Source organism: Streptomyces sp. NPDC003248 (assembly GCF_055563235.1).
The window spans coordinates 151,989-209,450 of sequence record NZ_JBVHDT010000013.1; the positions used below are offsets into that span (position 1 = coordinate 151,989).

Here is a 57,462-nt window from a genome sequence, read left to right on the forward strand (position 1 = left end):
CACGCTGGTCTCCGCCCTGCGCCGCGAGTTCGACCTGCCGGTGCACCTGCACACCCACGACACCGCGGGCGGCCAGCTCGCCACCTACCTCGCCGCGATCCAGGCCGGCGTGGACGCCGTCGACGGCGCCGTGGCGTCCATGGCCGGGACGACCTCGCAGCCGTCGCTGTCGGCGCTGGTCGCCGCCACCGACCACTCCGAGCGCCCCACCGGCCTCGACCTCCAGGCCGTCGGCGACCTGGAGCCGTACTGGGAGGGCGTCCGGCGGATCTACGCCCCGTTCGAGGCGGGCCTCGCCGCGCCCACCGGCCGCGTCTACCACCACGAGATCCCCGGCGGCCAGCTCTCCAACCTGCGCACCCAGGCCGTCGCGCTCGGCCTCGGCGACCGCTTCGAGGACATCGAGGCGATGTACGCCGCCGCCGACCGCATCCTCGGCCGTCTGGTCAAGGTCACCCCGTCCTCGAAGGTGGTCGGCGACCTCGCCCTGCACCTCGTGGGCGCCGGCGTGAGCCCCGAGGACTTCGAGACGGCACCGGACCGCTACGACATCCCGGACTCCGTCATCGGCTTCCTGCGCGGCGAACTCGGCACCCCGCCCGGCGGCTGGCCCGAACCGTTCCGCACCAAGGCCCTCCAGGGCCGCGCCGGGCCCAAGCCCGTGGCGGAGCTGTCCACGGAGGACCGCGAGGGACTGGAGAAGACCCGCCGCGCCACCCTCAACCGGCTGCTGTTCCCCGGTCCGACCCGCGACTTCGACACCCACCGCCAGGCGTTCGGCGACACCAGCGTCCTGGACAGCAAGGACTTCTTCTACGGACTGCGCCCGGGGAAGGAGTACGCCGTCGATCTCGAGCCCGGTGTGCGGCTGCTGATCGAACTCCAGGCGGTCGGCGAGGCCGACGAGCGCGGCATGCGGACCGTGATGTCGTCGCTCAACGGCCAGCTGCGGCCCATCCAGGTCCGTGACAAGGCGGCCGCCTCGGACGTTCCGGTGACCGAGAAGGCCGACCGCTCCGACCCCCGTCACGTGGCCGCCCCGTTCGCGGGCGTGGTGACGCTGGCGGTCGCCGAGGGCGACCGGGTGGAGGCCGGCGCCACGGTCGCCACCATCGAGGCCATGAAGATGGAGGCCACCATCACCGCCCCGCGGGCCGGCCGGGTCAGGCGGCTGGCCATCAACCGGATCCAGCAGGTGGAGGGCGGTGACCTGCTCGTCGAGGTGGGCTGAACCGGCGGAGGACGGGGCTCACTCCCCGGCGGCGACGAACCGCATGTCCTCGTCCTCCTCCTCTTCCCGCCCGTCGAGGTTCACCCGCACGCCGAACGGCTCCAGGGCCTCCCGCAGACGCAGCGCCATCGCCTCCGACAGGTAGTGGTGGTGCAGGTCCAGCTCCTGGAGGTGGGTGAGGGGCTGCCCGCCCAGCAGGGCTTCGGCTCCGGTGTCGGAGAGGGTGCCGCGGCACAGGCGCAGGGTCTCCAGCCGGGCGACGACGGGAGCGGCGGCGACGGCGGCGGCGACCTCGTCCTGGATGTCGGCGTTCTGCAACCCCAGGTGACGCAGCGCGGGCAGCCGGCCGCCGTCGAGGACGGGCGCGAGGTCGGCGACGGTGGTGTCGCGGCCGTAGTCCTCCTCACCCAGCCACAGGTCGAGATGCTCCAGCCGGGGCAGGTCCGAGGCGCCGATGCCGAGGACCGCCCCGGCGGGCAGACCGCCGTTCTCCAGCCGCAGCACGCGCAGGTGCTCATGGCGCAGCGGCGTGAACGCGAGGCCCGGCTGGCCGCCGAACCCGCCGTTGGAGCCGCGCACCGCGAGTTCCTCCAGCCGCGGGTAGGCGGTCAGGAACGGGGCCACGTCGTCCTGGACGATCCAGGAGAGCTCGGACTCCTCGTGGGTGAGGTCGGCGAGGTACAGGGCCTTGAGCCCGGTGAGGCGGTCGGCGGCGGCGGTGAGCAGGGCCGCCGTCTTCTGCGGATGGGCGGCGTCCAGTTCGGTGCCGTAGGCGCCGACCCCCAGCACCAGCGCCCGCACCCGTGCCGGATCCACGGTGTCCAGGAAGCGCCGCAGGCCGTCCTCGAAGGCCTCCCCGCCCCGGTCCTCGTCCATGGACAGCCGCCAGGCGACCGTCTCGGCCGCCGGCAGGGCGCTCGTCTCCTGGCCGAGCAGCGGGAAGTCGTATACGGGCAGGCCGTGCAGTTCCCCTATGTGGTCCAAGGCCGTGAGCCTTCCGGGTCGGTACGGCGGCCGACCCCGGACGCCCCGGCGTCGGCCCTTGGGCGGCCTTTCTACCAAGGGCCACCGACAGCCACCGCCGCCGCCGCCCTCGCGCCGGGGGAGCGGGCGCGACCCGCCCGGCCCGCCCCCGTGCGGTGGCGTCCCGCGCCGACCGCACCCCCTCCCGGGGACGCGGCTTTCCGTACACGCCGGATCTGCCCCCGGGGACAACTCCCCCTGCCCGTCCGTCCGATGACGTCCCGTGCGTTCCGCGCTACCGTCCGCCCGTGAACAACAGCATCTCCCCGCGGCGGCCGACGACGTGAACGACGAGGACACCGTCGGGACCCGACCGCACCACGGGACGCGACTCCGCCAGGTGGACACCGTGGAGGCGCCGTCCGACGCGGCGGACCCGGCGCCGGACCCGGTCGACCCGACCCCCGCGGACGCGACGCCCGCGGACCCGAATTCCGCGGACGCGACGCCCGCGGATCCACATCCCGCGGACCCGGCCCCTGCGGATTCGTCCCCCGCAGATCCGGCCCCCGCAGATCCGGCCCCCGTTGATCCGACGTCAGGCCCGGCCCCCGCGCCCGGCCCCGCCGACCCGGAGCCGGCCGCGGCCCGGACCGCCCGAAAGGGCCCGGGTCCCTTCACCCTGCTGGTGCTGCCCGGCCTGCTGACCCTGTCGGCGATCGCCGGCTTCCTCGCCCTGACGGGCGGCCTCCCCTCGGACTGGACCGAGGGGGAGGAGCCGGGGACGACCACCGTGAACGGCGTCGACGAGAGCTACCTGCCCTGGCTGCGCAAGGCCGCCGCGAGCTGCACGGTCGTCACCCCGTCCGTGCTCGCCGCCCAGATCGACCAGCTCTCCGGCTGGCAGAACGACACCGGCGGCGCCTCCGGGGAGCAGGGCATCGCCGGTTTCACGGACGCCGAGTGGCGGACCTGGGGGAAGGACGACGACGGCAACGGCCGCTCCTCGCCCCGCGATCCGGCCGACGCCGTCATGGCCCTGGGCCGGCAGGACTGCTCCCTCGCGGGGAAGGTCACCGACCTGCGCACCGAGGGCACCGTCACCGGCGACCTCGTCGACCTGACCCTCGCGGCGTACGCGGTGGGCACCGACGCCGTGACCGAGGCCGCGGGCGTGCCCGCCGGAGCGAAGACCTACCTCGCCGAGGTGAAGGAACTCCTGCCGCGCTACGAGGCGTTCGACCAGGAGACCTCGACCGGCGGCGGCACGGCGGACGCCATCCTGGCGGCCCCCCTCGGCACCGCCCTCACCGTCACCTCTCCGTACGGCTCCCGCGAGCACCCCCTCACCGGCGTCACCAAACTCCACACCGGCGTCGACTTCGCCGCCGCCCAGGGGGCCGCGGTCCTCGCCGCACGCGAGGGCCGGGTCGTCTTCGCGGCCATGACCAAGGCGTACGGCAACCGCGTCGTCGTCGACCACGGCAGCATCGACGGCAAACGCCTGGAGACGACGTACAGCCACCTCTCCGCCCTCGACGTCAGCGTCGGGCAGAGCGTGCAGACCGGGACCCTCCTCGGGCGGGCGGGCTCCACCGGCCTGTCCACCGGCCCGCACCTGCACTTCGAGGTGATCTACGACGGCTACTACACCGATCCGCAGCCCTGGTTGGCCTCGGACGGCTGAGACGGCTGAGACGGCTGAGACGCCTGAGACGGCGGACCGGCCGGGCGGCTGCCGCGGGGCGCCGGCGATCCGCCGCGTCCCCGCGTCAGCGCAGCACCGCCTCCCAGGTGTCGACGGCGTAGTGGACGCTCATCCCGCTGCGCGCGTACAGCTCGGGGGCCCCGGTGGCGTGGGAGGTGTCCACGCCCAGCCCGACGGTGTCCCGCCCGCGCGCGGCGAACGCCGCGAAGGCCTGCCGCGGCAGCAGCCCGGCCAGGCCGCGCCCCCGGGCTCGCGCAGCAGGCCGATGCTGCGGATCCAGCCCATGGCCTCGCGGTCGTCCCGCGCGAGCAGGAACCCGGCGTCACCGAGGTCGTCGGTGCCGGCGATCCACGCGAGCGACCAGTCGAGCCCGCCGGCGTCGATGTCGTGCAGCCACTGCTCGTAGGCGCGGGGCTGGAAGTCGAAGTGCTCGGCGAATCTCGACCGGTACAGCCCGTGCACGCGCAGCCGGTCGGCCCCGGTGGCTCAGGGCCGCACCCGGACGCCCGGGGGGAGGGCCGGCGCCGCGTCGGCCGCCGGGTCGAGCGGCCGGCGCAGGGCGTGGTGGCGCCGTACGACGGACCAGCCCCGATCGAGGATCGGACCGGTGTCGAGCGTGGGCCTCGTGGTGAGGTGCAGGTGCACCACGGCCCGCGCGACGCCGTTCTCGCGCGCCTTGCGCAGCGCGCGAGCCTCCATCGACTCCAGGACGAGCCGCCCGGCCTGTTGGTGGTCGGGCAGGACGTAGTGGTCGACGTCGATGCGCTCGCCGCCCGACTCGTCCCACAGCAGCCCGTAGGCGACCAGCCGGTCCCCGTCGAAGGCGAGCCGGGAGTCCCGCGCCAGGTCGGTCTCCGGGTGGTTCAGGTCGGCCTCGACGGTGTGCGGGTCCGTCTCGGGCCGGCCGATTTCGATCACGTCTACCGCAGTGAGCAGGCCGGTGACGGCGGGCGCGTCGGCGAGCGTGGCGGGACGCAGGAGGTAGGACATGGCGTCAGATTCCGGGCGGTGAGCCCGCCCGCAACGGAATTTCCCGGGCGGCTCCGGCGCTCGGGGGAGTCGCCCTCGACATGAGGGGCGCAGAGTTGGCCGTCGTGTGCCCTGTACGCGCCCCCGCGACTGTGGGCACAATCCGGTCTGCCAGTGATCACTTGGCGGAGGAATCGGTTCCGTTCCGCCACCGTCCCGGGAAGGCAGGTCGGTCGTCGTGTTGGTGCGTCTTCCCACCTCCATATCCGAAGCGCAGGAGTGCCTCGCGGAAGGGGCCGTCCCGGTGGGCGGTGCCACTCTGGTCTGGGCGACCTGGCAACGGGACGGCTTCCCCGAACTGGCGATGTCCCTGCGCCATCTGCCCGAGGCCACCGTCGTCGCCCGCGGGACCCTGGGCTCGGCCGTCCTGCTGAGCCGCGTGGACGACACCGTGCCGGAGGTGCTGCGGCGGGCGGCCGGCACGGTCGGCACGGGTGCCGTACGCCGTGCGGCCACGGTCGGCGGCAACATCGTCGGCAGCACCCTGCGCTGTCTGCTGCCCCCCGCTCTCGTCCTCGAGGCCCGCGCCACGGTCCTGGAGACCGACCGGGTCCACGAGACCGACCTCGCCGAAGTCGTGGCCAAGCGTCAGCTGCTGCTCTCGATCAGCTGGGACGAGCCCCTGGTCAGCGGTTACCGCAAGCTGGCCGCCGACCCGGGCGGGGCGCCGCCCTTCGTCGTGGCCGCCGCGGTCCACGCCGACGCCGACGGACACAGGCGCCTGCGGGTGGCCGCCCGTGACGGCTACGAGGTGCTCAGCGCGACCGTCCCCTGCGACGCCGGCGGCGACGAGGTCCTCGACGCCCTGGAGGCCACGGACCTCGGCGCGCTGGACCCCACCGCCCGGGCGACGGTGCGCGACCAGGCCAAGGAGGTCCTGGACCGCCTGGCCGACTGACCTTCTCCGCCTGGCCGACCGGCCTCTTCCGCCTGGCCGCCTGGCCCCTCCGCCCGGCCGACCGGCCCCCTCCACCTCGCCGGCTCACTCCCGTCCTCTCGCCGCCGGACGTCCGCCTCGCGCCCGGGACGCGCGGCCCCCGGGGCTCTGCGTCGCCGGGGACGCGCCGGGTATACGTACGCCGCCGGCGGGTCGGGGACCCGCCATGACCCTCATGGACGCGTGACGAGGAGGCGGACGTGCTGCACGGACCGGTGGCGGACGGCGAGGTGACCGAGGGCGGGGGGCCCGGCGGCCGGGTGACCGGCGGCGGGACGGACGCCGCCGAGGCCCGCAAGCAGCGGCTGCGAAGACGCCTGGAGCGGCTCCTCGGCATCGCGGCGACGGAGGGCAACGAACTCGTCCCGCTGCGCAACGGCGACGCCATCTTCCCCGCGATGCTGTCGGCCATCCGGTCCGCGCGCCACACCGTCGACATGATGACCTTCGTGTACTGGCGCGGCGACATAGCCCGAGAGTTCGCGGACGCGCTGGCCGAACGCGCCCGCGCCGGAGTGCGGGTGCGCCTGCTGCTGGACGGCTTCGGCGCCAAGGAGATCGAACAGCGGCTCCTCGACGCCATGCAGGACGCCGGGGTCCAGGTCGCCTGGTTCCGCCGTCCGGCGCGGCTGTCCCCGCTGAAGCAGAACCACCGCTGCCACCGCAAGGCGCTCGTCGTGGACGAGGACACCGCCTTCACGGGCGGTGTCGGCATCGCCGAGGAGTGGTGCGGGGACGCCCGCACCCCCGCCGAGTGGCGGGACACCCACGTGCGGGTGCGCGGACCGGCCGTCGACGGCATCGCCGCCGCCTTCGCCCAGAACTGGGCCGAGTGCCACGACACGCTCTACGACGCGCGCGACCTGTTCACCGAGCACGAACAGCCGGGCCGCGCCACGGTCCAGGTGGTCCGCGGCTCGGCGAGCTTCGGCTGGCAGGACATGCAGACACTCGTCCGCGTGGTGCTCACCTCCGTCGAGGAACGCTTCCGGCTGTCCACGGCCTACTTCGCTCCCGACGCCTACTTCGTCGACCTGCTCGCCGCGACCGCGCGGCGCGGCGTCGAAGTGCAGATCCTGATCCCCGGCCCGCACACCGACCAGCGGGCCTGCCGGCTCGCCGGACAGCGCCACTACCAGACGCTGCTGGACGCGGGGGTGGAGATCAGGGAGTACCAGCCGACCATGCTGCACACCAAGATCATGACGGTGGACGGCGTCGCCTCGCTGATCGGTTCGACGAACTTCAACCGGCGGTCGATGGAGCACGACGAGGAGGTGATGCTCGCCGTGCTCGACGAGCACTTCACCGCGGAGCTGGACGACGACTTCGACCAGGACTGGGCGCGCGGGGAGGCCGTGGACCCCGTGCGCTGGCGCCGGCGCCCGCTGGCCCAGCGGGTACGGGAGGCCGCGGTGACGCCCGTCCGGCGGTTCCTGTGACGTCCCGTCCGCTGTCCGCTGTCCGCTGTCCGCTGTCCGCCGCCCGCCGTCTGCCGTCCGCTGTCCGCCGCCCGCCGCCGTCCGGCGTGTCGCGGACCGCGCCGCGCGGCCGGTCCGCGACACGCCGGGCCCGGAGCGGCCGCCGCACGGCCCCCGGGATCACGTCTCCCGCAGCGGCGCGTACACCTCCGGCCCGAGTCCGAACGTCCAGGCGACCCCCTCGCGGGCCGTCCGCGTCGACGGCGGGACCCTCAGCCAGTAGGTGCGCCGGCTTCCGTCCGGCTCCGGCGTGGAGTTGAGGACCTCCACCATCACGACCGGTTCGTCGCCGTCGAGGTCGATCCGCCAGAGCGTGCCCGTCCCGTCCCGGTGCAGCGGGCGCGCCCCGGAGTCGGCGAGGTAGCGCTCGTAGCCGTAGTGCTCGAGCATGACGCGGCGCAGCTCCGCGTTCTCCTCGGCGCGGATCCGCTCCGGGGTCAGCGTGCGCAGCTCCGCGAGGAAGGCGGCCGGCACCGGCATGCCGCGCCAGGCGTGCAGGGCGAAACCGTCCGGGTAGGCGAGCGCCGGGCCGTCCCCGCGGTCCAGCCGGCCCGCCTCGTCACGGTGCAGCGCCACGGGCCGCTCGCACACCACGGCCACCCTGGCGAAGGGCCACCACCAGCCGGCGCTGCGGCACACCTCGGCCAGCCCGGACAGCGGGCCGTCCCGCGTGGGGAACGCGGCCAGCCACGGCGCGTCGTGCTGCCCCAGCACGGCGTCCAGCAGAAGCAGCCGGATCCCGGCCTCGTCCGTACGGCCGTCGGCCGGCTCCTCCAGCACACCCCGGCGGATCCGCTCCACGAGCGACTGCGTGGACTCCCACAGCCGGCCGCCGGTCGCCGCCCAGTGCGCCGACCAGCCGACGGCGCCCAACGCGTCGTGCAGCCGCCGCCGTTCCAGCGCCCACGGGGCTGTCCGTACCGCCTCGCGCACGCTCGGACCCCGGTCCGCCAGGCCCCGTACCAGCGTGACCGCCTCCCGCGGCGATCCGGCCCACACCACCCGCTCCGGCTCCGGCAGACCGGCCTGCCGGTAGGCCCGGCGGACACCCGCCTCGGCCCGCGCCCGGTCGGCGGGCCCCGTCGCCGCGGCACACGCCCGCCAGAACCCCACACCGTCGCCGGCGGTCCCCGCGTCCGGTCCGGCCGGCACGTCCGTCATGGTCATCCGTTCCTCCGTCACCCTCTGTCCCGTCCCGCTCAGTCCGCCACGATCCGCACGGAACCGGGCACGTACTCCCGCTGCCGGACCACCCGGTACCAGCCCCGGGGAAGGGGGATCGCCGCGTGCTCCTCGTGGACCACCCGGCCGCCCTGCGGCAGATGCAGCAGCAGCGGCCCGAACGGACCCGGCTCCCGCACCAGTTCCCCCGGTCCGACCACCGCGTGGGCGTGGCCGGTGACCTCGCCCAGCGCCAGCACCAGCCGCCCCCGCCCGTCGCGCGGCTCCCGGGGCGCGGTGCCCACGTGCGGCGGCACCGCCTCCTCGGCCACGGGCACGATCAGCACGTCTCCCTGCCGGTACACGACGTCTCCCCTCCGCCGGCACACCGTGCGCCGGCCCCATGACGACGACCGTAGGGGCCGCCACTGACAACGCCCCGAACGTCGGCCCCGGGCCGCCCCGTTGTCAGTGCCTGTTGGTAGAACTGCCGTCGTCGCACGACGCACCCGCATCTCTCCACAGGAGCAGCCGCATGACCATCGGTGACCACCTCCACGAGCTGTACCGGCTGCCCGCGTACACCTTCCCCGGCCCCGACGAGCAGACGGACGACCTGCCCGATCCGGACGCCGTCGCCTGGCGGATCACCAGCGACGTGTACGACGCCGACGAGGCGTGGCCGCAGGCCTTCGCCCGGTTCTGCGCCGCCGTCGACACCACCCGCGTGCGCGCCGTGATCGTCGGCGCCTGGCAGGCGGCGTACGAATCCGCCCCCGTCACCGTCATCGAGGCGCTGGTGGCCGCCCGGGACCGCTTCCCCGCCCTGCGGGCGCTGTTCCTCGGCGACATCGTCATGGAGGAGTGCGAGATCTCCTGGATCAGGCAGACCGACGTCACCCCCCTGCTGGCCGGCTTCCCCGACCTGGCGGAGTTCGGCGTCCGCGGCGGATCCGGCCTGCGCTTCCCCGCCCTGCGCCACACCGGCCTGCGCCGGCTGACCGTGGAGACCGGAGGCCTGCCCGCGGAGGCCGTCCGCGGTATCGCCGCGAGCGACCTGCCCGCGCTGGTCCACCTCGACCTGTGGCTCGGCACCCCCGACTACGGCGGGGACGCCGAGGTCGCCGACCTGGAGCCGATCCTGTCCGGAGCCCGTCTGCCGCGCCTGCGCCACCTGGCCCTGCACAACAGCGAGATGCAGGACGCCGTCGCGACCGCCGTGGCCTCGGCCCCCGTGGTCGCCCGCCTGGAGGTGCTGGACCTGTCCATGGGCGTCCTGACCGACGAGGGCGCCGCCGCCCTCCTGGCCGGACAGCCGCTCACCCACCTGAAGAAGCTCGACCTCCACCACCACTACCTCGGCGAGGCCGTCCAGGACCGCCTCCGCCAGTGCCTTGAGCCCGCCGGCGTGGAGGTGGACCTCGACCGCGACGACGCCGACGAGGACGAGGACGACGACGGCACGGTGTGGCGGTACGTGGCCGTGGGGGAGTGACCACACCGCCCATGCGCCGACCCGCCCCCACCCCGCGCCCCCGCGGCGCCCGCCCGCCGAGGAGACGCCATGCCCCGACCGGTCCCTGACCCCGGGCCGCGTTTCGCGGTCGTGGGCAACCCCGAGAACCGCCGGGTCGCCCTCTTCACGGACGCGGTGCGCGCCGCCGGGCTGCCCGCCCCGCGCGTCGTCCCCTGGGCGGACGTACTGCGCGCCGGCGGCGCCCAGTTCGACGCGGACGAACTCGTCCGCGTCGACTCCCCCGGGGAGAACGCGGACGTCGACCGGCTGCTGCGCGGCGTCCACGACCCCACCCGGGTCGAGGGCTCGGCCCGCTGGTACGCCGGATTCACCGCCGCGCTGCGCGGCCTGCGCGGCGGCATCCGCCTCGCCGACCCGGACGACATCGCCGTGCTGTTCGACAAACGGCGCTGCCACGCCGTCCTCGACACGGCCGGCGTCCCGGTCCCGGCCTCGCCCACCTCGGGCCCGGGGGCCCGACCGGTGCGCGGCTGGGACGACGTACGGGCGCTGATGCGGGAGCACCGGATGCCGAGGCTGTTCGTCAAGCCCGCGCACGGCTCGTCCGGGTCGGGCGTGCTCGCCGTGGAAGCGGGCGGGCCCGGGCGGATCCGGGCCACCACCTCCGTCGAACTCACCCCGGACGGACGCCTGTTCAACTCCCTCAAGGTGCGCCGCTACGAGGACGAACGCGACATCGCGGCCGTCGTCGACGCGCTCGCCCCGGACGGGCTGCACCTGGAGCGCTGGCTGCCCAAGGCCTCCCAGCAGGGCCGCGCCGCCGACCTGAGGGTCGTCGTCGTGGCCGGCCGGGCCACCCACGCCGTCGTCCGCACCAGCCGCACCCCGCTGACCAACCTCCATCTCGGCGGCCGCCGCGGCGACCTCGACACGGCCCGGCAGGCCGTCGAGGCGGCGGGCGCGCGCTGGGCCGACCTGCTCGGGGTGTGCGAACAGGCCGCGGCCTGCTTCCCCCGCACCCTGTGCGTCGGCGTCGACCTGCTGCCGGCCGTCGGCTGGCGCAGCGGCGCCGTCGGCGAGGTCAACGCCTTCGGCGACCTGCTGCCCCGCCTCACCGGCCTGCCCGGCAGCGGCGCCGAGGGCCTCGACACCTACGCCGCCCAGGTCGCCGCCGCCCTGCGCGCCCACGCCCCCGCGCACCACCGGCACGGACACAGAACAGGAAGCCCGCATGCCCTCACCCGCCCCCACACCTGAGCCCCCACCGCCCGCTGCCGCCCGCCGCACGCCCGGCTCCCCGCAGCCCGGCGCCGTGCCCGAGCCTCCGCTGCCCGCTCCCGGCCGCACCCCCGGCTCCCCGCCGCCCACCGCCGGCCGCACGCCCGAGCCCCCGCCGCCCACTGCCGTCCCCGTGTCCGACACCCCGCCGTCCGCCGCCCCCCACCCCGTGACGGCACCGGGCGGGCCGGACATGAACGAGATCGTCGGCAGCCACGACATCCTCCTCGTCACCCTCGACACCCTGCGCTTCGACGTCGCCGCCGAACTGGCCGAGGCGGGCCGCATCCCCCACCTCGCCCGCCACCTGCCGGGCGGCCGCTGGGAGGAGCGACACGCCCCCGGCAGCTTCACCTACGCCTCCCACCAGGCGATCTTCGCGGGCTTCCTGCCGACACCGGCCACCCCCGGCCCCCACCCGCGCCTGTTCGCGGCGAGCTTCGCGGGCAGCGAGACCACCGCCGACCGCACCTTCGTCTACGACACCCCCGACCTCGTCTCCGGCCTCGCCCGGGCGGGCTACCGCACGGTGTGCGTCGGGGGAGTCGGCTTCTTCAACCGGCAGGGCCCCCTCGGCTCGGTGCTGCCCGGCCTCTTCCAGGAGTCCCACTGGGCACCGGAGTTCGGCGTCACCTCGCCGCACTCCTTCGAGAACCAGGTGGCCTGCGCCGAACGCGTCGTCCGCCGGCTCCCCGCCGAGCAGCGGCTGTTCCTCTTCGTCAACGTGTCCGCCCTGCACCAGCCGAACTGGTTCCACCTGCCCGGCGCCACCCGCGAGGCCGGCGACACCCGGGAGACCCACGCCGCCGCCCTGGAGTACGTCGACCGGCACATCGGACGCCTCTTCGCCGCCGCGAGCAGCCGCCGCCCCTGCTTCGCCGTCGTCTGCTCCGACCACGGCACCGCCTACGGCGACGACGGCTACACCGGCCACCGCCTCGGCCACGCGTCCGTCTGGACCGTGCCCTACGCCCACTTCCTCCTCGATCCCGCCGACCCCGCCGAGGCCGCCCGATGACCACCGCCCCCGGGCCCACCCGCACCAGCCCGTACCAGAGCTACGTCTACGCCTACCCCCACAAGACCGCCTACCGCCGCCTGGCGGACCGCCCCGCCCTGACGGACCTGTGGGCCGCCGAACCCAAGGACGCCCTCTCCCTCTACCTGCACATACCGTTCTGCGAGGTCCGCTGCGGCTTCTGCAACCTCTTCACCCGCATCGGCGCCCCCGACGGCCTCACCGGCGCCTACCTGGACGCGCTCGACCGCCAGGCGGCCGCCGTGCGCGAGGCCCTCGGCGAGGGCGACGAGGTCAGGTTCGCCACGGCCGCCTTCGGCGGCGGCACCCCGACCTTCCTCGCCGCTCCGGAGCTGGAGCGCCTCTGCGACATCGCCGAACACCGCATGGGCGCCGACCTGCGGGCCGTCCCCCTGTCGGTCGAGGCCTCCCCGGCCACCGCCACCGCCGACCGGCTCGCCGTCCTCGCCGACCGCGGCGCCACCCGGCTCAGCCTCGGCGTGCAGAGCTTCGTCGACGCCGAGGCCCGCGCCGCCGTACGCCCGCAGCGCCGCGCCGACGTCGAGGCGGCCCTCGCCCGCGTCCGCGACACCCGCATCCCGGTCCTCAACATCGACCTCATCTACGGCATCGACGGCCAGACGGAGCAGACCTGGCGGCGCTCGCTGGACGCCGCCCTCGCCTGGCGCCCCGAGGAGCTCTACCTCTACCCCCTCTACGTCCGCCCCCTGACCGGCCTCGACCGCCGCCGCCCCGGCCCCGACCCCGCCTGGGACGAGCAGCGGCTGCGCCTGTACCGCGCCGGCCGCGACCACCTCCTCGCCCACGGCTACACCCAGCAGTCCATGCGCATGTTCCGGCGCGCCGACGCCCCGCCGCAGGGCGCGGACGACTACGCCTGCCAGACCGACGGCATGATCGGCCTCGGCTGCGGCGCCCGCTCCTACACCGCCGCCCTGCACTACTCCTTCGACTACGCCGTCGGCATGCACGAGATCCGCGGGATCGTCGACGACTACGTCTCCCGCCCGGCCGCCGACTTCGCCCACGCCGAGTACGGCCGCCGCATCGACGCCGACGAGGCCCGCCGCCGCCACCTCCTCCAGTCCCTCCTCCAGGCCGACGGCCTGCCCCTGACGGACTACCGCGCCCGCTTCGGCGGCACCCCCGCCGACGACTTCGCCCCCGAACTCGCCCGGCTCGCCGACCGGGGCTGGCTGACGGACGACCACCCCGGCACCCTCCGGCTCACCCCCGAAGGCCTCGCCCACTCCGACGCCGTCGGCCCCGAGCTGTTCTCCCCGGCCGTCCGCGCCGCCATGGCCGCCTACGAGAGGAAGTGACCGGCCCGCATGGACCTGACCCTCCTCTACCGCGGCCCCCTCTCCTCCTGCGACTACGACTGCCCCTACTGCCCGTTCGCCAAGCGGCGCGACAGCGGTGCCCGGCTCCGCGCCGACCGCGCCGCCCTCGAACGGTTCACCGCCTGGGCCGCCGACCGCACCGACGACCGCCTGTCGATCCTGTTCACCCCCTGGGGCGAGGGCCTGGTCCGCTCCTGGTACCGGCGCGCCCTCGCCGAGCTGTCCCACCTGCCGCAGGTCCGCCGGGTGGCGATCCAGACCAACCTCAGCTGCCGCACCGACTGGCTCGCGGACGCCGACCCCGGCACCGTCGCCCTGTGGTGCACCTACCACCCCGGCCAGACCCCCTACGAGCGGTTCCTCACCAAGTGCCGCGACCTCACCGCACGCGGCATCCGCTTCAGCGTCGGCGTCGTCGGCCTCCCCGACCACCTGGAAGCCGCCCGCCGGCTCCGCGCCGACCTCCCCGACCACGTCTACCTGTGGGTGAACGCCGCCGAGGGCCACACCTACCCGGACGCCGACGCCGCCGCGTGGACCGCCCTCGACCCGCTGTTCCCCTACAGCCGCAACCCGCACCGCAGCGCCGGCCTGCCCTGCCGCACCGGCGAGTCCGTGATCTCCGTCGACGGCGACGGCACCGTACGCCGCTGCCACTTCGTCCCCACCGCCCTCGGCAACCTCTACGACGGCTCCTACCGCGCCGCCCTGCGCCCCCGCCCCTGCCCCCGGGCCGTCTGCGACTGCCACATCGGCTACGTCCACCTCGAGACACTGCCCCTGTACGACGTCTTCGCGGGCGGCGTCCTGGAGCGCGTCCCCGCGGCCGGCCCCCGCGGCGGACCCGTCGACCTGCCGTTCCCCGTGCCGGCGGGCGCCGGGGAGGTTTGATTCCGCGCAACCTGTCAACCGGAAGGACATGACCCAGTCGACACAGGAGACGGAACACAAGTACGACGTGCCGGCGTCGGGCGGCTTCCCCCGGCTCGCGGCGCTGACCGGCGCGGGCAACGGCACCTCTCTGGTCGACGCGGGCACCCACGACCTGGACGCGGTGTACTACGACACCGACGACCTGCGGCTCACCCGAGGCTCCGCCACCCTGCGCCGCCGCACGGGCGGACCGGACGCCGGCTGGCACCTCAAGCTGCCGCTGGGGGACGACACCCGTGACGAGATCCGCGCACCCCTCCAGGAGGAGGTCCCCGGCCGGCTGCGGGACCTGGCGCTCTCCCGGACCCGTGGCGCCCCCCTCGCACCGGTGGTCCGCATCCGCTCCCACCGGACCGCGCGCGACCTCCTGGACGCCGACGGCACCCGCGTCGCCGAGATCGTCCTCGACCGGGTCGAGGCCGACTCGCTGCGCCCCGGCGGCGGGCACACGGCGTGGACGGAGCTGGAGGTCGAACTCGCCGAACACACCGACCCGGCCGTCCTCAAGCGCGTCGACAAGGCACTCGGCAAGGAGGGCTTCACCCTGCTGAAGACCGCGTCCAAGCTGAGCCGCGCCCTCGCGGAGACCGCTCCGCGCGGCGGCGCGGACACGCGGACGCCGGCGGACGGCGAGCCCGCACCGGACCGGCCCGCCGAGCTGCCCGCGGGGTCGGCCGGGGCACAGGTGCTCGCCTACGTCCGCGACCAGGTCCGCACCCTCGTGGACCTCGACCCCGCGGTCCGGCGCGGACTGCCGGACTCGGTGCACCGGATGCGGGTCGCCTGCCGGCGCCTGCGCAGCTGCCTGCGCTCGTACCGCTCCCTGTTCGACCGCGGGGTCACCGATCCGCTCCGGGAGGAGCTGAAGTGGCTCGGCGGCGAACTCGGTGCCGAACGCGACCAGGAGGTGCTGCTGGAGCGGTTGCGCGGACACCTGGGCGACCTGCCCCCCGAACTGGTCCTCGGCCCGGTCTCCGCCCGTCTCCAGGCCTGGGACGCCCACCGGTCGGCCGAGGCCCGCGCCCGCACCCTCGCGGCGCTCGACTCCGCCCGCCACCTGGCCCTCCTGGAGTCACTGGACCGGCTCGCCACCCACCCGCCCCTGCGCGCCCAGGCCTCCCGCACGGCGGCGAAGGTCCTGCCCGGGGCGATCGGGAAGGAGCACGACCGGCTCGCCCGGCGCGTCGAACGCGCCGGCCGGACGTCCCCGGGCCCGGACCGCGACGCCGCCCTCCACGACGCCCGCAAGGGCGCCAAACGCCTCCGGTACGCGGCCGAGGCGGCCCGTCCCGCCCTCGGCAAGCCCGCACGGCGCATGGCCGAGCGCGCCAAGGCGGTGCAGAAGGCGCTCGGCGACCACCACGACAGCGTCGTCGCCCGCGACACCCTGCGCCGGCAGGCGGTGGCCGCGCACGCCGCCGGCGAACCCGGCTTCACCTGGGGCCTGCTGCACGGCCGCGAACAGGCCGTCGCCACCGATCGGGAACGGGAGCTGCCGGATCTCTGGCGGCGCGCCTCCCGGCCCCGCCTGCGCAAGGCACTGCGCTCCTGACGGACGGCACGAGTACCTCCGCCCGCACCGGGACGAGCCGGTGCGGGCGGAGGCGTGCGGGTACGGCCGGACGGGTCAGACGGTGTCCTGGACGGCCGCCGCGGCGGTCACGTCCGTCACCTTCCACCGCTGGTTGGAGCCGGAGTTGGGCGGCCACGTCGTGACGGCGGCCCCCTCGTTCGTCGCCTGGCCGCCGACCTCGAGGAGGCGGCCGGTGGCGGCGTTCACCAGGGTCCAGGTGCCGTCACCGGTGGTCGACAGGATCCACTCGGTGGCCGGGTCCCGTTCGCCGGTGTCGGGCTCGACCACGGGCACGTCGTCCCGCACGGCCAGCCGCTTCCCCTCCGCCGGGTTGGCGAACACGTACCGCTGACGGGCGCCGGTCTTCCCGTACCGGGCGTCCAGCCGCCACTGCTGCGCGGTGGTGCCGTCGCCCGTGCCGATGACCAGGTGCGTGCCGTCGTCGGCGACGGTGACGGCCTTGCCGCTCTGGACGCCGGTCAGCGTGTACGAGTGACCCTTGCGGAACAGGCCGGCGTCCTTCGCGACGCCGGAGACACCCTTGACGGAGAACGACGTCACGGACTGGGCCGGCACGGTGAAGGTGGCCCGGCCGTCGACGACGTCGACGGGCGCCTGCCGCTGGAGCTTGCCGTCGGCGCTGGTCACGGTCGGGGTGACGGTCGCGTTGCCCTTGATCGTGCGGAACCTGGTCAGGTCGATGGTGACCGTACGGGCCGCGGTGGTGCTGTTGACGTGGACGAGCGAGGCGCCCTTGCCGTCCTCGGTCACGGCGGCGGCGCTGGAGGTGTCGTCCACCGTGATCAGCTTGTCGCCGGGCTTGATGAAGTGCGTGAAGTTGCGTGCCGTGTCGAACTTGGTGTTCGTGTGGACCGGGCACGACCGGAGCGTGTCCGTGGAGGTGCAGCTGAACGGTATCTGGATGGAGCCCCAGTTGCCGCCCTCGGCGGACTCGCCGCCGGGCTTCATGTTGTCGTAGTCCTCGACCGGCTGCCAGAACACCCAGGCCGTGGGCTCCAGTTCGCGCAGGTCGTCGACGATCTGCTGGGCCAGCCCGAGCCCGGGACGCATGTCGGTGAAGCTCTGCCCGTCGCCCCAGTCGCCCTCGACCTCGCTCATCCACAGCGGCTTGTCCGCGGCCTTGGCCAGGTCGCGGACGGTGGTGCGCTGCCCGGTGCCGTAGGTGTGGACGTTCATCTGGCCGACGAGGTCCTTGGAGGCCTGGGAGTAGGAGTTCCAGTTGGTGGCGAAGATGCCGGGGTTGGTCTCGTCCATCGCGGAGATCTCCGCCCCGACCTTCGCCTCCTTCAGCGCGGGCGCCAGCGCGGCGAGCACCTTCTGCTGGAGCTCGGGCCCGATGTGGGCGCCCTCCTGGCGGCCGCCGACCGGCTCGCCGTCGCTGCCCAGACGGGTGCTCCAGTAGCCGGTGTTGGGCTCGTTGAACGGGTCGACCGTGTCGACCTCGATCCCCTCGGCCTTCTCCAGGCGTTTGGTCGCGCCCGCGAGGTAGGCGGCGAAGTCGTCGACCGAGTCGGCCTTCAGCTGGTCGGTGGTGGCGTCGAACCCGCCGGAGACGTATCCGCTCTCGGTCATGAACCACGGCGGGGAGTTGCTGAACGTCTCCCAGTGGTCGATGTCGTTCTTGATGCGCTCCACCCACCACCGCTGGGTGGCGTCGGCGTCCTCGTTCCAGTCGGCCGGGTCGTCGGCGCTCCACCAGCCGGTGTCCGTGCGGGTGGTGCCCTCGGGCGCCTTCCACCAGCCTTCGACCGCACCGCCGGCCCGCAGGTAGTCCGTGACGTCCGGGGCGTTGCCACCGCCGATGTCGTACCGGGCGATGTTCAGCGCCAGTCCGTCGTCGTCGAAGAGGAGCCGCGCGAGCTTCTCCCGGATCGCGGGCGGATAGTCGCCGGTGGCGTTGGCGAACCAGACCAGACTGGTTCCCCAGCCCTCGAACTCCTGCTGCTGGTACGACGGGTCCGGCGTCACGGTGACGGCGGTCTCGGCGTGTGCCTGGACGGGGACGCCCAGCAGGGCGGCCCCGGTGGCCAGAGCGGTCAGCGCGGCGGCGGTGAGGGTTCGTCTGCTGCGGGTACGGCGTGCCATCGATGCTCCCAACTGCGGTGCGGTCGCTGTGGTGGGCCCCTCCCGCCGCGCGGGCGGGAGGGGATGGCCCCCGGCACGGGCGCGTGTCGTGCCGTGCCGTGCCGAGGAGTCGTGGGGGTGTTCCTCTCAGCCGGCCGGCTGCCGGAGTACGGCGACCTCCCGCGGGCCGAGGACGACGCCGCCGGCCGCGGTGCCGGTGCCGGTGCCGACCAGGACGTCTCCGGCCGGGCCGGACACCTCCACCGTGTCGTCGGTCCGGTTGACCAGGAACAGGAAGCGGGCGCCGGCGGCGCGCCGGACGGTCAGCTCGACCTTGCCGCGCACGCCGGCGGGGAGTTCGCCGTGCACCCCGGCCGGCTCCAGCAGCCGCGGCAGCAGCGCGGCGAGTCCGTCGACGCCGAGCCGCGTGGAGACGTAGGAGGCCGACCCGCCGCCCGTGGGTCGCCGGGTGACCGCCGGACGGCCGGCGTGGACGCCCGTGCGGTAGTGGGCCAGGACCTGGGTGTCGGGGTCGGCGAGGGCGATCCGGTCGGTCCACAGGGTGCCCGTGGCCGTGTCGTCCAGCTCGACGCTCTCCCCGGGCAGGAGCGGCCCGAACTCCTCGATGCGGATGCCGAGCAGCTCGCGCAGCGCGCCCGGGTAGCCGCCGAGCCAGACGTGGTCGTTCTCGTCGACGATCCCGGAGAAGTAGGTGGTGACGAGGTGGCCGCCCTGCTCGGCGTAGCGGGTCAGCTCCTTGGCGAGCCCGGCGGGGACCACGTGCAGCACCGGTGCGATCAGCACCCGGTGGCGGGAGAGGTCGGCCCGGGTGGTGACGAGGTCGGCCCGGACGCCGAGGGCCAGCAGCGCGGAGTACCAGTCGAGCGCCTCCTGCCGGTAGTCCAGCAGGGAGGTGGGGTGGGAGTCCTGCTCACTGGCCCACCACGACTCCCAGTCGTAGAGGATGCCGACCGGGGCGGGCTCCCGCTCGCTGCCGGCGACCGGCGCGAGCGCCTTCAGGGTGGCGCCGAGGGCGGCCACCGCGCGGAAGAGGTCGCTGTCGGCGCCCGCGTGCGGCACCATCGCCGAGTGGTACTTCTCGGCGCCGGCCGCCGACTGCCGCCACTGGAAGAAGCAGACCGCGTCGGCGCCGTGCGCGACGTGCAGCAGCGCGTCGCGGGCCAGGTCGCCGGGGCGCTTGGCCACGTTGACGGGCTGCCAGTTGACGGCGCTGGTGGAGTGCTCCATCAGGAACCAGGGCCGCCCGCCCGCGATGCCGCTGGTGAGGTTGGCGGAGAAGGACAGCTCGTCGCGGTCATGCGGGCCGGGGTGGACGTAGTGGTCGTTGGAGACGAAGTCGATCTCGTCGGCCCAGTCGGGGTAGTTCATGCCCCTGGTGCCGCCCATCACCATGAAGTTCGTGGTGACGGGCACGTCGGGCGTGATCTCCCGCAGGATCTCCCGCTCCGCGCGCAGATGGTCCTTCAGGGCGTCCGAGGAGAAGCGCTTGAAGTCCAGCTGCTGCGTCGGGTTGGGGTGCGAGGCGGCGAGCCGCGGCGGCAGGATCTGCTCCCAGTCGGTGTAGCGCTGCGACCAGAACGCCGTCCCCCAGGCGTGGTTGAGCGCGTCGAGCGAGCCGTGGCGGGCGCGCAGCCAGTCCCGGAAGGCGCGGGCCGCGTCGTCGGAGTGGTCGTACACGTTGTGGCAGCCCAGCTCGTTGTTGACGTGCCAGGCGACGAGCGCCGGGTGGTCCCGGTAGCGGGTCGCGATCTCCCGGACCAGCCGCAGGGCGTGCTCACGGAAGACGGGCGAGGTGGGGCGCCAGTGCTGCCGGGCCCCCGGCCAGAGGGTCTCGCCGTTCGCGGTCACCGGGAGGATCTCCGGGTGGGCGGTGGTCAGCCAGGGCGGCGGGGAGGCGGTCGCGGTGGCCAGGTCGACGCCGATGCCGCCCGCGTGCAGCAGGTCCATGACCTCGTCGAGCCAGCCGAAGTCCCAGGTGCCGGGGCCGGGCTGGAGCCGCGCCCAGGAGAAGATCCCCACGGAGACGACGGTGACGCCGGCCTCCCGCATCAGCCGGACGTCCTCCTCCCACACGTCCCGGGGCCACTGCTCGGGGTTGTAGTCGGCGCCGTAGGCGAGGCGCGGGGCGGGGTCACCGTCCGCCCCGCCGCGGCGGGAGTGGAGGGTGGAGATCATGGCGGTCCTTCCGGTGTGGTGCACGAGGGCGGCGCGGAGTCGTCCGCGCCGCCCGGGGTGTGTCGCGTGGTCAGTTCTCGACCGTGAAGCCCTGCTCCTCGCCGTACTTCACGGAGGCGTCCTGCCAGGCCTTCAGACCGTCCGCGAGCTTCGTGCCGGAGACGTAGGCCTTGCCGACGGTGTCGTTGAAGATCGAGTTGGCGTACTGCTGGAAGGGCAGGTACGACCAGTCGTCGGCGACGTCGGCGGCGGACTCGGCGAAGATCTTGTTCGCCTCCTGGCCGCCGAAGTAGTCGAACTTGGTGCTCTGGAACTCGGTGGACTGAAGCTCCGCGGTGGTCGCGGGGAAGGCGCCCTCCTTGACGCGGGACTGCACGCCGGCCCCGGCGTTGGCGTACTCGACGAAGGCGTAGGCGAGTTCCTTGTTCTTGCCCAGGGCCGGCAGGGTGAGGGAGCTGCCGCCGTTCTCCGCGCTCGCCTTGTCGCCCGCGGTCCAGGCCGGCAGCGGGGCCGCGCGCCAGTCACCGGCGGCGTTCGGCACGCCCGTGACGAAGTTGGCGGGCATCCAGGCGCCGGTCGCCAGCGTGGCGATGCTGCCGTCGCCGAGGCCCTTGTACCAGTCGTCGGTCCAGCCGTTGATGGGCGCGAGGAGCTTCTCGTCGATCAGCTTCTGCCAGGTCTCGGTGAACTTCGTGGCGCCCGCGTCCGAGAAGTCGATCTTCACGTTGGTGCCGTCGACCGTGTAGGGGCGCGAACCGGCCTGCCACAGCAGGCTGGTGGTGAAGCCCGCGTCACCGGCGTCGTTGGCGATGTAGACCTTGGGGTCGGCCTTGTGCAGCTTGCGCGCCGCGTCGAGGTACTCGTCCCAGGTGGTGGGGACGGCGATCTTGTACTTGTCGAAGACCGCCTTGTTGTAGAACAGCGCCATCGGACCGGAGTCCATCGGCAGGCCGTAGACGGCGTCACCCTCGCTCACCGCGTTCCACGGGCCCGCGGTGTACTTGTCGGCGAGCTTGTCCGCGCCGAACGGCTTCAGGTCGGTGAGGCCCTTGGTCAGGGCGTACTGGCTCACCGCGAAGTACTCGACCTGGGCGACGTCGGGCACGCCCTTCTCGGCCGATATCGCGTTCGACAGGGCGGTGTAGTGCTTGTCGCCGGACCGCTCGCTGACCAGGTTGATCTTGACCTTGGGGTACTTCTTCTCGAAGTCGGCGGCGACCGTCTTCAGGGTGGGTTCCCAGGCCCACACCGTGACCGTGCCGCCCTTCTTCAGGGCCGCCTGGATGTCCGCGGCGGAGACCGCCTTCTGGGCGGAGTCGCCGTCCGAGCCGCCGCAGGCGGTGGCGCCCAGGGCGAGGGCCGAGAGGAGGGCGAGGCCGCGCAGCAGGCGGCCGGTCTTTCTGCGCATGGAGGTGCTTCCACTTCTTCGTGGGCGGGACGGGGTGAGGGTGGTCGTGCGCGGTGTGGGGCTGAGGGGGCGGCCGGCGGGCCGCGGGGTCACTCCTTGACGCTTCCGGCGGCGAGGCCGGACTGCCAGTACTTCTGGAGCAGCAGGAACGCGGCGATCAGCGGCAGGATGGTGAGCAGCGAACCGGTGATCACCAGGTTGAAGACGACATCGCCGCCGACCGTCTCCGCCTGCGAGTTCCACGCGCTCAGACCCAGCGTCAGGGGGTACCAGTCCGGATCCTTCAGCATGATCAGCGGCAGGAAGTAGTTGTTCCAGGTGGCGACCGTGGTGAACAGCAGCACGGTCACGAGGCCGGGGGCGAGCAGGGGCAGCGCGACCCGGAAGAAGGTGCGCGCCTCGCCGGCCCCGTCGATGCGGGCGGCCTCGAGGAGTTCGGTGGGGATGGCCTCGGTGGCGAACACCCACATCAGGTAGAGGCCGAACGGCGAGACGAGCGAGGGGATGATCACCGCCCACGGGGTGTCGGTGAGGCCCATCTTGCTGAACATCAGGAAGGTGGGCACCGCGAGGGCCGTACCGGGAACGGCCACGGCGCCGATGACGACGGCGAAGACGCCGCGCCGGCCGGGGAAGTCGAACTTCGCCAGCGCGTACCCGCCCAGGACCGCGAGGAGGGTCGCGCCGCCGGCGCCGAGCACCACGTACAGCAGGGTGTTCAGCAGCCAGCGCGTGAACACCCCGTCGTCGTAGGTGAACGTGTCACGGAGGTTGTCCCAGAGGGCGAAGTCGTCGCTGAACCACAGCCCGCTCGAATCGGCGAGCCCGGCCTGGGTCTTGGTGGCGTTGACGGCCAGCCAGATCAGCGGCACCACGGTGTAGAGGACGACCAGGGAGGTCAGCACGGTCAGCAGCACGCTGCGCCGGGGCTTGCCGGGGGTGTGCCGGCGCGGGCCGCGCAGCCGGGGCGCGGTCCCGGCGGGGCCGGGAGCCTTGGCCGGCGTGGCGGGGGAGTCGGTGGTGAGAGGGCTGCTCATCGGGTCACGCTCCCTTGCGCATGCCGCGCAGCTGCACGACGTAGGCGATCACCATCGTGATCAGGCCCATGATGATGGCCACCGTCGCGGAGTAGTTGTGCTGCTGGCCGTTGAAGGACAGCGAGTACGTGTAGAAGTTCGGGGTGTAGTCGGTCGTGAGGGCGTTGCGCGCCAGGGGCCGCAGGATGTTCGGCTCGTTGAAGAGCTGGAAGCTGCCGATGATGGAGAAGATCGTCGCGATGACGAGGGCGCCGCGGATCGCGGGCAGCTTGATGGCGGTGATCACGCGGAGCTGCCCGGCGCCGTCGATCTCGGCCGCCTCGTACAGCGAGTGCGGGACGACCCGCAGCGCCGAGTAGAAGATCAGCATGTTGTAGCCGACGAACTCCCAGGTGACGATGTTGCCGATGGACGCCAGCACCAGGTCGGGCGAGAGCGGGTCGGGCAGGGAGACGCCGAACGCCTCGTCGATGTCGCCCACCAGCCCGTACTTCGTGCCGTACATGAAGCCCCACATCAGGGTGGCGACCACGGCGGGCACGGCGTACGGCAGGAAGATCGTGATGCGGAAGAAGCTCTTGCCGTAGAGCCGTCCGCTGTCCAGGACCAGGGCGATCAGCAGGGCGAGGCCCAGCATGACCGGAACCTGGACGGCGAGGAACAGCGACACCCGGCCGAGCGAGGCCCAGAACCGGTCGTCCTTCAGCGCCTCGGTGTAGTTGTCGAGGCCGACGAAGGTGGTGCCGCCGATGAGCTGGTCGCGGAAGAGGCTGAGGTAGATCGAATACACGATCGGCGCCAGGAACACCAGGGCGAACACGGCCACGAACGGGCCGATGAAACCCCACCCCGTCCAGGAGCGGCGGTCCCTCCTCGACGGAGGGGGCGCCGGCCGCGGTTCGGCGGCCGCCGGCGATTGCAGCGTCGTCATGTCGTTCCTCGCTCGTCCAGTCCCGGAACCGGCGGACGGGAGCCGGCGTACCGGGCCGCACCGCCATGATGTTTACGTAAACATCGGCCACCGCGGCAGGGTGGCGAGCTGTTATGTTTACGTAAACATCTGATGGCGGCATGTCTACACTGCCCCGATGACCACGGTCAAGGGTCCTCGGAGCACCCGTGGAACCCGCGGTGACGGAGAGGTGGGGCCTGCGCGTGGAGATGGCTGAAAGAGCCCCGGTGACGGACACCGGGACCGCCGGAGAGCGGGCCGGGGACGCCTCCGGGCCCGCAGGCGCGGCCGGACGCGCCCGGACCCGCGGCCGTGCCACCGCCTCCATGGCGGACGTGGCCCGCCTGGCGGGCGTCTCGTCGCAGACGGTCTCCCGGGTGTCCAACGGGTACGCCGGGGTGAACGAGGAGACCCGGCAGCAGGTGCTGGCCGCCATGAAGGAGCTCGGCTACCGCCCCAACAGCGCCGCCCGCGCGCTGAAACGCGGCGAGTTCCGCACCATCGGCGTCATCACCTTCACGCTCTCCACGACCGGCAACGTGCGCACCCTGGAGGCGATCGCCACCTCCGCCGCCGAGGAGGGGTACGCGGTGACACTGCTGCCGGTCGCCGTCCCCACCCAGGACGAGGTGCGCGGGGCGTTCTCCCGGCTGGAGGAACTCGCCGTCGACGCGGTGATCGTCATCATGGAGGTCCACCTGCTGGACGCGGCGACCGTCACCCTCCCGCCGCACGTGCAGGTCGTGGTGGTCGACTCCGACGCCGGCGACCACTACACGGTCGTCGACACCGACCAGTCCGGCGGCACCCGCACCGCCGTCCGGCACCTCCTGGACCTCGGCCACCGCACGGTCTGGCACCTGGGCGGCCCGGAGGACTCCTTCGCCGCCCAGCGGCGGGCGGACGCCTGGCGCGGTGCCCTCGTCGAGGCCGGCCGCACCCCGCCGCCTCTGGTCCGCGGCGACTGGTCGGCGGAGTCCGGCTACCACGCGGGCCTCGAACTCGCCGCCCGCGAGGAGTGCACCGCCGTCTTCGCGGCCAACGACCAGATGGCCCTGGGCCTGCTGCGCGCCCTGCACGAACGCGGCCGGCGCGTCCCCGAGGACGTCAGCGTCATCGGCTTCGACGACATCCCCGAGGCGAGCTCCTTCCTGCCGCCGCTGACCACCCTGCACCAGGACTTCGCGGAGGTCGGCCGCCTCTGCGTCCAGGCCGTCCTGCGCAAGATGCGCCGCGAGGGCCCGGAACGCGGCACCACCCTCGTGCCGACCCGGCTCGTCCTGCGCCGGAGCACGGCGCCGCCGCCCGGGGGCGGATGAGACGGGGCGGACGCGTGGGGGCGGAGGAGCGGGTCCGTCCCGGACCGTGACGCCGGGTGCGGACGAGCGGGTCCGTCCCGGACCGTGACGCCGGGTGCGGGCGAGGGGGTCTGTCCCGGACCGTCACACCGGGTGCCGTTCCGCGCCCCGTTCGCCCACGGCGCGCACCGCCGTCCGCCAGGCCACCCAGACGGCGCGGCGGGCGGCCGCGGTACCGGTCGCCGTCTCCGCAGGCAGCCGCAGCGGCGCGCCGACGTGGACGTGGCAGCGCGGGCGGCGCACGGGTGCCGTCAGGGCGCCCGCCAGTTGCTTCGTCGTGGAACCGGAGGTGATGCGCCGGGCGCCGGCGTGGCCCACCGGGACGACCATGGCGCCGGACGCGTGGGCGAGGCGGGCGAGTCCGGTACGGAAGGCCTCGGGCGGGCCGGGGGCCGCGTCCGTGCGGTCCGGCAGCCCGCCCTCCCCGTAGAGCAGGACGTGCCGGCCGCCGGCGAGGACCTCGGCGGCGGCGTCGAGCGCCTGCGCGGCGCGCGCCGAGCGGCGGTGGACGGCGATGTGCCCCTCGCGGGCCAGCGCCCGGCCGAGCAGCGGGACGCGCCACAGCCCGGCGGTCGCCATGACCACCGGCTCCACGCCCAGCCCCCGCAGGGCGGCCAGGACGACGGCGGGGTCGGCGAGGGAGTCGTGGTTGGCCGCGAAGATCGTGCCCGCGGGCAGGCGCATCCGCAGCTCGCTGGTGACGGTGAGACGTCCGAGGACGGGCATCAGGGCGGCGGCGGCACGGCTCAGCACGAGGGGGCCTCTCTCCGGGCGGGACGGTGTGCACCACAGTGTCGCGGCGGCGCGGGCGCCGCGCCTGAGTACGGCTACTCAGACCGCGGCGTCCGAGTACGGCTGCTCCGAACCGCGGCGCCGTTCCCGACGTTCCGCGCGGCCCGCCGTGTTCACGGCGCCGTAGGGGGCATCCGGAGGAGAGCGAACCCGACGACCCCACACACCGAAGGGACGGACCTCGTGCTGGCCATCATCGCGGCGGTGGCGTTCTTCATCGCCTTCCTGATCAACGCGGCGGAGATCTCCACCAACGACACCTTCACGTCCACGAACATCATGCTCCTGGGCCTGACCCTGCTGGCCCTCCATGTGGCGGGCGTCGGCAGCGGCTGGGCGGTGCGCGGCCGCAGACGCTGATTCTCCGGGCACACGGGCGACGAGCAGAGCAGGGAGGACTCCGTGAGCGAGCCCCGAGGGCAGCACGGACACCACGGACACCACGGACACCACGTGCCGACCGCCGGTCACACCCCCGACGACGATCTGACGGGCTATCAGGTGGACGCCACGGACGGCCGCGCCGGGAAGGTCACCAAGTACTCCAGGGACCTGGGCCCGCGGTTCCTCGTGGTGCACACCGGGTTCTGGTTCCTGGGAAGGAAGGTGGTCCTGCCGTCGGACGTGGTCATGGGCGTCGACCACGACGCGCGGACCGTGCAGGTGGCGCGGACGAAGGACGAGATCAGGTCGGCGCCGCCGTTCGACGCGGAGACCTACCTGGGCGATCCGCGCCACCGCGACCAGCTCGGCGGCCGGCACGGCTCGGGCCACTGAGCGGTCCCGGCGGCGACGCCCCGGCGGCCCGCACCGTCCGGTGCGGGCCGCCGTCGTGCGCCTTCTCCGGGCCGGCCGCGGTGGGGGCGCACGTGGGCGAACCGGGCCGTCGCCCCCGCGGTGTCGAGGGAGACCGGTCCGATGCCCAGCGCCTGCTCGGCGGGCAGCGCCCGCACGCCGGTCCACGTCCAGGGGGCGGCACCGCGCGTTCTCCGGTGCACGGTCGGCGGACCTCCCTACTCGAAGGAGCTGAGGGTCGGGTCGTAGTCGGACGCGCCGATGTCGAACATGGGCGTCATCCAGTGGTAGAAGTTGTCGCCGCGCTCCCGGAGCAGGTCGTAGAGGCGGCGCATCAAACGGCCTCGTATCGGCGCCAGTTCGGGGTGTGCGTAACGGTTGGTGAGCTCGTGCGGGTCCGCCTCCAGGTCGTAGAGCTCGTTCACCGACTCCGGGTTCACGATCAGCTTGTAGCGGTCGTCGCGGAGCATGCGCTGCGGGTAGGGGAAGTGGTGGCCGTGGAACTCGGCGAGCAACTCCTGCGGCCAGTCGGGGTGCTCGCCGCGTACCAGCGGCAGCAGGCTGCGGCTGTCGGTCGCGGGGGCGGGGTCGCAGCCCGCCAGGTCCAGGACGGTCGCCGTGCAGTCGGTGAGGCTGACGAACTCCCTTCGCACCTGCGGGGGTTGCCCTGGGACGCGGACGATGCCGGGGATCCGGTAGATGTCCTCGTACATGGCCGGGCCCTTGTCGTGGAGCCGGTGGGCGCCGGTGAACTCGCCGTGGTCGGCGGTGAAGAAGACGGAGGTGCCGTCGGTGAGCCCGAGTTCGTCGAGCCGGGTGAGGATGCGGCCGATCTGTTCGTCGACGAGGGTGACGTAGCCCCAGTAGACGGCGATGAGTTTGCGGGTGACCTCCAGCGGCATGGTGTCGAAGGTCCAGTGCGCGCTGTAGTTGCGCTGCACGGGCGGCTTGCCCTCGAAGGTCTCGGCGATCGAGGGCGGCAGTTCGACGAGTTCGGGGTCGTACAGGTCGTAGTAGGCGTCCGGCAGCAGGTACGGCAGGTGCGGGCCGAAGAAGTGGGTGGCGAGGAAGAAGGGCCGGCCGTCGGCGGCGTACTTGTCCAGCAGCTCGATGGCGCGGGTGGCGAGGTAGTGCTCGAACGTCGCCTCCACCGGCTGCCGGAGACGTGCGGCGAGCAGGTTGCCCGGATTGCCGTTGGGCGTGGTGCCGCGCACCGGATCGGCGATGCGGTACGGCGGCAGCCCTCGTTCCTCCAGGTAGGAGAGGTAGTCGGGGTGGTCGACCGGGTTGTGCCAGCCGGGCAGGTCCGGGCCGTCGAAGCCGTGGGAGGCGGCGTTGCGCCGGGTGCCGACGTGCCACTTGCCCACCAGCCCCAGCTGGTAGTCGCGTTCGGCCAGCGCGGCGGGGAAGGTGAAGGCGTCCTCGCGCAGGTCCTCCAGGTAGCCGACGTTGCGCTCGTAGTTGGCGAGCAGCCGGTGGCGGAAGGGCGCCTGGCCGGTGAGCAGGCTGGCGCGGGCCGGGGTGCAGATGGCGGTGGGGGTGTAGAAGCGGTCGAAGCGGGTGCCGGTGGCCGCGAGCCGGTCCAGGTTCGGGGTGGCGACGTGCGGGTTGCCGTAACAGCCGAGCGTGTCCACGCGGTGCTGGTCGGTCATGAGGAAGAGGAGGTTCACGAGGCCGCCTTCGTGTAGACGTCGCCCGTGTAGAAGGTGTCGGCGGAGGGCGCCTTCTTCAGCTGGCCGGTGCTGACGAAGAACTCCGTCATGCCGTCCAGCCACTCGGCGACGGTGCCGTCCTCGGTCCGGGCGACCAGTTCGGCGGTCGTGAGCGTCTTGACGTGGCTCGCGTCCGCCTCGACCTTGTCCTCGGAGACCTTCAGGAGCTTCGCGGTGAGCTTCACGGAGGCGGCCGGGTTCGCCGCCCGCCAGTCGTTGGCCTCCTGGAGGACCTTGACCACCTTCGCCCGGGCGGTCGCGTCCGTCTTCTCGCCCGAGACGAAGGCGGTGGGGAAGGAACCGCCGATGTCCTCGGCGCTCGCCAGCTCCACCAGGTCGGGCACCTTCTGCTTGATGGTGTCGATCAGGGGGTAGTTGATGCCGGCGCCGTCGATCTGTCCGGCGGAGAAGGCCGAGACGATGGTGGGCGCGTCCATCGCGACCTTCTTGATGTCGTCCATGGTCATCCCGGCCTCGCGCAGCGCGAGGTTGAGGATCATCTCGCCCGACGTGCCCTCGGGGACACCGACCTTCTTGCCCTTGAGGCCGGCCATGGAGGTGATCCCCGGCTTGGCGATGACCCGGTCGGCGTAGGTCAGCGTGTCGATCGCGACGATCTTCGCCTTGCCCGAGGCGGGCAGCCAGATGGCGCCCGGACCGATGTAGCCGTAGTCGAGGTCGCCGCTGCCCAGCGCCTGGATCTGGATGGGGCCGTTGACGAAGGTCTTGTAGGAGGCGGACAGGCCGTGCTTCTTCCACAGGCCCTGGTCGTCGGCGATGGCCAGCAGGCTGGCTCCGTTGTAGTCGGCGATGTAGCCGAAGCGGATCGCCGTCGTGCCGCCGCTGCCGTCGCTGCCGCCGTCCTCGTCCGAGGAGCAGGAGGACGCGGAGAGTGCGATTGCTGTGGCTGTGAGTGATGCCAGGAGGGTGCGTCGAGACATGCTCATGACAGGGAGCCTTTCGGGCGTGCGCGCGGTGCGGGATCGCGAGGTGGGAGGGAAGAGGGGCTGTCGAGCCGGGGGTGTCTCTCGGGCCGGTGGGCGGGGTGTCAGGCCGAGGGGCCTGTGGACGGCTGGTGGTACACGGCGTGCCACACTTCGTTGCGGATCTGCGCGAACTCGGCGGACAGCCGCAGCTCCTCGGTCCGCGGGTAGGGCAGGTCCACGTCGATGACGCGGTGGACGCGGCCCGGCCGGGCGGCCATCGCGACGACGCGGCGCGCCAGGTAGACGGCCTCGTCGACGTCGTGCGTGACGAACATGACCGTACGGCGCTCCCGGGTCCAGGTGTGCAGCAACTGGTCCTGCAACTGCACCCGGGTGAGGGCGTCCAGCGCGCCGAACGGCTCGTCCATCAGCAGCACTTCGGGATCGACGGCGTACGCCCGGGCGATCGCGCACCGCTGCTTCATACCGCCGGACAACGTCTTGGGCAGGGCGTCGGCGAAGTCGGTGAGCCCGACCAGCTCGATCGCCCGGTCGGCCCGGCCGCGGCGTTCGGCGGCGGACAGGGACCTGAGCTTCAGCCCGAACTCGACGTTCCCGCGCACGGTGAGCCAGGGGAAGAGCGCGTACTGCTGGAAGATGACCCCGCGCTCGGGGCCGGGTCCCCGCACGGCGTCCCCGTCCACCAGGACCCGGCCCGTGGTCGGCTCGACCAGGCCGGCCGCCATGTTGAGCAGGGTCGACTTGCCGCAACCCGAGGGCCCGACGACGGTGACGAACTCGCGGTCGGCCACGTCCAGCGACACCCGGTCGAGCGCGGTGAACTCTCCGCCCTTCACGGGGAAGCTCTTCCCGGCCTCCCGGAAGGAGATCTTGGCCTCGGTGAGGGTGGGTACGTCGGTCATCGCCGCTCCTGCCAGGCCGTCAGATACCGTTCCGCGCGCAGCAGCAGGCGGTCCATCGCGAGTCCGATCACCCCGATGGTGATCAGCCCGACGAAGATCGTCGGCAGGTCGTAGTAGGTCTGCGCGTGCATCATCTCGTAGCCCAGCCCCTTGTCGGCGGCGATGAGTTCGGCGGCGACCACGGTCGCCCAGGACGCCCCGAGCCCGATGCGCATGCCGACGAGCAGGAAGGGCGTCGCGGCCGGGACCACCACCTTCAGGAAGATCACGCGGTCCGGGGCGCCCAGCACGCGGGCCGCGTTCACGAGCGTGCCGTCCACGCCCACCACGCCCTGGAACGCGGCGACCACACCGGACAGGAACGCGGCCAGGAAGATGACGAAGACCTTCGGGGTCTCGCCGATGCCCATGAGCACGATCGCCAGCGGGATGATCGCCAGCGGCGGCACGGTCCGGAAGAACTGCACGTACGGTTCGAGCAGGCCGCGGGCGAGCGGGTACCAGCCCATCACGAAGCCGACCGGCACGGCGAGGAGCGTGCCGAGCGCGAAGCCCAGGAAGACCCGGCGCAGGCTCGCCAGCGTGTCGTCGGCCAGGGTGCCGTCGCCCAGCATCTCCCAGGCCCGCACGGCCACCGTCGGCGGGCCCGGGACGTCGGCCAGGTGGGTCGCGGCGGCGATCCCCCACACGGCGACCCCCGCGATCAGCGCCACCAGGTTCAGCAGGAGCGTGGGAACGGTACGGCGCCGCCGTCGCGCGGTGGACGCGGCGGGCGTCTTGTCGGGGGCGGTGATCACGGCCATGGCGGCCTCGACGGGACGGGGGCGGTCACGTTCCCTCCACGGGATCGGGTGCTGGATAGCGGGTGAGCAGGGGCGATTCATGCAGGACGAGCGCGATCGCGCCGAGCGCGCCGCCCGCCTCGCCCAGGGCGGCGGGCCGCAGGTCGATCCGCGGCCGGGAGACCGGCATCAGGTGCGCCGACAGGGCGCGTTCGACGGGCCCGAACAACGCCGGTCCGGCCTCGGCGAGTTCGCCGCCGAGCACCGTGACGTCGGGGCCGATCGCGTTGCACACGGCCGCGAGCACGGTGCCCACCCGGGCGCCGGCCCCGGCCAGCACGCGGCGTGCGCCGGGATCGCCGGGAAGCGCGGCGAGGAAGGCCCCCCAATCGTCGGAGCCGGGGTGGGCGTCGAGTACCGCGCCGATCGAGGCGACGGTCTCCAGACAGCCGTCCTTGCCGCAGGAACATCGCCGGCCGCCGGGCTCGGCCGTGATGTGGCCGAACTCCCCGGACAGCCCGTGCGCGCCGCGGTGCAGGGCGCCGCCGACCACCAGACCGCCGCCCACGCCGTGCGACAGCCGCAGGTACAGGACGTCCTGCACACCGGCCGCGGCCCCCCACGTCGCCTCGGCCAGCGCCGCCAGCCGGGTGTTGTTGTCGAGCAGGACGGGAACCCCGAAGCGCTTGCGCAGCAGCACCGACAGGTCGTCGTGGCGCGGCGGTGCCCCGTCGTCGCGGGCCGGTGAACCCCCCGGCGGGGCGGCCGCCGCGCCGTTCACCGGTCCGACGACCCCGACTCCGACGCCGCTGAGCGCCCCCAGCCGGAGCGTGCCGCCGGCCAGCCCGCCGACCAGCCGCCCGGCGAGGTCGACGCGCTCCTCCCAGCCGAGGCCTTCGGCGTGCGGCGCGCTCGCGGAACCGATCACCTCGTGGGCGACGTTGACCGCGGCGACGTGCACCGCGCGCCGGGCGAAGTCGATGCCGATGGCCTGCCCGGCGCCGGGGTGCAGGCTCAGCGTCTCCACCGGACGGCCCCGGCGCCGCTCGGTGCCGGCGGGCGGCGCGGGCACGACGGCGCCGCTGTCCACGAGGACGGCGACGATGTCGTACAGGGTCGTGCGCGACAGGCCGGTCAGCCTGCCCAGCTCTCCCCTGCTGAGGGGACCGTGGGTGCGCAGCAGCCCGAGGACGAGTTCCTCGTGACCCCGGCGCAACCGCGCCAGCGGGCTTTCCTGATCGTGCGGCATGGGCCTCAGGATGCGGAGCCGGAGTAATTACGTCAACAGCCCGGAAAAAAACGGTGATGTGCCGAGCGTCTGCGGAAGGGTTGGAAGGGTGCAGGTCAGGTGGGGTGAGGTGGCTGTCGGTGGGGTCGGTGACCTTTCATGAGGCTGCAATGTTCCCGTGACGGACGGGGTTCGGCGGGGGTGCGGAGCGGTGCGGGGGGAGGGGGGTGGTGCGGGGAGGTGTGGGATGGGGGCGTACGGGATGGGGGGCGGTGTGTCTCAGGCGTCCCACGCGCACCGGAACCCGAGGTTGCCCGTGCTGCTGTCCGGGGTGTTCGCCGTGCGGGCCGCGACGCGGTAGCGGTTGCAGTACGAGTGGTGGCACAGGTAGGAGCCGCCGCGCATGACACGCGACGAGCCGTGCGCCGGGCCCGTGGGATCGGTCCGCGGACGGTCCGGGTGCCGGGTGCCCCACCGGTCCGCGCACCACTCCCACACGTTGCCGGACACGTTGTACAGCCCGTAGCCGTTGGGCTCGTACGCGGTCACCGGTGCCGTGCCCCGGTGGCCGTCCTCGGCGGTGTTCTTCGTGGGGAACCGGCCCTGCCAGATGTTGCAGCGGTGCTCGCCGTCCGGCGTGAGATCGTCCCCCCACGGATAGCGGCGCTGCACCAGGCCGCCCCGCGCGGCGTACTCCCACTCCGCCTCGGTGGGCAACCGGGCGCCGGCCCACCGGCAGTAGGCGGTGGCGTCGTTCCAGGAGACGTGGATCACGGGGTGGTCGCCGCGCGGGCCGACCGAGCTGCCCGGACCCTCGGGGGCGTGCCAGCAGGCCCCCTCGACCCCGCACCACCACGGGGTGCCCGGCGGCCGCGGTGCCCCGCGCCGCAGCGCGGCAGGCAGGAAGCCGGCGAACACGAAGGACCAGCCGAATCGTTCCGCCTCGGTGACGTACCCGGTCGCGTCGACGAACCGCGCGAACCGGTCGTTGGTCACCGCGCAGGCGTCGATCCGGAACGGCGACAGGGTGACCTCCCGGACCGGCCCCTCACCGTCCTCGGGGAAACCGTCGGCGTCCCGCGTCCCCATCAGGAACGAGCCGCCTTCCAGCAGGATGCTGTGATCAGGCCCGCCGTGATCCGGGACGCTGTGATCCGGGCCGGGGGCCAGGCCCTTGCCTCCGCTCCCGTCCGGGAGGCGGTCCCGGTGCTGGTCCTGATCCCGGTCCTGATCCCGGTCCCGGTCCCGGTCCCGGTCCCGGTCCTTCGGTCGTCCCGTCGCGGTGTGCCCCTGGGTGCCGACGGTCGGCCCCAGGGTGAGGTCCGCCCCGCCCCGGCCGGCGGAGGGCGCACAACAACTCCCGGACTCGGCCTCGTTCATCCGGCCTCCTCTCGACAAGTGATCATCGCTTCGAGGCTACGGCACCCGCGGACCGCGGACGGCGGCGTTCGCTTCGGCGGGCGCTACCGGACCGGGACACCGGCCCCCTCGCAGACCAGCTCCGCCCAGACGGTGTGCCCGTGGAAGTTGCCGCGATCGCCCCACCCGCAGGTGAGGGCGTCGACCATGAGCAGACCCCGGCCCGATTCGCCGGCCGTGAAGGACGGATGCCGCCAGCGCGCGCGGACGAGGCGCACGTCGAAGGCGGCGCCCGCGTCCGTGACCTCGATCCGCACCGTGTTCCGCACCCCCGGCTGGTGCCGCAGGCTCAGGGCGACCCGCACCGGCGGCCTGCCGTGCCGCAGGGCGTTGGTGACGAGCTCGCCGACCACGATCTCGGCGTCATCGGCGAGAGCCTCCTGCCGCCAGGCCCGCAGTTGTGCGCGCACATGGCCGCGCAGCCCTCGGAGGGATCCGTTCGCCCGGACGACTGGGCAGGTGGACGACCTTCTCATCGCTGTTCACCTTCTCACTCCTCTTCACTGGCTATTCCGGCGCTGGGGCCCCTACGGATGGGCTCGGAGCCGACATATGTGAACGAAGGCATACATCGGCGGTCGGGAACGGTGCGGTCGGTGCGGCTGGTGCGGCCGGTGTGGCGGGTGCGACCGTGGCGGCGGGTGCGTCTCGGCCCGGCACGATCGACATCGTCGCGGCCGTCACGGCGGAGTCCCCTCGCGTACCGGCGCCTTGACGAGGAAAGATGAGACGGCGAGTGACGGATCAACCCATGCGGAGGAACGGACCATGACGCACGAACGAGCGGGCCGGCCGGCCGGCCCCGAGGACCTCGTCGACGTCGCCAGGCTGGTCACCGCGTACTACGCGCTGCACCCCGACCCGGCCGACCCGGCGCAGCGCGTCGCGTTCGGCACGTCAGGCCATCGCGGGTCTTCCCTGAACACGGCGTTCAACGAGGACCACATCGCCGCCACCAGCCAGGCGATCTGCGAGTACCGCACCGCCCAGGGCACCGACGGCCCCCTCTTCCTCGGGGCCGACACCCATGCCCTGTCCGAGCCGGCCCGGGTCACGGCGCTGGAGGTGTTCGCCGCCAACGACGTCACCGTGCTCGTCGACAGCGCCGACGGCTACACGCCCACCCCGGCCGTCTCGCACGCCATCCTCACCCACAACCGGGGCCGTTCCACCGGCCTCGCGGACGGCGTGGTCGTCACCCCGTCCCACAACCCGCCCGCCGACGGCGGCTTCAAGTACAACCCGCCCAGCGGCGGCCCCGCCGGCTCCGACGCCACCTCCTGGATCCAGGACCGGGCCAACGAGATCATCGCGGGCGGCCTCAAGGACGTACGCCGCATCCCGTACACCCAGGCGCTCGCCGCCCCGGGCACCGGCCGCTACGACTTCCTCGGCACCTACGTCGCCGACCTGCCGAGCGTCCTCGACCTGGACGCGATCCGCGCCGCCGGCGTCCGGATCGGCGCCGATCCGCTCGGCGGGGCGTCCGTCGCCTACTGGGGCCGGATCGCCGAGGAGCACCGCCTCGACCTGACCGTCGTCAATCCGCACACCGACCCCACCTGGCGGTTCATGACGCTGGACTGGGACGGCAAGATCCGCATGGACTGCTCCTCGCCCTACGCGATGGCCTCGCTGATCGAGCAGCGCGACCGGTTCCGGATCTCCACGGGCAACGACGCCGACGCCGACCGGCACGGCATCGTCACCCCCGACGCGGGCCTGATGAACCCCAACCACTACCTCGCCGCCGCCATCGCCTACCTCTTCGCCCACCGCGACCGGTGGCCCGACGGCACGGGCATCGGCAAGACCCTGGTGTCGTCCTCGATGATCGACCGCGTCGCCGCCGACCTCGGCCGACGGCTCGTCGAAGTGCCCGTCGGCTTCAAGTGGTTCGTGGACGGCCTGGTCGACGGCTCGCTCGGCTTCGGCGGGGAGGAGTCGGCCGGCGCGTCCTTCCTGCGCCGCGACGGCTCGGTGTGGACCACGGACAAGGACGGCATCATCCTGGCGCTGCTCGCCTCCGAGATCACCGCGGTGACCGGGAAGACCCCGTCGGAGCACTACGCCGCCTTGACGGCCCGCTTCGGCGAACCCGCCTACGCCCGCATCGACGCCCCCGCGACCCGCGAGGAGAAGGCGCTGCTCGCCAGGCTCTCGCCCGCCCAGGTCACCGCGGACACCCTCGCCGGGGAAGCGGTCACCGGCGTGCTCACCGAGGCGCCCGGCAACGGAGCGGGCATCGGCGGCATCAAGGTGACCACCGCCAACGCCTGGTTCGCCGCCCGCCCCTCGGGCACCGAGGACGTCTACAAGATCTACGCCGAGTCCTTCCAGGGGCCCGACCACCTGCGCCGGGTCCAGGACGAGGCCAGGGCCGTGGTGGGCGCGGCGCTCGGCGGCTGAGCGCCTGCGGCTGACGCGCGGGCGGCCTCGAACGACGACGGGGCCTCGGACGACGACGGGGCCTCGGACGACGCCGGGGCCTCGGACGACGCCGGGGCCTCGGAGGACGCCGGGGAGGACGGCGGGGCCTCGGAGGATGGTGCGGCCTCGGAGGACGGCGGGGCCTCGCACGAGCGCTCCGGGGCAGGCCCCCTCCGTCACCGCGGCCGTCCCCGCCGCCCCCACCGGGCCGCCGGCCGTCTCTTCCGCCTGTCAGACCCCCACCCCAGGTCGGTATCATCCTCTAAACGCGGTATGCGACATTCGCCCCGAAGGGGCCACCGTCCTCTCCGGAGTGATCCATGTCCCGCAAGCACCCCACGGACGACGGTGACGAGCTCCTGGCCAGACTCGGTTCGCTCACCGCCCAGGCGCGCGAACGCGCGGAGGTGCAGCGCTCCCACGTCGAGCTGGCGATCGCCCTGCAACGCGGCATGCTGCCCCGCGACCTCCCGACAGCCCGCGGCTTCCGCCTGGCCGTCCAGTACGCGCCCGCCTGCCACGGACTCAACGTGGGCGGCGACTGGTACGACGCCTTCACCCTCCCCGACGGCCGCATCGGGCTGTCCATCGGCGACGTCCAGGGGCACAACATCGAGGCGGCCGCGTTCATGGGCCAGGTCCGGGTCGGGCTGCGCGCCCTGGCCTCCGTCACCGGCGAACCGGGCGAACTCCTCGCCCGCACCAACGACCTGCTCCTCTCCCTCGGCAGCGACCTCTTCGCCACCTGCACCTTCATGCGCCTCGACCCGGCCAACGGCCTCCTGGAGAGCGCCCGGGCCGGCCACATCCCCTGCGTGTGGGCCACCGCCGACGGCAGATCGGGCATCGCCCAGGACCAGGGCGGACCGCCCCTCGGCGTCCAGGAGGGCATGGACTACCCGGTCACCCGCTACCGGCTCACCCAGGGAGGTGTGTTCGTCCTGCTCACGGACGGTGTGGTGGAGGGGCCGTCGATGAGCGTCGAGGAGGGACTCGACCAGGTGGTCCGGCTGGCGGGCATCGCCGCCGTCGCGGGCCTGGAGGCCGGCGCGCTCGCCGCCGCCGTGCTCAAGGGCGCCGAGCGCGTGGGACACGACGACGACGCGGCCGTCCTCGTCGTCGGACACGACGGGACTCCGGGCGGACACGAGCCCCAGGTTCCGCCGTAGGGCCGGACGGTGTTCCGCCGAAGGGCCGGACGGTGTTCCGCCAGAGGGCCGGACCCTGCGCCCCTCACCTCGCCGACGGCGCCGCACCGGTGTCTGATGGCTGCTGTGGTGGGTACCAGCGAGCTGCGCCGGCCGGCCGTCCTCGCCGTCGAGACGGCGGCGGTCGCCGCCTGCTACTACGCCGCCGGACAGCTCGGCCTGCTGCGGCAGCTCGTCGTCGAGGGCGCGGTGTTCACGCCCATCTGGCCGCCCTCCGGCGTCGCGGTGGCGTGTCTGCTGCTCCTCGGGATGCGGGCGTCGGCGGGCATCGCCCTGGGTGCGCTGTTCGTCATCATGTCGATCACCACCGAGCTCAGCCCCCTCGTGATCCTCACCCTGGCGGGAAACACGGCCGCTCCCGTCTGTGCCTACGCCATGCTGCGCAAGGTGGGCTTCCGCACCGACCTGGCCCGTATGCGCGACACCCTCGCCCTGGTGTTCCTGGGCGCCCTGACCGCCACGCTGATCAGCTCCACGGTCGGCGTCGGCGTGCTCGTCCTGGCCGGCCGGCTGGACGCGGACAGCTTCTGGCCCGTCTGGCTGGGCTGGTGGGTCGGCGACGCGATGGGGGTCCTGCTCGTCACGCCGCTCCTGCTGCTGCTGTTCACCCTGCGCAGCCCGCCGCCCGTGTCCCGCTGGAAGGAGGCCGTGGGCCTGGCGCTGGTCACCGTCGTCTTCGTCACCGTGGCCACCCGAAGCAACATCAGCCTCCTCTTCCTCGTCTACCCCCTGCTGATCTGGGCGGCCCTCCGCTTCCGGCTCGCGGGCGGCATGCTGTGCGCGCTGTTCACCTCGGTCATGGCCACCGTCGCGGCCACCGAGGGGGTCGGCCCGTTCGCCGGTCGCACCCACGTCGAAGTCATGATCAACCTCCAGGCCTTCAACGGCACGATGGCCCTGACCGCCCTTCTGCTGTCGGCCGTCATCACCGAACAGCGCAACACCCGGCGCTCGGTGGAACGCGCCTGCCAGGAACTGGTGGAGGTCCTCGAACACCTCACGGCCGGCGACGCCCCCCAAGGCCTGCCGCCACCCGAGGACAGGTACGGCCTGCCCGGCGCGGGTGGCCTTCCCGACGACGCGGACGGCTCTCCTCCGGCGAATCGGGGAGGGACGTGAGTGAATGAGGGGTGCCGGGTACCCGGACGGTCCCTCAGCGGTCCGGCGGCGGCCGCCGTGCGGCCCCGCACCCTCGCAAGCGTGGGGGGACGATCCCCAAGGAGCTCAAGGACATGACGGACGTATCGAGCAGCGGATCCGGCCCGGGAGACGGCCGGAAGGTGCTCACCAACCGGCAGGGCCACCCCGTCCACGACAACCAGAACCAGCGCACCGTCGGCGCCCGCGGCCCGGCCACGCTGGAGAACTACCAGTTCCTCGAGAAGATCAGCCACTTCGACCGGGAGCGCATCCCCGAGCGTGTCGTGCACGCCCGGGGCGTCACGGCGTACGGCTACTTCGAGGCGTACGGCAGCTGGGGCGACGAGCCGATCAGCCGCTACACCCGCGCCGCCCTGTTCCAGGAGCGCGGCAAGCGCACCGACCTGGCCATCCGCTTCTCCACGGTCATCGGCGGGCGCGACTCCTCCGAGGCCGCCCGCGACCCGCGCGGGTTCGCCGTGAAGTTCTACACCGAGGAGGGGAACTGGGACCTCGTCGGCAACAACCTGGGCGTCTTCTTCATCCGGGACGCGATCAAGTTCCCGGACGTCATCCACGCCCTGAAGCCGGACCCGGTCACCTTCGAGCAGCAGCCGCGCCGCATCTTCGACTTCATGTCGCAGACCCCCGAGGCCATGCACATGCTCGTGAACCTCTTCAGCCCCCGCGGCATCCCCGCCGACTACCGCCACATGCAGGGATTCGGCGTCAACACCTACAAGTGGGTGACCGAGCAGGGCGAGACCAAGCTGGTCAAGTACCACTGGATGCCCAAGGCGGGCGTGCGCAGCATGACCGAGGAGGACGCGGCGAACGTCCAGGCGGACTCCCTCGGCCACGCCACCAAGGACCTGTACGAGGCGGTGGAGCGCGGCGACTACCCCGAGTGGGAGCTCCTCGTCCAGATGATGGACGACCACGAGCACCCGGAGCTGGACTTCGACCCGCTGGACGACACCAAGACCTGGCCGGAGCAGGAATTCCCGCCCAAGCCGGTCGGGAAGATGGTGCTCAACCGCATGCCGGAGAACTTCTTCGCCGAGAACGAGCAGATCTCCTTCGGCACCGGCGTCCTCGTCGACGGGCTGGACTTCTCCGACGACAAGATGCTGGTCGGCCGGACCTTCTCCTACAGCGACACCCAGCGCCACCGCGTCGGCCCGAACTACCTCCAGCTGCCGGTCAACCAGGCCAAGAACGCGGAGGTCCGCACCAACCAGCGCGACGGGCAGATGACCTACCACGTGGACGGCGGGGGTGTGAACCCGAGCGTCAACTACGAGCCCTCCATCACCGGCGGACTGCACGAGGACGAGTACCCGTCCCACGACGAGCAGGGGCCGGAGATCACCGGCCGGCTCACGCGCAAGCGCATCCCCCGCACCAACGACTACCTGCAAGCGGGCCAGCGCTACGCGCTGATGGAGCAGTGGGAGCGCGACGACCTGGTGAAGAACCTCACCGCCGCGCTCGCCCAGTGCGACCGGCCGGTGCAGGAGCGCATGGTCTGGCACTTCCTCCTGGTCGACAACGACCTCGGCCTCAGGGTCGGTGAGGGCCTCGGCGTCAGCCCGGAGGACGTCGCCGGGCTGGAGCCCCTGGCCGGCCAGGGGCTGACCGACGAGGACCGTGAGCGGCTCGCCCACCTGGGCAAGAACCCGCCGCGCGACGTGCAGGGCCTCACGATGACGCACTGCGTCCCGAACGAACGGCACGTCGTCAACCGCTGACCCGCGGCTCCCCACTGACCTGCGGCCCCCCGGGGTGACCCGCGGCTCGCCCGTCGACCCGCGGCTCCCCTTCGAGCCGCGGGTCGACGGCCACCGGCCTCCGGTCCCTGCCGCGCCCGCGCCCCGACCGCCGCGGTGGCGACCGCTTCCGGGCCCGGCCCGGCCCGCCCACGGCTCGGACCGCCCCTGGCTCCGTCCGGCCCACGGACCGGACCCTCCGCGGCCCCGTCAGGCCCACGGCCCACACCGCCCCACGGCCCGACCGCTCCCTCCGGCAAGGCGCCGGCGCGGCCGGGGCCGTGGGGCGGTCGCGAGCAGCCGCCGACCGTGTCGCCGGGTGGTCGGTGGCCCACGCCCGGTGCGGCCGACGGTCTGTGCCGGTGCGGCCGACGCTCTGCGCCCAGCGCGGCCGATGGTCTGCACCTGGTGCGGCTGACGGTCTGCGCGCCGGTGTCGGTCTGTGCGCAATGACTTGACGTGTACTTGGCATAGTGGCTTCATGGGAGCGCTCCCACTCCCTTCCGATGCCGGATTCCCTTCCTGGCGCTCACTCCCTGGAGCCGCAGTGAGAAGAGCACGCAGCACGACACGAAAGAGGTTCCTGCCCACCCTGGCCGCCCTGCTCGGCCTGGGCATGGCCGTCGGTCTCCTGGCCCCGGCCGCCGCCCAGGCGGCGGCGCCGTCCTCCGTCCGGGCGGCCGAGACCCCCTCCGCCCAGGCCGTCGGCCTCCACATCGACGACGGCCGTCTGCTGGAGGCCAACGGCAACGATTTCGTCATGCGGGGCGTCAACCACGCCCACACCTGGTATCCGGGCGAACTCCAGTCGCTGGCCGACATCAAGGCGCTCGGCGCCAACTCCGTCCGCGTGGTCCTCTCCGACGGCTACCGCTGGAGCGAGAACAGCGCGGCCGACGTGGCGAACGTTGTCACCCAGTGCAAGGCCAACCGTCTGATCTGCGTCCTGGAGGTGCACGACACCACCGGCTACGGCGAGGACGCCGCGGCCGGCACCCTCGACCACGCCGCCGACTACTGGATCGGCCTGAAGGACGTGCTCGCCGGCGAGGAGAACCACGTCATCATCAACATCGGCAACGAGCCCTGGGGCAACACCGACCCCGCGGGCTGGACCGCGCCGACCATCGCCGCGATCCAGAAGCTGCGCGCCGCCGGGTTCGAACACACGATCATGGTGGACGCCCCCAACTGGGGTCAGGACTGGCAGGGCGTCATGCGCGCCAACGCCCAGAGCGTCTACGACGCCGACACCACCGGCAACCTGATCTTCTCGATCCACATGTACAGCGTCTTCGACACGGCGGCGGAGATCACGGACTACCTCAACGCCTTCGTCACCGCCGGACTGCCCATCCTGATCGGTGAGTTCGGGGGCCCCGCCGACCAGTGGGGCGACCCGGACGAGGACACCATGATGGCCACCGCCGAGCAACTCGACCTCGGCTACCTGGCCTGGTCCTGGAGCGGCAACACCGATCCGATCCTCGACCTGGCGACCGGCTTCGACCCGACGCAGCTCAGCTCCTGGGGCCAGCGCATCTTCAACGGGACCGACGGCATCGCCCAGACCGCCGAGGAGGCCACCGTCTACAGCGGCACCTCCGGCGACACCCAGGCGCCGACGGCACCCGGTACCCCGGCGGCCTCGGCCGTGACCTCCACCTCCGCCACCCTGACCTGGACCGCGTCCACCGACGACGTCGGCGTGGCCGGCTACGACGTCGTCCGCGTCGGCGGCGGCACCGAGACCAGGGTCGCCGTCTCCACGACGAACACCGCCACCGTGAGTGACCTCACCGCCGACACCGCGTACACCTTCGCCGTCTACGCCCGGGACGCGGCCGGCAACCGTTCGGCGCGCTCGGCCACGGTCGACGTCACCACCGCGGAGGGCGGCGGAACCCCGGGCGCGTCCTGCTCCGTCGGCTACCGCGTCGTCGGCGAGTGGCCGGGCGGCTTCCAGGGCGAGATCGCGCTCCGCAACACCGGTACCGCCGCCGTCAACGGCTGGACGCTGGTCTTCGCCTTCGCGGACGGCCAGACGGTCACCAACATGTGGGGCGGCACCGCCACCCAGAGCGGCGGCACGGTCAGCGTCACCCCGGCCTCGTACACCACGGCCATCCCCGCCGGCGGCTCGGTCACCGTCGGATTCATCGGCGCCAAGGGCACCACCAACACCGCTCCGACCGCGTTCACCCTCAACGGCACCGCCTGCACCACCGCCTGACCCGCCGTCATCGACGGCTCACGGCACGCGCGGTCGGCCCGCACCCGGCCGACCGCCCGGAGGCACCCGGTCCGCCCCGGCCGGGTGCCTCCGGCGGGTCCGGGCGCCTCAACCACCGTCCGTCAGGAGCCCGATCGCGCCGCCTTTCGCCATCCGAACGCCCATCGAACGAAATTCATGGGTGTGAGCGCCGAAAGTGCGGGCAGGCGGGCGGTGTGCAGCTATAGGTCCACCTGGGAGGGAACATGATGACGGAGACGGCGCTGCGGACCGCAACGCACACCGCCGGACTGCCGGAGGTCGCGGATCCGTCGAAGGTGGCTCCGAAGGACGCGCGGCAGCTGACCCGCCTGTTCTTCGAGCAGTTGGCGGTTCTGGAAGAGGGAACGGAGGAATTCCAGTACGCGCGCAACACGCTGATCGAGATGAACATCTCCCTGGTGCGCTACGCGGCCTCGCGGTTCCGCAGCCGTGACCCGGAGGAGATGGAGGACATCGTCCAGGTCGGCGTGATCGGTCTGATCAAGGCGATCGACCGGTTCGAGCTGTCGCGCGAGGTGGAGTTCACCTCCTTCTCGATCCCCTACATCGTGGGCGAGATCAAGCGGTTCTTCCGGGACACCACCTGGGCCGTGCACGTTCCGCGCCGCCTTCAGGAGGCCCGGGTGCAGCTGGCGCGGGCGACGGAGGAGCTGAGCAGCCGGCTGGGCCGGACGCCGACGGTGAGCGAGCTGGCGCAGCTCATGAACCTCCCGGAGGAGGAGGTCATCGAGGCGCGCCTGGCGTCCAACGGCTACCGGTCGTCGTCCCTGGACGCCGCCATCGGCGGCAGCGAGGACGGCGAGACCGCCCTGGCCGACTTCATCGGCGACGAGGACGGCGCGCTGGAGCTCGTGGAGGACTTCCACGCCCTCGCCCCGATGATCGCCGAACTCGACGAGCGCTCCCGCCGCATCCTGCACTGGCGGTTCGTGGAGGAGATGACGCAGGCTCAGATCGGCGAGCGTCTCGGGGTGTCGCAGATGCACGTCTCGCGGCTGCTGTCGCGCACGCTGGCCCGACTGCGTGAGGGCATGCTCAGCACCGAGTGACCCGCCCCGCCGGGACAACGGGCCGTGGTTCGACGGCCCGCGTCTGTGACACGGCACTACGGCCCGCGCACCGTCACACAGGTGCGCGGACCGTAGTGCCGTGTCGCGCGTGTGCGGGCCGTAGTGCCGTCTCACGCGCGTGCGGGCCGTCGTGCTATGCCACGCCCGTGTGAGGTCGTCGTGCCGTGTCACACGGGCGCGGGCCGCAGCGCCGAGTCGTCCCGGACGGCCGGCAGTACGGGGGGCTCGAGCGGGGGCGTCCCCGGGGCGTCCCGCGAGGCGAGCGCCCGCACCGCCTCCCGCAGGCCGGGCGGGCGCAGCAGCCCGGGTCCCCCGGAGCGCCGGCTCCAGCCGGGGCCGCACAACAGCACCAGGCTCTGCGTCCGGGCGCCGCGCACCCCCCACCGGCTGGCGGCGACGTGCTGGGCGAGCGGCAGGCTCGCCGTGGACCGCGACTGCGACCACAGCGCCACCGCCGCGGGACCGACCCGCCGCACCGTCGCGAGCACCGCCTCGGCCGGAACAGCGCCGCCGAGCATGAGCGCGGGCACGCCCAGCTCCGCCAACGCGGCGCCGAGCGCCTCCAAGGGCAGTGTGTGCTGTTCGCCCGGGAGACAGGCCAGCAGCACCGGTGAGCTGCCGGGGCGGTGGTCCTGCCGCGCGCATGACACGTACAGGTGGCGCAGGGTGGCGGAGATGTGCCAGGACAGCAGGTGCTCCACCTCCACGTACCGGTCGCCCGACGACTCCCACTTCCGGCCGACCGCGCGGAGCGTGGGCACCATCACCTCCTCCCAGGCCGTGATCAGCCCGTGGGTGCGGACCACCGCCATCAGCTGCTCCTGGACCGCCGACGCGTCGAGCCGGACGGCCGCTCGGGCCAGGCCCCGGCACTCCTGGCGCACGTTTCCCAGCGGCAGACCGCCGGGGGAGCGCGCGTCCCGGTCCGGATCCGGCCCGTGGTCCGTGTCCGGCGCCGGCGGCGGTGCCGGACACGGACCGGGACCCCGGGCCGCCTGCGCGTCCACGGTCGGGGGCGCCGCCGTGCCACGGCCGCGGGCACGTTCCTTCGCGGCGCGCGCGGCCTCGGCGGGAGGTACGCCCGAGGCCGTCAGCCGGCACATCTCCTGCACCATGGCCACGTCCTCCGGTGACCAGCGGCGGTGCCTGCCGTCGACCCGTACGGCGGGTCCCAGCCCGTAACGGCGGTCCCAGGAGCGCAGCGTCGTGGGGGAGACACCCACCCTGCGGGCCAGGAAACCCGTCGTCACCCCCGCCTCCGGCGCTCCCGCCGGCGCGCGGGGGCTCACCTTCACCGGGCACCTCCGGGCCGGACGGCATTCGGGGCGGCGCCGCTTCCCCCGAGGGGGCCGGTCGCCGGGAAGCTGCGGCTCACCACAGGTCCTCGCCTCATCTCGCACACCGAACGGGCTTCGGGCGGCCCGAGTGGCTCTTACGGTGTTCTCCCGGACGCCCCCGAACGGATGCGGCACCTTGATCAGCGTCCGTTCTGTCGGACAACCATGGCCCAAACGGTGGATAAGCGCATATATTGCTCGTTACCTCTGCCGGGTCGGCGGTGCTTCGGGCACCGCGGTAACGGGCTGCCCCGATGGTGCGGCCCCCGACCTACGGCGGAGGTTGTGATGAAGTCTTCTCGCTGTGACGGCCGTCGCGCGCCGCTCCCGGGCGACGCCCCGGGGCTCCGGGCGGGACGGGAGGTGGCACGTGAACTGGCGTGAGGCCGCGGCCTGCCGCTCCGAGGACCCGGAGCTCTTCTTCCCGGTCGGTGAGGAGGGTCCGGCCCGCCGGCAGATCGAGCAGGCGCGCGCGGTCTGCCGACGCTGCCCCGTCCGCGTGCCCTGCGCCTCCTGGGCGCTGCGCAACGCGGAACGGGACGGCGTGTGGGGTGCGATGACGGCCGGCGAGCGCCGGGACGTGCTGTTCCGACGCCGGACCGGCAGCGACCCCTGAGCCGGGACGGCCCGGACCCGCGTCGGGACCGGCCCGGACCCGCGTCGGGTCGCCCTCAACCCGCATCGGTCAGGTCCGTCCTGTCCCGGCCGGCGGGTGCGTACGGCGCTCGGCTCATGGTGCGGAGGGGCGCTCGGCCCGTGGTGCCTACGGCGCTCGGTCCGTCGTGCGGTCGACGGGCGCCGGCATGCGGACGGCGCACCGCCTGGAGGACGGACGGCGCACCGACTGGAGGACGGACGGTGGACCGCCCCTGGGGGACGGACGGTGGACCGCCGCGTGCGGACGGCGGAGCGTCCGGCGCGCCGCACGTACGCACCTGACCGCCCCCTCCGACCGTCGACCGGCCCGGCACGCCGCCGCCCGCGTACGACGGCGTTCCGCCCATGGCGTGGACGACGGGCCGGACGCATGGCGTGGACGGCGGACCGGGTCCATGGCGTGGACGGCGGACCGGGCCCGTGGGGCGGGTGGCGTGCGGTGCGTGTGGCTCAGCCGGGGAACCGGCCCGTGGAGCGCAGGTGCCAGCGGCGTTCGGCGTAGGCCAGGTCGTCCCGCCACAGGCGTCCGGCGGCGGCCCGTACGAGGGGCCGCAGCAGCGGGGCCATCGTGCGGGCCGCGGCGAAGCCGGGACGGTCCGAGGCGGCCACGACCGCCTCGACGACCGCCGTCCGCGGCCGCCCCAGGGCGTCCGGGCCCAGCGGGGTGGCGTGCGTCTCGACCACCGACCCCTGCCCCTCGCCCTCCGTGATGTGCATGACGACCGTGCGCGGCTCGGGCGCGGTGAAGACCGCCCGGACCGGTACGACGAGCCGTCCGGCCAGCTTGAAGGAGACGTCGACGGCGAAGCCGTCCCCGTCCGCCGCTCCGCCCCCGGCCTCCTGCCCGCCCGCGCCGGCCGGGGAGGTCCCGGGAGCGTCGACGACGGTCAGGTCGACGAAGGAGTACGGGTGGAACCAGGCGCCGTGCCAGGGATCCAGCCGGTTGGCGACGACGTCCTCCGGTTCGCAGGTGCCGACGCCCACGTAGACGGCCGACAGCGCGTCCGACAGGGCGGGCCTGACCGGTACGACCGGCTCGTCCAGGGGCGGCTCGCCGCCCACGTCGTCCAGCCGTACCCACACCAGCACGCCGTCGTCGTGCACCGGCAGCGGTTCCCAGCCCGCGAACGGGCCGCCGCGCAGGGCGAGGCCGTGCCAGTGGCAGACCAGGGTCCCGCAGCGCACCGGGCTGTCCCGGAGCGGGGCGCCGAGGTGGGGGCAGACGCCGGGCCCGGCGACCAGTCGGCGTGCCGCGTCGCGCCAGACGACGACCTCCCGGCCGGCGACCGTGCGGCCGAGGGGCCGGTCGTCGCGTACGTCCCGGGTGGCGCCGACGACGTACCAGTTGCCCGAGGGACGTGCCTGGGCGCGCTTGAGGGCCCGGGCGATCACGGCCGGGCGCGCCTCGCGCCAGGTCGGGCGCTGCCGCTCCCAGGCCACCGGGTTCCTGCGCAGCGACAGGGGGAACCGGCCGCGCCGGACGGGACGGTCGGGGCTCACGCGGCCTCCTCGGGCAGCCGTTCGGACGAGCGCGGGAAACCGGACGAAGACGTCCGGGGCGGCCCGGTCACACCGGTGGGCGGCCGCCCCGGTTCGGGCGGCGGCGTCCGGCGTGCCCCGGTGCGCGCCGCCGCGCGGGCGGCGGCCAGGCGCAGCAGCCCGTCGACGGCCACCGCGGCCCGCCGCCGGCGGGGCACCACGGCACGGCGGTGCAGCACCGCGTACCCGCCGTCGGCGACCGCGTCCAGGATGCCCCCGTAGAGCACGAAGGCCGTGCGGATGCACGGGCGGGACACCGGGTCGAGCTGGGCCAGCCCGGGCGCCGCCTCGCGGTAGACGCCACGGGTCAGTGCCTCGAAGGCCCTGAGCGCCTCGGTGATCCGCCGGTCGGGCCGGCCGGTGGCGCGGCTCCAGGCCAGCAGCCCGCGGTCCACGCCGTGCGCGCGCAGCAGGTCGGCGGGCAGGTAGACACGGCCGCGGTCGAGGTCCTCGCCCACGTCCCGCAGGAAGTTGGTCAACTGGAAGGCGACGCCCAGGGCGGCCGCGTGGGGGGCGGCCTCCTCGCGCGGGACGACGGTCCCGAGGACCGGCAGCATCTGCAACCCGATCACCGCGGCGGAGCCGTGCATGTACGCGCGCAGGTCGTCGTAGGTCGGGTAGTCGGTGACCTCCAGGTCGCTGCGCATGGCGGCCATGAAGTCGGTGAAGTGCCGGTGGTCGATGGCGTACCGGCGGGCCGTGTCGGCGAGCGCCAGGACCACCGGTTCGGAGCTGCCGCCGTCGCGCAGCCCCCGCTCCAGGCCCGCCTGGAGGCGTCGGAGGTCCTCCGCGCGGCGGTGGCGCGGCACGCCGTCGTCCAGGGAGTCGACGATGTCGTCCGCCCAGCGGGCGAATCCGTAGAGGGCGTGGACGGCGGGCCGCCGTTCGACGGGCAGCAGCCGGGTGGCGAGGAAGTACGTCCTGCCGTGCCGGGCGTTCAGCGCGCGGCAGCGCGTGTAGGCGTCGCGCAGCGCCGGATCCGTGATGCCCGCCGCGTCGAGTTCACGGCCGGTCATGAGTGCGTTCCTTCCGGTGTGGCCCGCACGCCGGGGCGGCGGCCGGGGGCGGGGGAGGGGTGCCCGGTGATGCGGGCCGCGGCGAGCTTGCCGGAGAGCAGGACGGTCGGCACGCCGACGCCCGGGGTGGTGCCGCACCCGGCGAGCACGGCGTTCTCGGTGCCGCGGACCAGGTTGCGCGGGCGGAACGGGCCGGTCTGGGCGAAGGTGTGGGCCGCCGAGAAGGGCGTGCCCGCCGCGTGCCCCTGGGCCTGCCAGTCGGCGGGTGTGACGAGGGTCTGGTCCTCGACGGACGCGGCGAGGCCGTCGAGCCCGCGCCGCTCCAGTTCCCGCAGGAGGCTGTCGCGGTACCGCGGCGCCAGCTCGCCCCAGGCGGCCGCGTCCGGCCCGATGTCGGTGTTCGGACAGGGGGCGAGGACGTAGTGCAGGTGGCGGCCGGGCGGCGCGAGCGTCGGGTCGGTGGCGGTGGGGCGGGTGACGAGCAGCGACGGATCGCTCATCAGGCGGCCGGTGCGGGTGAGCTCGTCGAAGGTGCCGTGCCACCGTGCGCCGAACGACAGCGTGTGGTGCGCGAGGCGGGGCCAGGTCCGGTCCGTCCCCGCGTGCAGGACGACGGCCGACGGCGCGTGCCGGAGACGCAGGGGGCGGCGCGGCGTCCGGCCGAGGAGGCGGTAGGCGACCGGCAGGTCCGGGGTGAGGACGACCGCGTCGCACGGGATGCGCTCGTGGGAGGTGACGACGGCGGTGATCCGGTCGCCGTCACCGGAGCGCTCCAGCCGGGTGACGTCCCGTCCGAAGCGCAGGTCGGCGCCCGCGTCCGCGGCGGCGTCCGCCATCGCCCGCGGCAGCGCGTGCATGCCGCCGCGCGGGAAGTACACGCCGGCGACGGTGTCCATGTAGGCGATGACGGCGTACGCGGCGAGGGCGCGGGCGGGCGGGACACCCGCGTACAGCGACTGGAAGGAGAAGACGCGGCGCAGGCGTTCGTCGCGCAGGTATCGGCCGATGTGCGCGTCCAGCCGGCCGAACCCGCCGAGCGCGGCCAGCCGGGCCAGGTCGGGGGTGAGCAGGTTCAGGGGCGAGTCGAAGTTGGTGTCGATGAAGCGCCGCATCTGGGCCCGGTACAGCCGCTCCAGCCAGTGCCGCAGCCGCCGGTAGCCGGCGGCCTCCGCGCCGCCCGCGAACCGCTCGACCTCCGCCTCCATCGCGTCCGCGTCGGTGTGCACGTCGACGCTGCTGCCGTCGGCGAAGAGGGCCCGGTAGGCCGGGTGCAGGGGGACGAGGTCGACGCGGTCGCGCAGGCTGTCGCCGACCGCGGCGAACGCCTCGTCGGCGAGGTCCGGCATGGTGAGCACGGTCGGACCGGTGTCGATGCGGTAGCCGCCGCGCACCAGGCGCCCGGCGCGGCCGCCGGGCAGCGCGTCGCGCTCCACGACGGTGACCCGTCGACCGGCGCCGAGCAGGTGCAGCGCCGCGGCCAGGCCGGAGAGCCCGGCGCCCACCACCACGACGTGGTCCGTCCGCCCGGGGACGGTCCGCGTCATCGCGCGGCTCCCTCGGCGCCGATGCGCAGGAGCAGGGCGTAGGACGCGTCGTCCTCGGGCCGCACGGGGGAGGACGTGGGCCGGGCGGCGCCGGGCGGCGACGACGGGGGGCGGGTGGAGTCGGGGGACGGCGGGGCGGCGGAGGGGTGGGAGGCGGAGGGTCGGGAGGCCGGCGGGGAGGGAGCCGCGGTGGCGGCGGGCCGTGGGGCGGGGGAGGGCGGGGAAGCGTCTTGGTGGCTGGACGCTGCTGAGGGAGTGTCCTGGGGGCCGGATGCCGCTGAGGGAGTGTCTTGGAGGCTGGATGTCGCCGGGGGAGTGTCCTGGGGGCCGGATGCAGCCGGGGGAGTGTCCCCGGGGCCCGACGCCGCCGGGGTGGCGCCGGCGGTCGCCGGAGGGGCGCCGGCCGTTTCCGGGGTGGCCCCGGCGGTCGCCGGACGGGCGCCGGCCGTTTCCGGGGCGGCGCCGGCCGTGGCGTGGAGCAGCTCCCGCAGGCGCGCGCGGCCCTCCGGCTCCAGTGCCGCCGAGTCCAGGTGACGCATGCCCCGGGCGACCAGCCGGTCGATCCTCGCCTCCACGGCGTCGCGCGCGCCGGTCGTGACGAGGACGTCGCGCACCTCGGCGAGCCGGCTGTCGGACAGGTCGGCACGGCCGAGGGAGTGCCGCAGCAGCGCGAGCGCGCGCCGGTCTCCGGCCGCCTCGGCCCGGGCCCGCGCCACGGCGGTCAGGTAGGTGGGCTTGCCGGTCCGGATGTCGCCGCCGGAGGGCTTGCCGGTGTGCCGCGGGTCGCCGAAGACGTCACGGAGGTCGTCGCGGAGCTGGAAGGCGATGCCGACGCACCGGCCCGCCGCGCACAGGGCCCCGGCCCGCGCGGGATCGGCGCCCGCCAGGGCGGCTCCGAGGGCCAGTGGACGCTCCACCGAGTACAGGGCGCTCTTGAGACAGGCGGCGCGGATCGCGCGGGCCGCGGAGCGGGCGCCCGTGGCCTGCCCCTGGACGTCCAGGTACTGGCCGGCCACCATCTCGGTGCGCATGGCGCTCCACAGCTCGCGCACCGCACGGGCCGTGACCGGCGCCAGCTCGGTGGCCGCGACGACGTCGTCGGCCCACGCCAGCGCCAGGTCCCCGGCGAGTACGGCCGCGGCCTCGCCGAACCGCGGGCCGTGTTCCGGCGGGACGGTGCCGGCGTACTGCGCGGCGACGTCGGCGTGCAGGGCGAGCCGTCCGCGCCGTAGCCGCGAGCCGTCCATCACGTCGTCGTGGACCAGTGCGCACGTCTGGATCAGTTCCAGGGCGGCGCCGACGCGCAGCGCGGCCTCCGCGGCGCCGGCCCCGCCGCCGCAGGCGCGCAGCGCCCACCACACGAAGCGCGGCCGAGTGCGCTTGCCGCCCTCCAGGGTGCAGCGGACGACGCGGTCGGCCAGGTCCCGGGCGAACACCGGGTCCAGGGCGGCGGCGTGCTCGGAGCGTTCGGCCAGGAGGTGGTCGAGGACGCGTCCCACGGCTCCGGGCACGTCGCCGTCGACGGCGGGCAGGTCGTTCACGTCCAGGGGGAAGAGGGCGGGCATGGCGCCTTCCGGTCGGCTGTCGGGGGAGGGGCCGCGCTCACCCGCGCGGGACGAGGGGGTGCCCGTCAGGGACAAGGGGTTGCCCGTCAGGGACCGGGGGTCGCCCGCGCGGGAGGTGGCCATCAGGGACGGGAGGTGGCCCGCGCGGTGTCGCGGGGCCACGAGCGGAGCGCCGGGCGGCGGTCCGGTCAGGGGGTGTTCCTTCGCCTTGCTCGGGCGCATCCCGGTTCCTCTCGTCGTGATCGGCGTCGGCCCACACTGAACGCATTCCGCGTCGGGGACGGGCATGGATGCGCCGACCGGGGGACAGCCGTGCTTCGTTCCCGCTCGCCGGCGGGCGGCCGGGGACGGCGGGAGCGGGGCGACGCGACGTACCGGACCGGCCGGCGCACGCGAAAACGATGCAGAGTCGATGCAAGTTGATGCATCGATTGGCCGCTTCGCATGGTGGAGGGGCCGCGGTCGCTCCGTGCGACCGGCACCCCGGATCCGGCGAGGGGGACGGCCCCGGCGAGGGGCCGCGCCTCGGGGACGGGCCGGACACCGCCCGCACGAGGAGCAGACACCATGACCGCACAGCAGGCCGCCGGGCCCACCCTCGACACCGTTCCGCAGCGGTCCCCGACCGAGGAGACCCTCGCCGACGACGGACTCGCCGCGGGCTTCGCCGCCGGCGACGAGGCCTGCCTGGCCGCCGCCTACCACCGGTACGGGTCCCTGGTCCTCACCCTGGCGCGACGCTCGCTCGGGGACGCCCGGGAGGCGGAGGACGTGACGCAGACCGTGTTCCTGGCCGCCTGGCGGGGACGCGCCGGGTTCCTGCCGGAGCGAGGCACCCTGTCCGCCTGGCTCGTCGGCATCACCCGCCGCAAGGTCGCCGACGCGCTGTCGGCCCGGACGCGCCGCGCCGAACTCGTCGCGGCGGCCGGCGCGCGGATGTCCGTCACCACCGGGGACCGGCACACGCCCGACGCCGTCCTCGACCGCGTCCTGCTCGGACACGAACTCGCCAAGCTGCCCGCCCCGCAGCGCCGTGTCCTCACCCTCGCCTTCTACGACGACCTGACGCAGACCCAGATAGCCGAACTCACCGGCTGGCCCCTGGGCACGGTCAAGAGCCACGCCCGGCGCGGACTGCACCGGCTCGGCCGCCGCCTGGAGCACGACGGCGTGCACGCGAACGCCGGGTGATCCGCGCGGGCGGGAACGCGGCGACGCGGAAACGATGCGTTAACGACGCGACAGTGACAGCTGTCCGGCCCCGCACCCGTACGGCGGCGGGGCGACGCGCCTCGGCCCGAGCCGCGAGACGACCGCCGGACGGCACGACACCCCGGCCACCGGCGACCTGAGCCGCCACGGCGACCTGCCGTGGCGACACGGGCCGCTACGGCGACCTGCCGTGGCGACACGGGCCGCTACGGCGACCTGCCGTGGCGACGACGAGTCGGCCACCGGCGGCACAACCCCGACGGCCCAGCGTGGCCCGCATCCGGAAGGGGCGCCGAGCGGGAATGCTTCCCACGGGAGCACACCGGACGCGCGCAGGGAGGGAGCGGCTCGTGCTGGAGGCGGAGGTCGCCATCGTGGGCGCGGGAGCCGCGGGACTCTCCCTCGCCCACCGGCTGTCACGCCCCGCCCCCGGGGCAGGCCGCCTGTCGGTGGTCCTGCTGGACGCCCCGCCGGGACCGCTGCGCCCGCCGCGACGGACCTGGTGCTACTGGGAGGCGGGCCCGGGACCGTACGACGCCGCGCTGACCACGCAGTGGGAGCGGCTGCGGATCCACACCCCCGAGGGCCGGACCGTCGAGGACGGCATCGCACCGCTGTGTTACAAGATGCTCCGCTCCGACGACTTCGAGGCGCTCGTCGACCGCGATCTCGCGGGCACCGACGACGTCCGACGCCTGGAGGCGACCGTCGAGACGGTGCGCGCGGCGGCCGACGGAGCCGAGGTCCGTGCCCGCGCCGGCGACGGCCGCCCGCTGACCGTACACGCCCGCTGGGTCTTCGACTCCCGGCCTCCCGGCAGCCTCCCGGCGGCCCGCACCACCTTGTTGCAGCACTTCCACGGCTGGTTCGTGCGCACCGCCCGGCCCGCCTTCGACCCCGGCACGGTCGGGCTCATGGACTTCCGGGTCCCGCAGCCGTCCCACGGACTGGCCTTCGGCTACGTCCTGCCGACCGGCCGCCGCGACGCGCTCGTGGAGTACACCGAGTTCTCCCGCGCCGTCCTGCCCCGTCAGGACTACGAGGCCGCGCTGCGCCACTACACCGAGGACGTGCTCCGCATCGGCCCGGTCCGCGTCACCTCGACGGAGACCGGGGTGATCCCCATGACCGACGCGCGGTTCCCCCGCCGCGCCGCCCCGTCCGTCTTCCGTATCGGCGCCGCCGGCGGGGCCACCCGGCCGTCGACGGGCTACACCTTCGCCGCCGTCCAGCGGCAGACGACGGCCGTCGCGGAAGCCCTCCGGGCGGGCCGCCACCCGCTGCCGCCCGCACCCCACTCGGCCCGCTCCCGCGCCATGGACGCCGTGATGCTGCGCGCCCTGGACAGCGGCCGGGTCGACGGTGCCGCGTTCCTCGCGCGGCTCTTCTCGCACGTCCCGATGGAGCGGCTGCTGCGCTTCCTCGACGGCCGCACCCGCCTCCACGAGGACCTCGCCGTCGGCGCCCGCACCCCCGTACTGCCGATGCTCCGCTCCGCCGCCGAGCTGCCCTTCCTGCGCCGCAGGCCCTTCCCCGGTCCGGGGCCGTGACCGCAGCCGGGGAAGCGCTCATGCACCGGCGGGGCCCTGCACCGGTCGGGCCCCAGCACGGGTTGGACTCCCGCACCGGTCGGGCTCCGGCGTCCGCCGGTTTCCCGCACGGGCGGGGTCTGTACCGGTCGGGCCCCGGCGTCTGCCGGTTTCCCGCACGGGCGGGGTCCTGCATCCGTCGGGCCCCGGCGTCCGCCGGATTGCCGCACGGGAGGGGTCCTGTACCGGTCGGGCCCGGCACCCGCCGGACTCCCGCACCGTCCGGGCCCGCACCGCTCGGGCCGAGCATCCGCCGCATTCCCGCACCGGCCGAATTCCTGCCCCACCGGCCGAATTCCTGCCCCACCGGCCGAATCCTGCCCCGCCGAACCCCTGCCCCTGCTGACCCCCCGCCCCTGCCGACCCCCCGTCCCCGCCGACCCCCCCGCCCCGACCGAGGAGACCGTATGACCCTGCTGCGCGACGCGGAGCTGGCCGCCGCGTTCGACCACGCCGCTCGCAGCTACGACACCCTGGTCGCCGCCAACCCCGGCTACCACGCCCAGCTGCGCCGCTCCGTACGCCGTCTCGGTCTGCCCCACGGTGGCAGAGGGCTGCGCGTCCTGGACCTCGGCTGCGGCACCGGCGCCTCGACGGCCGCGCTCGCCGCCGTCCTCCCCGGCGCCCGGATCACCGCCGTGGACGCCTCCGCCGGCATGCTGCACCGGGCGGCCGGCAAACGGTGGGGCGCGGGGGTGACCTTCGTGCACACCCCGGTGGAACGCCTGGCGGACGCGGGCCTGGCGGGTCCGTTCGACGCCGTGTTCGCGGCCTACCTCTTCCGCAACGCCGCCGACCCCGACGCGGTGCTGGCGGCGGTGCGCGACGTGCTGGCGCCGAACGGACGGCTGGCCGTGCACGAGTACACCCTCAGCGGCCGGCCCGCGCACCGCGCGGTGTGGACGGCGGTGTGCCGTGGGCTCATCCTGCCCGTCGCGATCCTCCTGGGCGACGGCGACCTGTACCGCCACCTGTGGCGCAGCGTGCTGCGGTTCGACACGGCGGACGGCTTCGCCGACCGGGTCCGTGCGGCCGGGTTCGGGCACGTAAGGGTGCTCCCCATGCCGGGATGGCAGACCGGCATCACCCACACGGTCGTCGCCCGCCGCACCGGCCTCCGCGCGGCGGGCGCGCGATGACCGGGCCCCGGCGTCCGGACGCGACGCGCCACGGCAGGGACCGGCGGGCACGGAGGCTGTCCCCTCCCGCGGGCACGCCGCGCGTCACCGGTGACCGCCGCCCGACGACCGCCGTCGTGGGCGGCGGCATCGCCGGCCTGGCGGCCGCGACCGCCCTGGCAGAACGGGGCGTGCACGTCACGCTCCACGAACGCGAACCCGTACTCGGGGGACGGCTCGCGGGCCGGCCGACCACCCTCGCCGACGGCTCCACCGTCACCATGAGCCGCGGCTTCCACGCGTTCTTCCGCCAGTACTACAACCTGCGCGGTCTGCTCCGGCGCACCGATCCCGGACTCGCCCGCCTGCGGGCGCTGCCCGACTACCCGCTGCGGCACAGCGACGGGCCGCACGACAGCTTCCGGCACGTCCCGCGGACCCCGCCGTGGAGCGCGCTCGGATTCGTCGCCCTGAGCCCCACCTTCCGGCCGCGCGACCTCGCCCGGATGAACCCGGTCGCGGCGCTGCCCCTCCTCGACGTCCGCGTGCCCGACGTGTACGAGCGGTTCGACGGCGTCAGCGCCCACGACTTCCTGCGGTCGATCCGCTTCCCCGAGGCCGCCCACCACCTCGCCTTCGAGGTGTTCTCCCGCAGCTTCTTCGCCGATCCCCGGGAACTGTCGGCGGCGGAGATGGTGCTGATGTTCCACATCTACTTCCTCGGCTCCGCCGAGGGACTGCTCTTCGACGTACCCGGCGACCCCTTCCCCGCCGCCCTGTGGGACCCCCTCGCCGGCTATCTGCACGGCCACGGCGCCGACCTGCGCACCGGCACACCCGTCGAGAGCGTCGAACCCACCCCGGACGGCGGTTTCGTCGTGGCCACGGGCGAGGAGGAGCGGCGGTACGACACCGTGGTGCTGGCCCTGGACACGGGCGGCCTGCGCGCCCTCGTCGGCCGCTCCCCGCGCCTGGCCGACGCCGCGTGGCGGGAACGCGTCGCCCGGCTGCGCACCGCGCCGCCGTTCCTCGTGAGCCGCCTGTGGCTGGACCGTCGCGTCGCCGCCGACCGGCCCGGCTTCCTGGGCACCAGCGGCTACGGCACCCTCGACAACGTCAGTGTGCTGGAGCGCTGGGAGTCGGAGGCGGCCCGCTGGAGCGCCCGCCGCGGTGGATCCGTCGTGGAACTGCACGCGTACGCCCTGCCGGACGGCGCGGTACGCGACGTCGAGCAGAAGCGGCTGCTCGCGCAACTGCACCGGGTGTACCCGGAGACCCGCGCGGCGAGGGTCGTCGACGAACGGCACGAGTGGCGGTCCGACTGCCCGCTGTTCCCGGTCGGCGGCCACGCCGACCGGCCGACCGTACGCACCGGCGACCCGGGCCTGGTGGTGGCCGGTGACATGGTCCGCACGGACCTGCCGGTGGCCCTCATGGAACGCGCGGCCACCAGCGGCTTCCTCGCCGCCAACGCCCTGCTGGAGCGCTGGGGCGTCCGGGGCCAGACCCTGTGGACCGTTCCCGACCGCGGACGCGGAGCGGCACTGCGGCTGCTCGCTCGGTGGGGCGCCGACCGGTCCGCACCGGTCGGCGGCGGCACACGGGGGACACCGTGACCGGCCGCCCGCCCCCCGGGACGTGCTTTCCTGACACGCCGTCAGGCCGAAGCCGCCACACCCGAGCCGTCGTACCGGAGCCGTCACGCCGGAGGGGCGCCCGCACCCGCAGGGGTGAGGTGACGGGACCGGGGTAGACGCGACGGTACACAGGCCTTGCCGAACCGGCCTCGCCGAACCGGCCTTGCCGTCGACCGTTCCAGGAGGCAGCCGTGCCAGGGATGTTGGAGAAGATCAAGCAGTTCAGCAGGAGCCCTCAGGGGCGTCGTGCGGTGGAGCAGGTGCGCCGCGCCTCCGCCGACCCGCGCCGCCGGGCCCAGGCCCAGCGGCTGCTGGGCAGGCTGCGGGGCCGGCGCTGACCCGCGGACCGGACGCGCCGCCGGGATGACGCCGTATCAGGGGCCGGTGGCCGCCCGCACGAGCCGGGCGGCCACCGGCCCCTGACGCGCGGGACGCGGACACCCGTGCACCCGGTTGCACGTGTGCCCGGTCAACCGTGCGCCCCGGCGGGCGGCGTGCCGCCCGACGTCCGCAGCTTCCGGGCAGCCCCCGGGCAGCCCCCGGGCAGCCCCCGGGCAGCCCCGGCCCCGCCCGGCCGGGCGTGACGGCCG

The 57,462-nt window shown here is 74.1% G+C and carries 46 protein-coding genes and 1 pseudogene (1 of these 47 cut by a window edge); 25 read left to right on the forward strand and 22 right to left on the reverse strand.

The window, feature by feature from the left end:
* Nucleotides 1–1,231: the 3' end of a pyruvate carboxylase gene (locus tag ACZ3KJ_RS27050; protein WP_467530753.1), read on the forward strand. Its footprint begins 2,144 nt before the window's first position; the window shows 1,231 of its 3,375 coding nt (coding positions 2,145–3,375); the start codon falls outside the window, past its left edge; it ends in the stop codon at nt 1,229–1,231.
* A gap of 18 nt (nt 1,232–1,249) precedes the next feature.
* On the opposite strand, the gene ACZ3KJ_RS27055 is transcribed toward ACZ3KJ_RS27050, so the two are convergent.
* The gene (locus ACZ3KJ_RS27055) at nt 1,250–2,215 is read right to left on the reverse strand and encodes an STM4015 family protein (protein WP_467530755.1); all 966 of its coding nucleotides are present in this window, start codon (nt 2,213–2,215) and stop codon (nt 1,250–1,252) included.
* Nucleotides 2,216–2,882: 667 nt separating this feature from the next.
* Here ACZ3KJ_RS27055 and ACZ3KJ_RS27060 point away from each other — a divergent pair.
* Nucleotides 2,883–3,881 carry a M23 family metallopeptidase gene (locus ACZ3KJ_RS27060; RefSeq protein WP_467530756.1) on the forward strand — a complete coding sequence of 333 codons (999 nt, stop codon included), beginning with the start codon at nt 2,883–2,885 and terminating at the stop codon, nt 3,879–3,881.
* An 85-nt stretch (nt 3,882–3,966) separates the two neighbouring features.
* Here the strand turns inward: ACZ3KJ_RS27060 and ACZ3KJ_RS27065 are convergent.
* Nucleotides 3,967–4,892, reverse strand: a pseudogene (locus ACZ3KJ_RS27065) (GNAT family N-acetyltransferase).
* Nucleotides 4,893–5,109: 217 nt separating this feature from the next.
* Here ACZ3KJ_RS27065 and ACZ3KJ_RS27070 point away from each other — a divergent pair.
* Nucleotides 5,110–5,829 (forward strand): FAD binding domain-containing protein, encoded by a 720-nt coding sequence (locus ACZ3KJ_RS27070; protein WP_467530758.1) that lies wholly within the window; start codon nt 5,110–5,112, stop codon nt 5,827–5,829.
* 299 nt (nt 5,830–6,128) lie between these two features.
* On the forward strand, nt 6,129–7,310 hold the full coding sequence (locus ACZ3KJ_RS27075) for a phospholipase D-like domain-containing protein (RefSeq protein WP_467530843.1): 1,182 nt from the start codon (nt 6,129–6,131) through the stop codon (nt 7,308–7,310).
* 159 nt (nt 7,311–7,469) lie between these two features.
* On the opposite strand, the gene ACZ3KJ_RS27080 is transcribed toward ACZ3KJ_RS27075, so the two are convergent.
* Together ACZ3KJ_RS27080 and ACZ3KJ_RS27085 are read right to left on the reverse strand one after the other, a co-directional pair.
* Nucleotides 7,470–8,510, reverse strand: a complete 1,041-nt coding sequence (locus ACZ3KJ_RS27080; protein ID WP_467530844.1) for a DUF6745 domain-containing protein — start codon at nt 8,508–8,510, stop codon at nt 7,470–7,472.
* 38 nt (nt 8,511–8,548) lie between these two features.
* Nucleotides 8,549–8,875: a hypothetical protein gene (locus ACZ3KJ_RS27085; RefSeq protein WP_389523160.1), complete on the reverse strand. Its 327-nt coding sequence runs from the start codon at nt 8,873–8,875 to the stop codon at nt 8,549–8,551.
* A 170-nt stretch (nt 8,876–9,045) separates the two neighbouring features.
* Between ACZ3KJ_RS27085 and ACZ3KJ_RS27090 the strand changes: the two genes are divergently transcribed.
* From ACZ3KJ_RS27090 to ACZ3KJ_RS27115, 6 genes are all read left to right on the forward strand, one after another.
* Nucleotides 9,046–10,005 carry an STM4015 family protein gene (locus tag ACZ3KJ_RS27090; protein ID WP_467530760.1) on the forward strand — a complete coding sequence of 320 codons (960 nt, stop codon included), beginning with the start codon at nt 9,046–9,048 and terminating at the stop codon, nt 10,003–10,005.
* Nucleotides 10,006–10,074: 69 nt separating this feature from the next.
* Nucleotides 10,075–11,244, forward strand: coding sequence for an STM4014 family protein (locus tag ACZ3KJ_RS27095; RefSeq protein ID WP_467530762.1), 1,170 nt, complete (start codon nt 10,075–10,077; stop codon nt 11,242–11,244).
* A gap of 214 nt (nt 11,245–11,458) precedes the next feature.
* On the forward strand, nt 11,459–12,283 hold the full coding sequence (locus ACZ3KJ_RS27100; protein WP_467530845.1) for an STM4013/SEN3800 family hydrolase: 825 nt from the start codon (nt 11,459–11,461) through the stop codon (nt 12,281–12,283).
* Complete coding sequence (locus ACZ3KJ_RS27105; protein ID WP_467530763.1) at nt 12,280–13,626, forward strand: STM4012 family radical SAM protein; 1,347 nt, start codon at nt 12,280–12,282, stop codon at nt 13,624–13,626. The genes ACZ3KJ_RS27100 and ACZ3KJ_RS27105 overlap by 4 nt, the downstream gene beginning before the upstream one ends.
* Before the next feature lie 9 nt (nt 13,627–13,635).
* On the forward strand, nt 13,636–14,538 hold the full coding sequence (locus ACZ3KJ_RS27110) for an STM4011 family radical SAM protein (RefSeq protein ID WP_467530764.1): 903 nt from the start codon (nt 13,636–13,638) through the stop codon (nt 14,536–14,538).
* Between the two features lie 28 nt (nt 14,539–14,566).
* The gene (locus tag ACZ3KJ_RS27115; RefSeq protein ID WP_467530765.1) at nt 14,567–16,132 is read left to right on the forward strand and encodes a CYTH and CHAD domain-containing protein; all 1,566 of its coding nucleotides are present in this window, start codon (nt 14,567–14,569) and stop codon (nt 16,130–16,132) included.
* A gap of 75 nt (nt 16,133–16,207) precedes the next feature.
* On the opposite strand, the gene ACZ3KJ_RS27120 is transcribed toward ACZ3KJ_RS27115, so the two are convergent.
* The 5 genes from ACZ3KJ_RS27120 to ACZ3KJ_RS27140 form a co-directional block, all read right to left on the reverse strand.
* Nucleotides 16,208–18,259: an RICIN domain-containing protein gene (locus tag ACZ3KJ_RS27120; protein ID WP_467530766.1), complete on the reverse strand. Its 2,052-nt coding sequence runs from the start codon at nt 18,257–18,259 to the stop codon at nt 16,208–16,210.
* Between the two features lie 126 nt (nt 18,260–18,385).
* On the reverse strand, nt 18,386–20,434 hold the full coding sequence (locus ACZ3KJ_RS27125) for a beta-galactosidase (RefSeq protein ID WP_467530768.1): 2,049 nt from the start codon (nt 20,432–20,434) through the stop codon (nt 18,386–18,388).
* Nucleotides 20,435–20,504: 70 nt separating this feature from the next.
* Nucleotides 20,505–21,842 (reverse strand): ABC transporter substrate-binding protein, encoded by a 1,338-nt coding sequence (locus ACZ3KJ_RS27130; RefSeq protein ID WP_467530769.1) that lies wholly within the window; start codon nt 21,840–21,842, stop codon nt 20,505–20,507.
* An 89-nt stretch (nt 21,843–21,931) separates the two neighbouring features.
* Nucleotides 21,932–22,879, reverse strand: coding sequence for a carbohydrate ABC transporter permease (locus ACZ3KJ_RS27135; RefSeq protein WP_467530771.1), 948 nt, complete (start codon nt 22,877–22,879; stop codon nt 21,932–21,934).
* A 4-nt stretch (nt 22,880–22,883) separates the two neighbouring features.
* Nucleotides 22,884–23,810, reverse strand: a complete 927-nt coding sequence (locus ACZ3KJ_RS27140) for a carbohydrate ABC transporter permease (RefSeq protein ID WP_467530772.1) — start codon at nt 23,808–23,810, stop codon at nt 22,884–22,886.
* 347 nt (nt 23,811–24,157) lie between these two features.
* Here ACZ3KJ_RS27140 and ACZ3KJ_RS27145 point away from each other — a divergent pair, with 347 nt between their 5' ends.
* A complete protein-coding gene (locus ACZ3KJ_RS27145; RefSeq protein WP_389523165.1) occupies nt 24,158–25,150 on the forward strand; it encodes a LacI family DNA-binding transcriptional regulator in 993 nt (330 codons plus the stop codon).
* Between the two features lie 123 nt (nt 25,151–25,273).
* Here ACZ3KJ_RS27145 and ACZ3KJ_RS27150 read toward each other — a convergent pair whose 3' ends face one another.
* Entirely contained in the window at nt 25,274–25,942 is a 669-nt protein-coding gene (locus tag ACZ3KJ_RS27150; protein WP_467530773.1) for a lysophospholipid acyltransferase family protein, read from the reverse strand.
* A 222-nt stretch (nt 25,943–26,164) separates the two neighbouring features.
* Between ACZ3KJ_RS27150 and ACZ3KJ_RS27155 the strand changes: the two genes are divergently transcribed.
* The gene (locus ACZ3KJ_RS27155) at nt 26,165–26,341 is read left to right on the forward strand and encodes a hypothetical protein (protein WP_467530774.1); all 177 of its coding nucleotides are present in this window, start codon (nt 26,165–26,167) and stop codon (nt 26,339–26,341) included.
* A 42-nt stretch (nt 26,342–26,383) separates the two neighbouring features.
* A complete protein-coding gene (locus ACZ3KJ_RS27160) occupies nt 26,384–26,758 on the forward strand; it encodes a PRC-barrel domain containing protein (protein WP_467530776.1) in 375 nt (124 codons plus the stop codon).
* Between the two features lie 236 nt (nt 26,759–26,994).
* Here the strand turns inward: ACZ3KJ_RS27160 and ACZ3KJ_RS27165 are convergent, their stop codons facing one another.
* From ACZ3KJ_RS27165 to ACZ3KJ_RS27195, 7 genes are all read right to left on the reverse strand, one after another.
* Nucleotides 26,995–28,446, reverse strand: coding sequence for a sulfatase-like hydrolase/transferase (locus tag ACZ3KJ_RS27165; protein WP_467530777.1), 1,452 nt, complete (start codon nt 28,444–28,446; stop codon nt 26,995–26,997).
* On the reverse strand, nt 28,443–29,435 hold the full coding sequence (locus ACZ3KJ_RS27170; RefSeq protein ID WP_467530779.1) for an aliphatic sulfonate ABC transporter substrate-binding protein: 993 nt from the start codon (nt 29,433–29,435) through the stop codon (nt 28,443–28,445). Before ACZ3KJ_RS27170 ends, ACZ3KJ_RS27165 begins: the two co-directional genes overlap by 4 nt.
* Before the next feature lie 101 nt (nt 29,436–29,536).
* Complete coding sequence (locus ACZ3KJ_RS27175; protein WP_467530780.1) at nt 29,537–30,337, reverse strand: ABC transporter ATP-binding protein; 801 nt, start codon at nt 30,335–30,337, stop codon at nt 29,537–29,539.
* Complete coding sequence (locus ACZ3KJ_RS27180; protein WP_467530782.1) at nt 30,334–31,140, reverse strand: ABC transporter permease; 807 nt, start codon at nt 31,138–31,140, stop codon at nt 30,334–30,336. Before ACZ3KJ_RS27180 ends, ACZ3KJ_RS27175 begins: the two co-directional genes overlap by 4 nt.
* A 25-nt stretch (nt 31,141–31,165) precedes the next feature.
* A complete protein-coding gene (locus tag ACZ3KJ_RS27185) occupies nt 31,166–32,368 on the reverse strand; it encodes an ROK family transcriptional regulator (RefSeq protein WP_467530783.1) in 1,203 nt (400 codons plus the stop codon).
* Nucleotides 32,369–32,626: 258 nt separating this feature from the next.
* On the reverse strand, nt 32,627–33,727 hold the full coding sequence (locus tag ACZ3KJ_RS27190) for a formylglycine-generating enzyme family protein (RefSeq protein WP_467530784.1): 1,101 nt from the start codon (nt 33,725–33,727) through the stop codon (nt 32,627–32,629).
* Nucleotides 33,728–33,810: 83 nt separating this feature from the next.
* Entirely contained in the window at nt 33,811–34,242 is a 432-nt protein-coding gene (locus ACZ3KJ_RS27195) for an ATP-binding protein (protein ID WP_467530785.1), read from the reverse strand.
* A 292-nt stretch (nt 34,243–34,534) separates the two neighbouring features.
* Between ACZ3KJ_RS27195 and pgm the strand changes: the two genes are divergently transcribed.
* The 6 genes from pgm (at nt 34,535) to ACZ3KJ_RS27225 (ending at nt 43,637) form a co-directional block, all read left to right on the forward strand.
* Nucleotides 34,535–36,175 (forward strand): phosphoglucomutase (alpha-D-glucose-1,6-bisphosphate-dependent), encoded by a 1,641-nt coding sequence (gene pgm / locus ACZ3KJ_RS27200; RefSeq protein WP_467530786.1) that lies wholly within the window; start codon nt 34,535–34,537, stop codon nt 36,173–36,175.
* A 341-nt stretch (nt 36,176–36,516) separates the two neighbouring features.
* Nucleotides 36,517–37,365 carry a PP2C family protein-serine/threonine phosphatase gene (locus tag ACZ3KJ_RS27205; RefSeq protein WP_467530788.1) on the forward strand — a complete coding sequence of 283 codons (849 nt, stop codon included), beginning with the start codon at nt 36,517–36,519 and terminating at the stop codon, nt 37,363–37,365.
* 105 nt (nt 37,366–37,470) lie between these two features.
* Nucleotides 37,471–38,523: an MASE1 domain-containing protein gene (locus ACZ3KJ_RS27210; protein WP_467530789.1), complete on the forward strand. Its 1,053-nt coding sequence runs from the start codon at nt 37,471–37,473 to the stop codon at nt 38,521–38,523.
* A 113-nt stretch (nt 38,524–38,636) separates the two neighbouring features.
* The gene (locus ACZ3KJ_RS27215) at nt 38,637–40,295 is read left to right on the forward strand and encodes a catalase (protein WP_467530791.1); all 1,659 of its coding nucleotides are present in this window, start codon (nt 38,637–38,639) and stop codon (nt 40,293–40,295) included.
* Between the two features lie 565 nt (nt 40,296–40,860).
* On the forward strand, nt 40,861–42,546 hold the full coding sequence (locus ACZ3KJ_RS27220) for a cellulase family glycosylhydrolase (protein WP_467530792.1): 1,686 nt from the start codon (nt 40,861–40,863) through the stop codon (nt 42,544–42,546).
* A 245-nt stretch (nt 42,547–42,791) separates the two neighbouring features.
* Complete coding sequence (locus tag ACZ3KJ_RS27225) at nt 42,792–43,637, forward strand: RNA polymerase sigma factor SigF (protein WP_467530794.1); 846 nt, start codon at nt 42,792–42,794, stop codon at nt 43,635–43,637.
* A gap of 188 nt (nt 43,638–43,825) precedes the next feature.
* Here the strand turns inward: ACZ3KJ_RS27225 and ACZ3KJ_RS27230 are convergent, their stop codons facing one another.
* Entirely contained in the window at nt 43,826–44,947 is a 1,122-nt protein-coding gene (locus ACZ3KJ_RS27230) for a MerR family transcriptional regulator (protein ID WP_467530795.1), read from the reverse strand.
* A gap of 418 nt (nt 44,948–45,365) precedes the next feature.
* Here ACZ3KJ_RS27230 and ACZ3KJ_RS27235 point away from each other — a divergent pair, with 418 nt between their 5' ends.
* A complete protein-coding gene (locus ACZ3KJ_RS27235; RefSeq protein WP_389523065.1) occupies nt 45,366–45,611 on the forward strand; it encodes a WhiB family transcriptional regulator in 246 nt (81 codons plus the stop codon).
* A 491-nt stretch (nt 45,612–46,102) separates the two neighbouring features.
* On the opposite strand, the gene ACZ3KJ_RS27240 is transcribed toward ACZ3KJ_RS27235, so the two are convergent.
* Genes ACZ3KJ_RS27240 through ACZ3KJ_RS27255 form a run of 4 tightly spaced genes read right to left on the reverse strand, consistent with a single transcriptional unit; the run spans nt 46,103 to nt 51,538 of the window.
* Entirely contained in the window at nt 46,103–47,152 is a 1,050-nt protein-coding gene (locus ACZ3KJ_RS27240) for a DUF5914 domain-containing protein (RefSeq protein WP_467530797.1), read from the reverse strand.
* A complete protein-coding gene (locus tag ACZ3KJ_RS27245; protein WP_467530799.1) occupies nt 47,149–48,207 on the reverse strand; it encodes a phytoene/squalene synthase family protein in 1,059 nt (352 codons plus the stop codon). Before ACZ3KJ_RS27245 ends, ACZ3KJ_RS27240 begins: the two co-directional genes overlap by 4 nt.
* Nucleotides 48,204–49,751, reverse strand: coding sequence for a phytoene desaturase family protein (crtI, locus tag ACZ3KJ_RS27250; RefSeq protein WP_467530801.1), 1,548 nt, complete (start codon nt 49,749–49,751; stop codon nt 48,204–48,206). Before crtI ends, ACZ3KJ_RS27245 begins: the two co-directional genes overlap by 4 nt.
* Entirely contained in the window at nt 49,748–51,538 is a 1,791-nt protein-coding gene (locus ACZ3KJ_RS27255) for a polyprenyl synthetase family protein (protein WP_467530802.1), read from the reverse strand. The genes crtI and ACZ3KJ_RS27255 overlap by 4 nt, the downstream gene beginning before the upstream one ends.
* 345 nt (nt 51,539–51,883) lie before the next feature.
* Between ACZ3KJ_RS27255 and ACZ3KJ_RS27260 the strand changes: the two genes are divergently transcribed.
* The 5 genes from ACZ3KJ_RS27260 (at nt 51,884) to ACZ3KJ_RS27280 (ending at nt 57,210) form a co-directional block, all read left to right on the forward strand.
* A complete protein-coding gene (locus ACZ3KJ_RS27260; RefSeq protein WP_467530804.1) occupies nt 51,884–52,507 on the forward strand; it encodes a sigma-70 family RNA polymerase sigma factor in 624 nt (207 codons plus the stop codon).
* Between the two features lie 371 nt (nt 52,508–52,878).
* Entirely contained in the window at nt 52,879–54,078 is a 1,200-nt protein-coding gene (locus ACZ3KJ_RS27265) for a lycopene cyclase family protein (protein ID WP_467530805.1), read from the forward strand.
* A 446-nt stretch (nt 54,079–54,524) separates the two neighbouring features.
* Entirely contained in the window at nt 54,525–55,256 is a 732-nt protein-coding gene (locus ACZ3KJ_RS27270) for a methyltransferase (protein WP_467530806.1), read from the forward strand.
* Complete coding sequence (locus tag ACZ3KJ_RS27275) at nt 55,253–56,851, forward strand: FAD-dependent oxidoreductase (RefSeq protein WP_467530807.1); 1,599 nt, start codon at nt 55,253–55,255, stop codon at nt 56,849–56,851. The genes ACZ3KJ_RS27270 and ACZ3KJ_RS27275 overlap by 4 nt, the downstream gene beginning before the upstream one ends.
* A gap of 212 nt (nt 56,852–57,063) precedes the next feature.
* Nucleotides 57,064–57,210 (forward strand): hypothetical protein, encoded by a 147-nt coding sequence (locus ACZ3KJ_RS27280; protein WP_389523183.1) that lies wholly within the window; start codon nt 57,064–57,066, stop codon nt 57,208–57,210.
* Nucleotides 57,211–57,462: the final 252 nt, after the last annotated feature.

Coding starts and splice junctions, on each gene's coding strand:
- ACZ3KJ_RS27080 (WP_467530844.1), bottom strand. CDS start 8,510: ATGACGGACGTGCCGGCCGGACCGGACGCGGGGACCGCCGGCGACGGT.
- ACZ3KJ_RS27090 (WP_467530760.1), top strand. CDS start 9,046: ATGACCATCGGTGACCACCTCCACGAGCTGTACCGGCTGCCCGCGTAC.
- ACZ3KJ_RS27095 (WP_467530762.1), top strand. CDS start 10,075: ATGCCCCGACCGGTCCCTGACCCCGGGCCGCGTTTCGCGGTCGTGGGC.
- ACZ3KJ_RS27100 (WP_467530845.1), top strand. CDS start 11,459: ATGAACGAGATCGTCGGCAGCCACGACATCCTCCTCGTCACCCTCGAC.
- ACZ3KJ_RS27105 (WP_467530763.1), top strand. CDS start 12,280: ATGACCACCGCCCCCGGGCCCACCCGCACCAGCCCGTACCAGAGCTAC.
- ACZ3KJ_RS27110 (WP_467530764.1), top strand. CDS start 13,636: ATGGACCTGACCCTCCTCTACCGCGGCCCCCTCTCCTCCTGCGACTAC.
- ACZ3KJ_RS27115 (WP_467530765.1), top strand. CDS start 14,567: ATGACCCAGTCGACACAGGAGACGGAACACAAGTACGACGTGCCGGCG.
- ACZ3KJ_RS27120 (WP_467530766.1), bottom strand. CDS start 18,259: ATGGCACGCCGTACCCGCAGCAGACGAACCCTCACCGCCGCCGCGCTG.
- ACZ3KJ_RS27125 (WP_467530768.1), bottom strand. CDS start 20,434: ATGATCTCCACCCTCCACTCCCGCCGCGGCGGGGCGGACGGTGACCCC.
- ACZ3KJ_RS27130 (WP_467530769.1), bottom strand. CDS start 21,842: ATGCGCAGAAAGACCGGCCGCCTGCTGCGCGGCCTCGCCCTCCTCTCG.
- ACZ3KJ_RS27135 (WP_467530771.1), bottom strand. CDS start 22,879: ATGAGCAGCCCTCTCACCACCGACTCCCCCGCCACGCCGGCCAAGGCT.
- ACZ3KJ_RS27140 (WP_467530772.1), bottom strand. CDS start 23,810: ATGACGACGCTGCAATCGCCGGCGGCCGCCGAACCGCGGCCGGCGCCC.
- ACZ3KJ_RS27145 (WP_389523165.1), top strand. CDS start 24,158: ATGGCGGACGTGGCCCGCCTGGCGGGCGTCTCGTCGCAGACGGTCTCC.
- ACZ3KJ_RS27170 (WP_467530779.1), bottom strand. CDS start 29,435: ATGAGCATGTCTCGACGCACCCTCCTGGCATCACTCACAGCCACAGCA.
- ACZ3KJ_RS27175 (WP_467530780.1), bottom strand. CDS start 30,337: ATGACCGACGTACCCACCCTCACCGAGGCCAAGATCTCCTTCCGGGAG.
- ACZ3KJ_RS27180 (WP_467530782.1), bottom strand. CDS start 31,140: ATGGCCGTGATCACCGCCCCCGACAAGACGCCCGCCGCGTCCACCGCG.
- ACZ3KJ_RS27185 (WP_467530783.1), bottom strand. CDS start 32,368: ATGCCGCACGATCAGGAAAGCCCGCTGGCGCGGTTGCGCCGGGGTCAC.
- ACZ3KJ_RS27190 (WP_467530784.1), bottom strand. CDS start 33,727: ATGAACGAGGCCGAGTCCGGGAGTTGTTGTGCGCCCTCCGCCGGCCGG.
- ACZ3KJ_RS27195 (WP_467530785.1), bottom strand. CDS start 34,242: ATGAGAAGGTCGTCCACCTGCCCAGTCGTCCGGGCGAACGGATCCCTC.
- pgm (WP_467530786.1), top strand. CDS start 34,535: ATGACGCACGAACGAGCGGGCCGGCCGGCCGGCCCCGAGGACCTCGTC.
- ACZ3KJ_RS27205 (WP_467530788.1), top strand. CDS start 36,517: ATGTCCCGCAAGCACCCCACGGACGACGGTGACGAGCTCCTGGCCAGA.
- ACZ3KJ_RS27215 (WP_467530791.1), top strand. CDS start 38,637: ATGACGGACGTATCGAGCAGCGGATCCGGCCCGGGAGACGGCCGGAAG.
- ACZ3KJ_RS27225 (WP_467530794.1), top strand. CDS start 42,792: ATGATGACGGAGACGGCGCTGCGGACCGCAACGCACACCGCCGGACTG.
- ACZ3KJ_RS27245 (WP_467530799.1), bottom strand. CDS start 48,207: ATGACCGGCCGTGAACTCGACGCGGCGGGCATCACGGATCCGGCGCTG.
- crtI (WP_467530801.1), bottom strand. CDS start 49,751: ATGACGCGGACCGTCCCCGGGCGGACGGACCACGTCGTGGTGGTGGGC.
- ACZ3KJ_RS27255 (WP_467530802.1), bottom strand. CDS start 51,538: ATGCGCCCGAGCAAGGCGAAGGAACACCCCCTGACCGGACCGCCGCCC.
- ACZ3KJ_RS27260 (WP_467530804.1), top strand. CDS start 51,884: ATGACCGCACAGCAGGCCGCCGGGCCCACCCTCGACACCGTTCCGCAG.
- ACZ3KJ_RS27270 (WP_467530806.1), top strand. CDS start 54,525: ATGACCCTGCTGCGCGACGCGGAGCTGGCCGCCGCGTTCGACCACGCC.
- ACZ3KJ_RS27275 (WP_467530807.1), top strand. CDS start 55,253: ATGACCGGGCCCCGGCGTCCGGACGCGACGCGCCACGGCAGGGACCGG.